Origin of the sequence: Lentzea waywayandensis (assembly GCF_900115955.1) — a bacterium.
Classification (GTDB): domain Bacteria; phylum Actinomycetota; class Actinomycetes; order Mycobacteriales; family Pseudonocardiaceae; genus Lentzea; species Lentzea waywayandensis.
The window spans coordinates 282,034-338,044 of record NZ_FOYL01000003.1; the positions used below are offsets into that span (position 1 = coordinate 282,034).

The window sequence follows — 56,011 nt, forward strand, 5'->3', positions numbered from 1 at the left end:
TGCCGTCGCGGGTCAGCAGGGTGCGCAGGCTCCTGCCCAGCAGGGACAGGCAGGTCAGCAGGCCGCGCAGCAGGCCGCCAAGTCCGCCGACGCCAAGGCGGCGGACGCGAGGGCCGCCGAGCTCAAGTCCGGTGAGGCCAAGGTCGGCGAGGCCAAGTCGGGTGCTCCGCAGGGCGCCGCTGCCAAGACCGGTGTGCCGGCCGCGGCCCAGGCGCTGAGCGGCCAGTTCGGCAACCAGCCCGGCCAGGCCCAGAACCAGATCGGCAACCAGGGACCGAGCCAGGGACCTGCCCAGGGCCAGTCCGGCAGCCAGGCGTCCACCCAGACCTCCGCGGTCACCAAGGACGCCCTGCTCAAGGACCAGGCGGCCAAGGACGCGCTGTTCCACGACCAGGAGTCCGTCGACTTCGATCCCGACACGGGCTTCGGCCCGCAGAAGGTCGGCGACACCATCGCCACCCCGGCTGCTCCGGGCGCGGACGTCGACCTCGGGGCTCCGGGAACCGGCACCGGGTCCCGCGAGACCGTCACCTCGGCACCGCTGGCGACCGTCGACACCGGCGGCCACCCGACCTCGCACGCCCTGAGCGACCGCCTCGAGAACCGGGACAACCAGGCCCTGGCCACCGGCGTCGCCGGCGAGATCATCGGCCACACCTACACCGCCGCGGCGGCCGGAAGCTGGTTCATGGCCGTCTTCCTGAGCGCGGGCCGAGCACCGCGCCTGGCCCCGAAGCCTGCCCGTCAGCTCCCGCCACCTCCGCAGGTGGAGGAGCAGGTCGTCCCGAGGTTCTCCCCGGACGACCACCCGCAGCGGGTCGACACGTCCGCCCCGCGGCCGTCCACGCACTCCGGCGGCCTCGGCAAAGATCACCCGATCGTGCAGGAGCTGCTGAAGGGCCACGATCCGCTCGCGGGCATGCACGAACGCGACTGGGAAAGCCTGTTCCAGCACGAGGACGGCACCCCGCGCTGGCCGGTCGAACGCGAGGGCGGCTACGAGGACAGCCAGGCCGAGGTCCTCAAGGAAGGCGCCGAACTGGACAGGTTCGGCACCCCGGAAGGCCGCGTCCTGAGCGCGGCGGGCACCCCGTTCGCGCAGCGTTCCCTGCCACCTCAGGCAGCGGACGAGGGCTACCGCCGGTACCGCGTCACCAGGGACCTGCCCGTCCACCGCACGATCAGCGCGCCCTGGTTCGGCCAGCCCGGCGGGGCGAGCCGGTACCGCACCACCTACCCCGTCGCGGACCTCGTCGCGCTCGGCTACCTCACGGAGATCACCGCATGAACGTCGAGTCGCTGCCCGAGTGGCTGACCAGGATCGGCGTGCCGGACGACGTCGTCAGCCTCGGCGAGGAGACGGACCAGCGCTGGTGTCTCCTCGCCGACGAGACCGGGTACGAGGTGTTCTGGCAGGAGCAGGGCAACCGCTACGACTGGGCCCGGTTCGACGACGAGAGCGTGGCGTGCCACTACCTCTTCGGCCGGCTGGCCTGGGCCCAGGTCGCGCGCGGAAGTCTCACCGTTCCAACAGCTTGAGCGCCGCCTCGTGCAGGTGGCCGTTCGACGTCAGCACACTGCCGCCGTCGTAGCGCTCCTCACCGTCCAGTGAGGTGAAACGGCCACCCGCCTCGGTCACCAGGACCTGGAACGGGGCGATGTCCCACGGGTTCGCGACGCACTCGGGCGCGAGGTCGATCGCGCCCTCGGCCACCAGGCAGTGCTGGTAGAAGTCGCCGAACGCACGGCTCTCCCAGGTCGCGTCCACCAGACGCAGCCACGCCTCGCGAGAGTGATACTCGACCCACGACTTGATGTCCGTCGTGGAGACGTAGGCGTCCTCGAGAGAACGCACACCGGACACGGAGATCGCGCGCTCACCGGACGCGTCGGACGCGAACGCGCCTCCACCGGCGGCGGCCCACCAGCGGCGGCCCATGGCGGGCGCGGACACGACGCCCACGACCGGGACGCCGTCCTCGACCAGGGCGATCAGCGTCGCCCAGATCGGTACGCCGCGCAGGAAGTTCTTGGTGCCGTCGATCGGGTCGAGCACCCAGACGCGCGCGGCGTCCAGCGTGCCGCCGCGTTCCTCGCCCATGACGACGTCGTCGGGACGCTCGGAAGCCAGCACGGCACGGACCGCGTCCTCCACCGCGACGTCGGCGTCGGTGACGGGTGTGCGGTCCGGCTTGCGCTCCACGGCGAGGTCGTGAGCGCGGAATCGGGTCGCGGTGATCGCGTCGGCGGCGTCGGCGAGGCGGAGGGCGAGTTCGAGATCAGCATCGTGGCGTGACACGCGGCGATCGTTCCACGAATACGCTGGGCCCCGTGAGCGTGGTGTTGCTGGCCGAGGACGATCCGGCCATCGCGGAACCTCTCTCCCGCGCGTTGACGCGGGAGGGCTATTCGGTGCAGGTCGTGGGCGACGGGCCGAAGGCCTTCGAAGCCGCCATCGCCGGGGGTATCGACCTCCTGGTGCTGGACCTCGGCCTGCCTGGCATGGACGGGTTGGAGGTGTGCCGCCGGCTCAGGCAGAGCGGCAGAAGCGTGCCCGTGCTGATGCTCACCGCCCGAGCCGACGAGGTCGACTTCGTCGTCGGGCTCGACGCGGGTGCGGACGACTACGTCGCCAAGCCGTTCCGGCTGGCCGAGCTGATGGCCCGCATCCGGGCCCTGCTGCGCCGTCGCGCGCCGGGAACGCTGGAGGTCAACGGCGTCCGCGTCGACCTGGCCGCCCGCCGCGTCACGGTCGACGGCGGCGAGATCCAGCTGGCGAACAAGGAGTTCGAGCTGCTCAAGGTGCTGATCCAGCGCGCGGGGCAGGTCGTGAGCCGCGACGAGATCCTCTCCGAGGTCTGGAACGACCCGGACCTCAAGGGCAGCAAGACGCTCGACATGCACATGTCGTGGCTGCGCCGGAAGCTCAGCGACGGCACCCCGAACTCCGCCGAGAAGCGCATCGCGACCGTGCGGGGCCGCGGCTTCCGCTTCAACGCCGACTAGTGCGCCGCCGGATCCTGCGGGCGATCCTGCTCGCCGTCGCCGTCACGGGCTTCGTGCTCGGACTTCCGCTCGGCTACACCGCGCTCCAGCTCGTCGAGGACACCGCCCGCGGCAGTCTCACCGAACGAGCCCAGCAGATCGCGACGACGCTCGACGACCAGCTCGCCAAACAGCAGAGCATCGACATCGACGCCGTCCGGGTCGCCATACCGACCGACGGCCGCCTCACGGTCATCTCGGCAGGCGTCACCAAGGCCACGGGGCCCTCGCCGGGCGACGACCCGCTGGCCGTCGAACTGACGATCGCCCAGCAGGGCACCGTCCGCCTGGAGGTCCCCTCCGGACCGATGCACACGCAGCAGGCCCAGGTCACGGGCCTGGTGCTGCTCCTGCTGGCGCTTTCGGTGGGCACCGGCACCGTCGTGGCCCTGGTGACGGCGCAAACGCTTGCCCGTCCGCTGGGTCACGTCGCCGCCCGCGCATCCCGCCTCGGTGCGGGCGACTTCCGCGCCGACGAACAGCGCTACAACATCGAGGAACTCGACGCCGTCTCCGAAGCCCTCGACACCTCCGCCACGGCACTGGCCCGCCTGGTCCAGCGCGAACGCGAGCTGGTCGGCGACGTCTCCCACCAGCTCCGCAGCCGTCTCACGGCCCTTCAGCTACGGCTGGAAGCCCTGGCCGAGCACCCGGAACCCGACACGGCCGCCGAGGCCCGCGCGGCCCTGGAACAGGCCGAACGCCTCGCCGCGGTGCTGGACGAACTCCTCGCCGCCGCCCGCGCGGCCAGAGCCGTCGGCGCCGAACCGCTGGAGCTGCGGCCCGCCCTGAACCTGATCGCCGAGGAGTGGCGGGAGCAGGTCAAGAGCCAGGGCAGGGCGTTGCGCGTGCGCGTCCCGGACGGTCTGCTGGCCCGCGCGACCCCGGCTCGCCTGCGCGAGGCCATCGGGGTGCTTCTGGACAACGCCCTGCGCCACGGCGAAGGGTCCGTCGTCGTCACCGCGCGCAGCGAAGAGGGCACGGTCGTGGTCGAGGTCAGCGACGGCGGAGCGGGCGTGCCGGACGACCTCGCGGCGCACATCTTCGAGCGCGGCGTCTCCGGTGGCGGTTCGACCGGTGTGGGGCTGGCGCTCGCACGGGCGCTGGTCGACGCGGACGGCGGCCGGTTGGAGCTGTCCACGGCGCGGCCGGCGACGTTCGCCGTGTTCCTGCCGGTGCCGAAGGCTCAGGACGTGGTGGGCATCTCGTGGAAGACGCCGAGCACTCCGCGCTGACTCAGGAGTGGCCGAGTTCCTTCTCTTCCTCGATCGAGCGCCCGTTGCGGGCGTTCTCCTCGGGGAAGACCCAGTTCTTGTAGCCGTACCAGCGGAAGGCCATCGCGATGAGCGTGCCGATGATCTGCGCGCTCAGGAAGTCCGAGATCTCCTCGGTGAGTCGCGACACGTTCGGCTCCTGCAGGTGGAACGCGTACCGCGCGATGTACAGCGGCGCCGAGTTCAGCACGATGCCGATGCCGTTGACCAGGAAGAACAGCAGTGCCTCGTGGTGACGCTCGCGGCCGCCGCGGGTGCGGAACGACCACTCCCTGTTCAGGATGTACGACACGATCGTGGCGACCAGGGTCGCGATGATCTTCGCGGTCACCGGGTTGTTCGGCAGGACGACCGTCTTGATCCCGAAGAACAGGACGGTGTCGATCACGAAGCAGGTGCCCCCGACCAGGGCGAACTTGACTAGTTCACGATGCTTCAGCGCGATCGACCGGATCGGTTCCGGAAACCGCGAGACCACTGTTTCGGCTAGGGACACGCGACGAGTCTACGGAGATCGGGTGAACGCGCCGGTCCGGCCGCGCGTCGGCGTCCGGGAACACCCAGCGCCGCATGGCCCAGAACTTGAAGCCGGTGGCGAGCAGCATGCCGATGATCGAGCCCGAGACGAAGTCCGCGATCTCCTCGGTGAACACCGAGACGAACGGGGCCTGGAGGCCGAACAGGTGCCGCGACAGCCACAGCGGCAGGATGTTGATCCCCACGCCCAGGCCGCTGACCAGGAAGAACAGGGCGGCTTCGTGGTGGCGCTCGCGGCCGCCGCGGGTGTGGAACGACCACTCGCGGGACAGCACGTACGAGGCGATGATCGCCACCAGCACGCCGATGACCTTCGCCGTGACGACCTTGTCGGTCAGCACGGTGAGCTTGAGCGCGTACCAGACGCCGTTGTCGATCAGGAACGTCGTGCCGCCGACCAGGGCGAATCTGATCACTTCGCGGTGCTTGTGCAGCAGGAACTGGAGTGGTTCTGGCAACCGGCTCATGGCACGGCGAACGACTGGCAGCACCTGATCAGCTTACGGATCAAGGTAACGGCCACTGCCTCCGGGTGTTACCTTCTGCCACTCAGAGGCACGTGACCTGCACGTTCAGTGACGAGCAAAGATCAACTTTTGATCAACTTCGCGGCGCGGGACACGGTCGCCCGAGCAGGTCGGGGATCAGCGGCGGCAGCAGTCCCGGCCACGGGTCGCACGGCTCCGAGGTCGGCGGTGGCGTGGTCGTCGACGGCGGTGGTGGCGTCTCGGACGGATCCGGCAGCGTCGGCACGGTCGTCGACGGCGGGATCACCGTCGGCTCGGTCGGCTTCGTGGGGACCGTCGGTTCCGTCGGCTTGGTCGGCGAGGGCTCGGTCGGCCGCGTCGGGTCGGTCGGCTTCGTGGGCTGCGTGGTCGTGGTCGTCGGAGGAGCCGTCGTCGTGGTCGTCGGCGGGTTCGGCGGTTCCTCGCCCGGCGGGTCCGGCCAGGCCCTGACCGGCACGGTCACGGACTTCGTCGCGTTGCCCAGCGTGGCCGTGACGGTGATGTTGCCGCCGCGGTGCCCGAACGCCCAGAGGGACATCCGGTACCTGCCGCCCTTGTCCAGGTCGGTGACGCAGTGGATCGTCGTCTTGCCGGCCGACGTGCACTCGCGGTACGGCGTGTAGAGCACGAGGTTCTCCGACGTCGACACGTCCAGCTTCAACGTGCCCGCGCGCGGGCCCGTGTTGCGCACCTCGACGTCCGCGCGCGGGTCCCAGAACGCCTCGTCCTGCCACGTCTTCACGGAGAGCTCGAGGTCGTCGTTCACCGGCGGCACGTTGACCGCGACGCTGACGTTGACCGAGATCGACGCGCCCGCGCTGATGACGCCGGTGATCGTGCCGGGCACCGCGGTGTCGGTCGCCCGCAGCAGGAAGTGGAACGTCGCCTGCCCGCCGGGCGCGATGCCCTGCGGCGTGACGCACGTGATCGTGCCGGTGCCCGCGGGACAGTTCACGGTCTGGTCGGCCGAGCCGTCCGGCTGGAGCAGGCGCGCGGCGCCGAACGACGTGGGCCCACCGGTCGACACGACGCCAGGCGGCAGGTTCAGCACCATGCTCGCGGGTGGTGCCGCGGTGCCGCCGGTGTTCCGGATGGAGATCGGGAAGTCCTTGGGCTCCTCGCCGGGCGTCAGCGTGTACCCGCTCGGCGTCGTCGGCGTGAGCGACGGCGGCGTGGGAGCGGGCGGCTCAGGCGCAGGGGGCTCGGACGGTGCCGGTGCCGGTGCCGGTGGCGCCGGCGGAGTCACCGAGGGCGGCGGCTCCGTCGTGGGAGGCGGAGGCGGAGGCTGGGTCGTGGGAGCAGGCGGAACGGGTGCCGGCGGCACCGGCCGCGGAGGCTGGACCTGCGTCTGCGAGGGCGGCGGTTCGACGGCCTGGACCGCGGGCGCCTGCTGCTCGCCACCGGCAGCGGCCAGCGCGATCGCCACGGCCGCGGCCACGGCGGCGGCGGAGCCACCGACCGTGACGAGCTGACGGGGGATCGCGGCACCCACGGCGCCCGCGCCACCCGCGGCCGCTCCGGCACCCACGACGGCCGTCGTGGTGCCGGCTGCCACCAGGTACGTCGTGGCGCCGATGCCCAGCACCAGCGGGGCGACGAAGATCCGCAGCGCGCCGTTGACGTCCGCGAGCTCTGCGGCCAGCGCCCGGCACCGGCCGCACTCGTCGAGGTGCGCCTCGACCTGGGTCGCCTCGCGCTTGGACAGGCCCGCGCGGGTCCAGGCGCCGAGCCGGTCGACGGTCGCCCGGCAGCGCTCCGCCTCCGTGTCGGTCAGGTGCATCTGGAGGTACTGCTGCTTGAGGCCCTCACGGGCGCGGTAGGCGAGCGCGGAGACGCCGTTGGCCGTCAGCCCGAGCAGCGGGGCGACCTCGGCGGGCGACTGGCCCTCGATCTCGGTGTGCCAGAGCACCATCTGCCAGCGCTCGGGCAGCGCGGCGAACGCGCGGGCGGCCATCGACTTCTCGAGCCCGGCCACCGCGGTGTCGCTGAACTGCACCGCCGGCGCGACGTCGGTCATGTCCTCGGTGAGGTCGACCTTCTTGTCGCGGCGCGTCTTGTCGTAGGCGGTGTGCCGCAGCGCCGTGAGCAGGTACGCGCGGAACGCCGAGTCGGGTCCGCGCCCTGCACGGAGCGTGTCCAGCACCTTCGCGAACGCCTCGGAGACGAGGTCGTCGGCCTCGGCCTGGGAACGGGCCAACTGGCGGGCGAGGTTGTAGGCCGCCGAGACGTGGCGTTCGTACAACTGGCCGTAGGCGTCGATGGTCCCGCCACGCACTGACTCGATCAGTTCCGCGTCGCTGGGTCCCTGGACGTCTGCAGGAACGATTGCCACAGTCTTCGTTTCCCTCCCTCGCGGCGCTCAGTGTGACTTACGGCGCCGGACAGAGTCATCTCAATCCCCCGCGCGGGTTGCGTCACGAATCAGCGACGGCTGCGTCTCCCACCTGGAATCGGGTGAGCTGAAAGGAGACCGGGTGGGTGTCGCACAAGCGGAACGCCTGCTGAAGTCGAGGTGGCGGACCGCCACCATGGCTGCCGGCTGGGCGTTCCCCGCAGACTGGCCGCTCGCCGAGGTCGACGACGTGTGCGCGGCGATGCTGGAGAACACCGACCCCGGCGACGCGCTGGTCCGGCTGGGCCGGGCTCGTGCCGAGGCGGGAGCGGGCCTGAGCGAGACGCTGATGGACCTGGCCGCGCTGCACGCCGTGCTGACGGCCGTGTCGCACGTCGTGTCGCCGGACGTCGACTCGCTCCCCGCGCGGATGTTGCGCATGACAGCGCTGGGATGGGCGGACGTGGTGACGAAGCAGGCCGGCGACAGCGCGGCCGAAGATCCCTTGACCGGGCTGGCGACCGCCGCCTACCTGCGCACGAGGCTCGGGGAGGTGTACCGGGAGACACCCGTCGCGACTCTCGACTACGCGCTGGTGATGCTGCGCCTCGACGTGCATCGGGCTTCGGGTTGGTCCCGCGTGGTCGCGATGACGCTGGCGTCCGACGCGTTGCGCACTGTCTTCGACGGTGGCGAGACGTTGGCAACCCTCGGGCCGTGCGTGGCCGCGGTGCTGGTTCGTCGTGACGAACTGCTGGCGCGCAGAGTGTCGAACCTCAGAGTCCTGGCGGCCGACCGGCTCGCCGACGACCCGCACGTCCGGCCGGTCGGACCCGCCAAGGTCTGGGTCGAGCAGTTGCCGGACACGCACGCCGAGGCGCGTGCGCTCCTCACCTCGCTTGGGCGCTGAACCCCCTGTCCCGCGCCCACGGGTTCTCCCCGTGTCCCCACCGGGGGTGGCTTCCCAACGCTCCGAGAAGTGTTCTATTGTGCTAGTTCACTAGAACAATCTGGGGAGCGTGCGTGGTCGAGTTCCACGTTGACCGCGGCAGCGGTCTTCCCGCCTACCTGCAACTCGGCAGGCAGGTCAGGGAGGCCCTGAGGCTCGGCTGGTTGCAGCCGGGCGATCGGCTGCCGACGGTCCGCGACGTCGTCGCCACGAGCGGCGTGAACGCGAACACCGTGCTCAAGGCCTACCGCGAGCTCGAGCTCGCCGGCCTCGTCGAAGCCCGTCAGGGCTCCGGCACCTTCGTCAAGGCCTCCTTGGGGTCCGCCGCCCCCGAGGACCTGGACCCGTTGCGCGCCAAGCTCGCCACATGGGTCGCGGGGGCACGCTCCGCCGGGTTGGAGGACGAGGACATCTACGCGCTGTTGCGCGAAGTGCTGAGTGGGGGAGCGCAATGAGCGTGGTTGCGGCCGGATTGTCGAAGTGGGCGGTGCGGAACGTCTCCTTCGAGCTACCGCCGGGCAGCGTCACGGCGATGGTGGGAGCCAACGGCTCCGGCAAGTCGACGCTGCTCAACGTGCTGGCAGGGCACCTACCGCCGGAGACGGGGCACGCGTCGATCGCGGGCCGCGTGGCGTACGTGCCGCAGCACAAGCCGATGTACAAGTCGTTCAAGGTCGCGGACGTGCTTCAGTTCGGCCGCCGCATGAACGACGTCTGGGACAACGATCGTGCCGACGAGTGGCTCACCCGGTTCAAGGTGCCGCGCAGGCTCCAGATCGGTGACCTGTCCGGCGGCCAGCGCACGCACGTGACGCTCGCGCTGGCACTGGGATCCCGCCCGGACGTCCTGCTGCTGGACGAGCCACTGTCCGAATTGGACCCTCTCGCGCGCCACAGGGTCATGCGGGAGTTGCTGACCGAGGTCAACGACAACGGCATGACGCTGGTCTTCTCCACGCACGTCGTCGCCGAGATCGGTGGCGTGGCCGACCGGTTGCTGCTGCTGTCGGGCGGACGGCTGCTGGTGAACGGCGACACGGACGAGTTGCTGGAAGAGCACGTTCTCTACACCGGCCCGCATGCCTCGAAATCACCCGTGGAGGGACCTGTGGTGCTCGCGAAGCACGGCAAGTCGCAGTCGTCGTACCTGGTGCGCTCCGGCGGCGCGCGCATCGACGAACCGTGGACCGCGCGGTACGTGACGCTGGAAGAGCTGGTCGTGGCACACCTGGAGCGTGCGGCGTGAAACTCGGCTCACTCGTCTGGCTGACCTGGCGTCAGCACCGCTGGTCCATCGGCGGCGTCGCCGCACTCGCCTTGCTGGCCGTGTACGGCCTGATCTCGACGGAGACGATCGAGAACGGGTCCTCGATGCCGATCGGCGGCTTCTACGCCCTCATGGTGCAGCTCGGGTTCGGCGGCGTGATCGGTATGTTCTGGGGCGCGCCGCTCATCGCCCGTGAGCTGGAGGAACGCACCTACTTCGTGGCCTGGGGCCAGGACGTGACACCCGTGCAGTGGTTGCGCGGCAAGCTGCTCGTGTTCGGCGTCCTGGCCGTCCTGCTGGGCGCGCTCGTCGGATCCGGCGACGGCTACGTCGGCACCAGGAGGTCGTGGTCCTCGTTCGAGGCCAACCCGCTCGTGCAGGCCGGCTACGCCGTCCTCGGGCTCGCGATCGGTGTGCTCCTCGGCCTGCTGACCAGGCACGTGATGACGGCGATCGCGGGCACCCTGGTGTTCTACACGCTCACGCGCGTCCTTGTGTCCGTGGCGGCGCGCGACTACTACCTCCCGCCGGAACGCGTGATCGTGCGCTGGGAGAACACCCCCGTCGTGCCGGAGCGCGGGCTGGAACTGGGCAACGGCTTCATCGGCCCCGACCTCGAACCGGTGCGCGTGCTGGACAAGTGCATGCAGGGGATCAACGTGAACACCTGCATGCGCAACGAGAGGGCCGCCATCGGCACGTACGTCGAATACCAGCCGATCGAGCGGCTCGCGACGTTCCAGATCATCGAGTTCGTCGTGTGCGCGCTGCTGGCCGCCGCGCTGTTCGCGCTGGTGTTCCGGTTGATGCGGCACGGCGGCGGGTGGAAGCCTTCCCGCTCGCACCGCCGCATCGGGCAGCCGTCGCAGGTCGCCGCTCCGGCGCCGGCCGCGGTCCTGGTCGGGGCGGCGGCCGTGTCCGCCTCCTCGCCCGCGTTCGGTCCGGCGCCTGAGTTCGAGCCCGAGCCTGAGTTCGAGGCGGAGCCCGAGTCCGAGCCCGAGCCCGAGTCCGAGCCCGAGTCCGAGCCTGAGGTCGAGGCGGAGCAGGAGTCCCCGTCCGCGTCCGAGCAGGAGCCCGCGTCCGAACCCGAACCCGCGTCCGAACTCGAACCCGCGTCCGAACCCGAACCGGAGCCCGAGCCCGTCGCGAGCGAGTCCTCCGAGTCCGTCCTCAAACCCGAGTCCGCGCCGGATGATCAGAGCCCGCCGGACACCGCCGCCACCCAGGCGGAGGGGTAGCGCGGGCGGAAGCCGAGCACCCGCTGGGCCTGGTTCGTCGACACGATCCCGTGCCACGGGTCGAAGTCCTGCTGGACGGCCTCACTGGGGGTGAGGCCGTTCAGCAGGTGCAGTTCGACGGCCGTGATCGGGCTGTCGTCGGCGATGTTGAAGATCCCGCTCCCACCGGCGTCGAGGGCCTTGAGGACCGCCTGCGCCACGTCTTCGTGGTGCACCAGGTGAAGTCGCTGATGCCCCGGCCACGTCGCCGCCCAGCGCAGCGACTCTTCGAGGTGCGGGTCGCCCTCGCCGTAGACGAAGGCGAGGCGGAGGATCGTGGCTTCTCTCGTGTCGAGCACGGCCTGTTCGCCGAGAGCCTTGGTGCGGGGGTAGTCGCCGAACTCCTCGGCGGGGTCCGCGGGGTCGGTCTCGGTCGCGGGACGGCCCAGTCCCTTCGGGTACACGAGGTTCGTGCTGATGTGGATGAACCGCGGCACCTTCTTGCTCAGCTCGGCGAGTTTCCGCGTGCCGTGGACGTTCACGCCTTCGAAGTCGGTGCTCGTGCGAAGGGCGGCAGCCACGTGCACCACGGCGTCCACGCCGTCCACCAGTTCCTCCACCGCCTTGGTGTCCTCGAGCCTCGCGGCCAGCGTGCGCACGTCGTGGTCCTGCTCCCGCAGCCGTGGGAGGAGCCTGCTGCCGACCCGTCCGGTCGACCCCGTCATCGCGATCTTCATGTGGTCCAGCGTGTTCTGACGTCGTGAGTGCAGCCAGGGACAGTCCGGTCCTGGCTACCGTGGAGGACATGCGAGAAATGGCGGACTTTCTGCGCAGCCGTCGTGAGCGGATGGCGCCGGTGGGCAACGGTCGGCGACGCACGCCAGGACGTCGTCGTGAAGAGGTCGCGGCCGCCGCGGGCGTGTCCGTCGACTACTACTCGCGGCTCGAACAGGCTCGTGGGCCGCATCCGTCCGTGTCGGTCCTGAACGGCATCGCCTGCGCGTTGGAACTCGACGCCGACGAGCGCGCGCACCTGTTCCGGCTGGCGGGTGAGGCCGTGCCCGAGGAGCCCGCGTCGACGTCCGTCCGGCCCGGCGTCCGGCTGCTGCTCGACCGGCTTCGTGACGACCTCGCGGTGGTGATCTCCGACCTCGGCGACGTGCTCGCCGCGACTCCGCGCGCGGAGCTGGTGTTCGGGGACGTCGTCGGCCGCAACCTGCTCAGGGCGTTCTTCCTGGGCGACGAGAGCTGGGTGCCCGCGGAGGACCGCGAGCAGGTCGCCCGTTCCCACGTGGCCGACCTGCGGGCGACCCTGGCCCGGCGACCGGCCGTGCGGCCGTTGGTCGACGAACTGATGGCGAGCCCGTGGTTCGCCCGGTTGTGGGCGGAGCACGACGTGGCGGTGCGCCGCTCGGCACGCAAACGGCTGCGGCACCCGGTTGCAGGCCTGCTGGAGTTCGACTGCGAGGTGCTCAGCGCGCCCGAACACGACCAGCGGCTCGTGATCCACGTCGCACCCGAGGGCAGCGTCACCGCCCAGAGGCTGGATCTGCTGGTGAGCGCGGAAGAAGCCGCAGGTAGAATGCCTGAACCGTGGACTCTCGTACCCGTCTCCCCGTCGTCGGAATGATCGGCGGCGGGCAGCTCGCCCGCATGACGCACCAGGCCGCGATCCCCCTCGGGCAGTCGCTGCGCGTGCTCGCAGTCTCCGAGAACGACCCCGCCGCCCTCGTCGCGCGGGACGTGGTGCTCGGCACGCACACCGACCTGGACGCGTTGCGCGCGTTCGCGAAGGGCTGCGAGGTCGTCACGTTCGACCACGAGCACGTGCCGCAGGAGCACCTGTGCGCGCTGGTCTCCGAGGGCGTGAAGGTGCACCCCGGTCCGGACGCGCTCCAGTACGCGCAGGACAAGCTCAAGATGCGGGTACGGCTGTCCGAGCTCGGGCTGCCGGTGCCGCCGTTCGCTGAGGTGCACGAGGTTCGCGACGTGCAGAAGTTCGGCGCGGCGCATGGGTGGCCGTGCGTGCTGAAGGCGATCCGCGGCGGCTACGACGGGCGCGGCGTGTGGATGCTGAACACCCCGCAGAGCGCCGAGCGGGTCGTCCCCGAGCTGCTGGAGGCCGGGACGCCGCTGATGGTCGAGCAGTGCGTGCCGATGCGCCGCGAACTGGCGGCCGTCGTGGCGCGCTCGCCGTTCGGGCAGGGCGCGGCGTGGCCGGTCGTCGAGACCGTGCAGTCCGACGGCATCTGCGTCGAGGTCCTCGCGCCGGCACCCGCCCTGGACGGCGCCGACGCCCAGGAGCTGGCGCTGAAGGTCGCCGACGCGCTGGGCGTCGTGGGCGTGCTGGCCGTCGAGCTGTTCGAGACCGCGGACGGCGTGCTCGTGAACGAGCTCGCGATGCGCCCGCACAACTCGGGCCACTGGTCGATCGAGGGCGCGCGCACGTCGCAGTTCGAACAGCACCTGCGCGCCGTCCTGGACTACCCGCTGGGCCGCACCGACCTGATGGCACCGGCCGTCGTGATGGCGAACGTCCTCGGTGCCGAGGACGTCCCCGCGATGGGCCCGGACGAGCGCGTGCACCACCTGTTCGCCCGGTTCCCGGACGCGCACGTGCACCTGTACGGCAAAGAGGAACGGCCGGGCCGCAAGGTCGGCCACGTGACGTTCCTCGGCAACGACATGACCGAGGTCCGCCACCGCGCGCAACTCGCCGCTCAGTGGCTGTCCACGGGTATTTGGTCAGACGGATACGACATTCACGGCGAGAAGCGGAGTGCGGAGTGACTCAGGTTGGCGTGATCATGGGCAGCGACTCGGACTGGCCGGTGATGAAGGCGGCCACCGAGGCCCTCGCCGAGTTCGACGTGCCGTTCGAGGTGAGCGTCGTCTCCGCCCACCGCACCCCGCAGCGCATGCTCGACTACGCCTCCTCGGCCGCGGCACGTGGTCTTCGCGTGATCATCGCGGGTGCCGGCGGCGCCGCCCACCTCCCGGGCATGGTCGCCTCGGCCACGGTGCTCCCGGTCATCGGCGTGCCGGTGCCTCTCAAGTACCTCGACGGCATGGACTCGCTGCTCTCGATCGTGCAGATGCCCGCAGGCGTCCCGGTCGCCACGGTCTCAGTCGGTGGCGCACGCAACGCGGGCCTCCTGGCCGTCCGAGTGCTGGCCGCCTCGGACGCCGCGTTGCAGGAACGCATGGCCCGCTTCCAGGCAGAACTCGAGCAGCTCGTACTAGACAAGGACGCGGCGCTGCAGAAGTCCCTCTGAGTGCTCAACAGCACAGCAGCGCCCGACGTGAACGGGCGCTAACATCGTGCCGAGTACTCGCTACTGGGAGGTAACAAGGTGAACCCGAGCTTCGGCACCTATCAGCTCGCCGAGGAGCACGAGGCGCTGCGAGAGGCCGTCCGCTCGCTCGCCGAGAAGGAGATCAAGCCGTACGCGGCCGAGGTCGACGAGAACGAGCGCTTCCCGGTAGAGGCCCACAACGCCCTGGTCAAGGCAGGCTTCGCGGCCGTCCACGTGCCCGAGACCTACGACGGCCAGGGCGCGGACTCCGTCGCCACCTGCATCGTCATCGAGGAAGTGGCCCGCGTCTGCGCGTCGTCCTCGCTGATCCCGGCGGTGAACAAGCTCGGCACCATGCCGATCCTGCTCTCGGCCTCCGAGGAACTGAAGCAGCTCGTCATGCCGTCCATCGCCTCAGGCGAGGCCATGGCGTCCTACGCCTTGTCCGAGCGCGAGGCAGGCTCCGACACGGCCTCGATGCGCACGCGCGCACTGCTCGACGGCGACCACTGGGTGCTCAACGGCACCAAGTGCTGGATCACCAACGCCGGCGAGTCCACCTGGTACACCGTCATGGCCGTGACGGACCCCAACGCCGCGAAGAAGTCCGCCGGCATCTCGGCGTTCGTCGTGCACAAGGACGACGAGGGCTTCTCGGTGGGCCCGAAGGAGCGCAAGCTCGGCATCAAGGGCTCGCCGACCCGCGAGATCTACTTCGAGAACTGCACCATCCCGGCGAACCGAATCATCGGCGAGCCCGGCACGGGCCTCAAGACCGCGCTGAAGACCCTGGACCACACCCGCCCGACGATCGGCGCCCAGGCCGTCGGCATCGCGCAGGGTGCCCTCGAAGCCGCGGTCGCGTACGTCAAGGACCGCAAGCAGTTCGGAAAGTCCATTTCGGACTTCCAGGGCGTCCAGTTCATGCTCGCCGACATGGCGATGAAGATCGAGGCAGCCCGCCACATGGTCTACGTCGCGGCCGCCAAGGCCGAGCGCGGCGAGCCGAACATCGGCTTCATCACCGCCGCCGCCAAGTGCTTCGCCTCCGACGTGGCCATGGAGGTCACCACGGACGCGGTGCAGCTCTTCGGCGGCGCCGGCTACACGCGCGACTTCCCGGTCGAGCGGATGATGCGGGACGCGAAGATCACGCAGATCTACGAGGGCACGAACCAGATCCAGCGCGTCGTGATGTCGCGCGCCGTCCTCAACGGCTAGATCGACGACCTGATGATCGGCCTGGAGGCTCGTCCTCCAGGCCGATCATTGCTGAGTCAGGCGGCCAGGCACGTGCCGATCGCCTCGCCGACAGCCCCCTTCGCCCCGAGCACGCAAGGCGACGATGCGGTGAGCGACTTGTCGGCGAGCTGCTGAGCGAACGCGATGGCGACGTTCATCATCCGCGTCGGACTCCCGCTGTCCACCGCCGCCTTCACCGCGGCGGAACGGGCCTCCTCGGTCGTGCAGGACAGATCGGTGCCGAACTTGTCGACGCGCGGCAGCCACAGGGCCTTCGAGCCGGCCGCGCACGGCACGATCTCCCAGCGGGTCCCAGGAGCAGCCTGGGCGAGGGGAGCGGACAACACGGCGAAGCCGAGCATGAGGGCCAGAGCCACGAGGAAACGTCCCATGCGCCCGAACGTAACCACGGCCGGCGGCCCCGACCGGGGGAACCGTTGTCACCAAAGGTGATTACGCAGGGAGAACGGCCACAGTAGACCGTCCTCCCAGGACTCACAGCGCGGCCAGGACCTCGCCCAGCCGCTCGTAGCTGCGCCCCGCGCCGTCGGACATGCCGGTCGCCAGCACCGCGTCCCGAGCCTCCTGCGACACGAGCCGCATCGTGGTGGTCATCGTAGTGCGCCCGTCCACCTCGACGAACGAGACGGTCGTGACGGCCGGCGGGTTGTCCTCGAAGTGCTCGGTGTTCACCAGTCGGGAGTGGGGCGTGACCTCGGTGTACTCGCCGTACATCTCGAACGCCGAAGAGCCGTCCGGCTGCGCCCAGCCGTAGCGCCACTTGCCGCCCACGCGCAGGTCGACCTCGCAGATCGGCATCTCCCAGCCGTCGGGGCCGAGCAGCCAGCGCCGGAGCAGTTCGGGTGTGGTGAACGCCTTCCACACCAGCGACGCGGGGGCGTCGAACGAGCGCGACATCGCGATCTCGGTGTCGGACGGGAGGGTGACGGAGGTGCCGAACTTGGTGGTGCTCATCAGTCTGTCTCCTTCATCTCGGTCAAGAGTTCGTCCAGGCGTGCGTAGCTCGCATCCCAGAAGCGGCGGTAGTTCTCAGCCCACACAGCGACCTCCTTCAGTGGTGTCGCGTCGAGCTGGCAGGGGCGCCACTGGGCTTCCCTGCCGCGGGTGATCAGGCCTGCCTTCTCCAGCACGCGCAGGTGTTTGGAGATCGCCGGGCCGCTGATGGCGAACGGCTCGGAGAGCTCCTTCACCGTTGCCGGGCCCTCCGTGAGCCGCGCGAGGATCGCCCGGCGGGTCGGGTCCGCCAGTGCGGCGAAGGTGGCGCTCAGCTGGTCCATCTCGTACCTAACCACTTGGTTATCTAACCTCTGAGTTAAGTAGAGCGAGGGGCGCTCGGTCTGTCAACCCCCAAGTTCAAGATCGACTGACTGGATAGCGCTTTCCAATCCGGCACATCGATCCCGGAAATGGCCCGGATGGCCCTTTTTCTGGATGCCATGGAATGGAGGTGAGGCTGAACAGAGCAACTTCAAAAAATGCCTGGACAGCTGGTCAGAGGCGTCGCTACGTTCGCAAAGCCGCAAGTGAACCTCGTTTAGTGAGGTATTTCGAATGAGAGCGAAAAGAACTGTTTCATTAGCGTTCGGATTTTTGCTGGCTGCTTCCGTGCTCGTGCCGACCGCGCAGGCGGCACCGAACGGCAGCGCTGCCAGCATGGCCAGAACCTCCGACAACAAGATCCAGTCGGCCGCCGCGGCCGAGGCGTACTGGACTTCGGAGCGCATGGCTGCCGCGATCCCGGCGCAGGCCCCTGCCACGGTTCAGGCCGCTTCCCCACGCCAGCCCTCGGGTCGTGCGGGCAGCATCGACGGGGTCGCACCCTCGGTGAAGGTCAAGACCGAGCAGGCGCAAGGCATCGGGACGATGCTCAACGAGTCGGCCACGGTCGGAAAGGTGTACTTCACCAACCCGGCCAACGGTCTGAACTACGTCTGCTCCGGCGCGACCGTGAGCAGCGCCAAGAGGAAGCTGGTCCAGACGGCGGGGCACTGCGTGCACGGCGGTGCCGGCGGCCAGTGGATGACCAACTGGGTGTTCGTGCCGCGCTACCGCAACGGCGCGCGCCCCTTCGGCACGTGGAGTGCCCGCCAGCTCACGGCTCGCACCGCCTGGATCAACTCCAGCAACAGTGACGAGGACATGGGCATCGTCATCATGCAGACCCTCGGCGGCAACTCGATCGCGAACGTCGTGGGTGGCAACGGGTTGCGCTGGAACTGGGGCTACTCGGTGTTCGTCACGATCCTCGGCTACCCCGCGGGTGCGCCGTTCACCGGTGAACTGCAGTACTTCTGCCAGGGCACGACCTGGAACGGCCACGGCCAGCAGGTGCGGGCCTGGTGCAACATGACCGGCGGATCGTCCGGCGGACCGTGGTTGCAGGAGTACAACGACCAGAACGGGCTGGGCTACATCAACAGTGTGGTCAGCCACCGGCACGGCGACGCGAGCCAGATGGACGGGCCGTACTTCGACAACGACATCAAGAGCCTCTACGACTTCGCTGAGTCGCTGTCCCCGTGACATCGAATTCTCCGTTGGCCGGGCGCGGAAATCCCGCACCCGGCCTTCGGGCAACCACAGGGCCACGACCTTCCGTCCTACTCACATGAGCACCCGAATCGCCCTCGCCGTCCTGATGCTGGTCGCCACCTCGGCCTGCGCCGCTCCTTCCTCGAGTCAGGGCGCGAACCTGCGGGGCAAGGTGTACGTCTCGTCCTCCGTCACCGAACAGGGCAAGCCGCGCGCCCTGGTCGAGGGCACGAGGGTGGAACTGAGATTCACCGACGACGACAGGCTGACGGCGAACGCCGGCTGCAACCACATGCAGAGCCCGGTGAAGCTCGACGACGGCAAGCTCTCCGTCGCCGACATCTCCATGACCGCGATGGGGTGCCCCAAACCCGAACTGCACCAGCAGGACGAGTGGCTGTCGAACCTGCTCCGCGCGACACCGTCCTGGAAGCTCGACGGCGCCAACCTCGTGCTCACCGGGCCGGACACGGAGATCGTGCTGGCGACGGAAAAGCCCGCCACCCTGGAAGGCGCCTGGACCGTCGACGGTCTCGTCACGCGCGACGCCGTCTCGTCCGTGCCCGCGGGCGTGAAGGCCACGATCACCTTCCGCGGCGGCGCCATGGCCGTGGACACCGGCTGCAACTTCAACGGCGGCGACCGGCCGTACGAACTGTCCGGCCAGACGATCAAGGTCGTGCTGGGGCCCATGACCGACAAGGGATGCGACCAGATCAACGAGGTGGAGGAGGTCATCGCTCAGACACTGGGGAAGGGTGAGTTCACCTACGCGATCAACCGCTCCACGCTGACCCTGACCAACGCCGAAGGCACTGGCCTGACACTCAAGAAGTAGGACCACACATGGACCACCGGGTGTTCACGTCCACGTCGGTCACCGAGCACGGCGAGCCGCGGGACCTCGTCGAGGGTACGAAGGTGGAACTGCGGTTCACCGACGACGGCAGGCTGCTCGCCAACGCCGGCTGCAACCAGATGCAGGGCCCCGTCTCCTGGGACGGCGGCAAGCTCACGGTCACCGACCTCAGCACCACCTACATGGCCTGCCTCACACCCGGCCTGGACGAGCAGGACGAGTGGTTGTCCAGGCTGCTCAGCGCGACACCGTCCTGGCGGCTCGACGGCACCACGCTCGTGCTCACCGGGGAGGACGCGGAGATCGTGTTCGAGGCGGCCGAACCCGAGGTGGCGGACCTGCGAACCTAAGGACTCGCTGTTGGCTTCCTGTCGAAATCATGAGGTTGTTCAAACCTGCACTAGTTTTGGTTCGAGGCTGAACGACCTACAGCTGAACGACAGGATCGGGGAGCAGGAAACATGGTCAAGGACATCGCCGCACTCGTCGGGCGCATCGCCGTCGGCATCGTTTTCGTCGCGCACGGCTGGCAGAAGTTCACCGAGTACGGCATGGCGGGCACCGCGGGCTCGTTCGACAAGATGGGTGTGCCGCTGCCGACGCTGTCCGCGTGGTTCGCCGCGTCCATCGAGCTCGCCGGTGGCCTCGCGCTGATCGCCGGTGTGGCGCTGCCGGTCGTCGGCGTGCTGCTCGCCGCCAACATGCTCGGCGCCTGGGTCCTCGTGCACCTGCCGAACGGCCTGCTCGGCGAGGGTGGCGCGGAGCTGGTCGTCGTACTCGGCGCGGCTTCCCTCGCGCTCGGCTTCAACGGTGGCGCCTACGCGCTGGACCGCGTGCTGTTCAAGAACAACAAGGTGCTCAACCCAGCAGCTGCGTGACCTTCTCGCTCTCCCGGCGCGCGGCCAGCAGGCCCGCGTCGGGATTGCTCACCTGCACCAGTGAGCCGCCGGCCGCGAGCACGGCCAGAAAGCCTTCCAGCACAGCGGAAGGCGAGTCCCACTCCACAGTGGACAGCACGCGCGGTTCGGAGCCGAGCTTCGCGCCGAGCTCTCGTGCCTGCGCGACCACCTCGTCCACAGTGGACTCGCCCAGGGCGAGCGTGGAACCCGCGACCGGCTCCCACGGCATGAAGTCGTCGCCGTGCACGCGCACGTCGTCGGCGTAGTCGACCGGGGCGCCGGAGCCCAAACCCATGGGGTGCAACGAGGCTACCGCCACGACGTCCGCGTCGGCCGTGCCACCGGGCGGCACCACGGCCACCTTCGCCTCGGTTCCGGCGCCGACCACGCGAGCGCCGCACCACCAGGCGCCGAGCAGCAGGCCCACGGTCTGCCAGTGCGCGGGCAGCAGCACCGCGACCGAGTCACCCGGCTCGACGTCGTGCTCGTCGCGCAGCCAGTTCGCCGTCTTCGCGGCCCAGTTCTTCACGGTCGCGCGGGACAGTTCGATCCGCGTACCCGCCGCGTCGTCGTAGTGCGTGATCAGCGGACGACCCGGATCGGCCTTCAGCAACGGCGTGAAGAGGATCTCGGTCACGCTCACGCGGTACTCCCTAGTCGACGCACGGCACATCCTGGCGCGCTGCGACAGCGTGCGCGCCGTCGAGCGAGAGCAGCTTTTCAGGGCCGAACCGCGCGGGCGTACTCGGGGTCGTCGACGAGGGAACGGGCTTCGGGGTCTCACCGATCAGCTGCGCCACCCACGCCTTCACCGCCTCGCGGTCGACCGTCACGATGCTCTGTCCGCGTTCGTTGCGGCCGTCGATGCTCGTCACCGGGATCGTGGCGAACTCCACGTTGCCCGACGCGAGGCCCTGCGCCTGCGTCGCCAGCGTCGCGAGGTCGAGGTTCTGGTCCACGACAACGGACTTCGACACCGCGTCGAGCAGGCCGCTCATCTTCCCCGGATCGGTGAACGTGCCCGCGGACAGCAACTGCTTCATCGCCTGCGACATGAACACCTGCTGCCGTGCGATGCGGCCCAGGTCACCGCCGGGCATGTTCCGCTGCCGCACGAACGACAGCGCGTCACCGCCCGAGATCGTCTGTGGGCCCGCGGGGAAGTTCGCGCCGGAGTTCGGGTCCGACGTGCCCGCCTTCAGGCACACCTGCACGCCGCCGATCACCTCGGTCAGCAGGTAGAACCCGTAGAGGTTGATCTCCGCGTAGTGGTCGACGCGCATTCCCGTCAGGTCCTGCACCGCCTGCACCAGCGCCTTGCGCCCCGCCTCGTCCGACCTGCGCTCGCGCTCCTGCTGGTCGCTCACGCCCTCGGCCTGCAGCCGTTCGGCGGTCAGGAACTTCACCGCGCCGTACGCGGAGTTGATCTTGTCCTCGCGGTAGCCGGCGATCGGGACGTACGTGTCGCGCGGAATCGAGATGGCGCTCGCCTTGCCGCCGTTGCGGGGCACGCGCATCACGATGATCGTGTCCGTGTTCACCGTGTCCGTGCCCTCGGTGCGCAACTTGCGCAGCACGTCCGCGGGAAGTGGCCGCCCCTGTGCGTCCGTCCGGCTGTCGCTGCCGACCAGCAGGATGTCGATCGCGCCGTCCTCGACGGGCGGCGAGTTCGGGATGTCGTCCAGCACCTGGAGGATCTGCGTGGTGTTGGTGTTCTGCTTCACCAGCCGCAGCGCGGTCCAGAAGTAGCCGGAGAACGCCAACGTTGTCACGGCGACAAGCGCGATCACCGTACGGCCGATGACCCGTGCGGTTTTCTTCGCGCGTGCGGCAGTGCTCAACGGATGGCCCTTCGTGTGCTGGTTCTGCGTGCTCAGCGTAACTATCGCAAGCCCGTTACGCCGGGGGTTTCAGTTCACGCAGACCAGTCCGCCCGCCGTGATCGGCGGGGTGCTGCTCGAGCTGGCGGCCGTCGACGTGTCGGGAACGCCCTGCGGATCGACGTCCTCGGAGTCGTCGCCCTGTGACTGGTAGTCGGTGCCGAGGTACACCAGCACCTGTCCTTTTCGGACTGACTTCTCCTCCGAGACGCCGACGTCCGGTCCGAGTTCGGCGGCGACCTTGCGCGCCGACCCCTCCTCGCCGGCCGCGTAGAACACGACGGTGTTGTCGCTGGTCTCCTGCGCCGACGCCACGGAACCGCGCTTGAAGCCCTTGTCCACCAACATGTCCAGCACCTGCGCCGCCAGCCCCTGCCTGCCGGCCGCGTTGTGGACCTGCACGCTGATCGAGGAGTTCGGCGGCGCGGGCAGCGAGGTGGTGGTCGTGGGCGAGGGCGACTTGCTGGTCTTGTCCGAGGCCAGGTCGGTGAGGAACTTGCGCACCTGCGCGGGGTTCACCGGCAGCACGTTGCCGTCGCTGTAGGTGTCCGTCGGGTCGCCCACCGGAATGGTCTTGAACTCGAAGTTGCCGCCCACGAGGCCCTGCATCTGCTCGGCGAACGTGGTGATGTCCCAGCCGGAACTGAGGATCACCGACTTCTGCACGGCCTCGACCAGCCCGTTGAGCTTGCCCGGGTCCGTCAGCGTGCCGGTCGACAGCACCTTCTTCGCGAGGGCCCCGATGAACACCTGCTGGCGCACGATCCGGTCGAGGTCGCCGCCGGGCAGGTTCTTGCGCTGGCGCACGAACGACAGCGCGGCCGCGCCCTCGATCGTCTGCTGGCCCGCCTGGAAGTTCGCGCCGGAGTCGCGGTCGGAGGTCGGCTCCTTCAGGCACACCTCGACGCCGCCGATGGCCTTGGTGACCTCGTAGAAGCTGGCGAGGTTGACCTCGGCGTAGCGGTCGACGCGCACCGACCCGCCGGTCATGTTCTCGATCGTCTTGATCAGCGTCTTGCGGCCGGCGGCCATCGACTCGGTGCGGATGCGCGCCTCGTCGGTCACGCCCTGTGACCGCAACTGCTGGTCGATGGTGTTGCGCTGGCGCGCGAACGCCGAGTTGAGCTTGTGCTTGCCGAACCCGTCCGCCATCTCGACGTAGGAGTCGCGGGGGAACGAGATCGCGACCGCGCGGGTGCCGTCGACCGGGATGTGCACGAGGATCATGGTGTCGGTGTTCTGCTCGCCGTCGGCGATGCCGCCGTTGAGCATGGCCAGCACCTCCTCCGACAGCGGGTTGCCCTGCGCGTCGGTGCGGCTGTCCATGCCGACCAGCAGGATGTCGACCGCGCCGTCGAGCGGCTTGGGCCCCTGCTTGGCCAGCTCCTCCGAGATGACCTCGGTCTTGACGATGCCGTCGTTCGCCGTGCGCAATCTGTTCCAGCCGTACGACGTGACGAGGAGCACAGCGGTCGAGACGAGTGCGACGAAGATCTTCCCCGTCACCAGGAAAGCGCGAAAGGCCGCAGACGGCCGGGTGCCCACCACCCTGACCGGCAGAGTTCTGCCTTCCACAGCCGTTTCCTCCCCCACAACCACGAGTTTAGTTCTTTATAAGTCAGACGACGTGACGTTGCTGTGGGTTGCAGCGATTAGGTACGTGACAGACTGCGAGCGGGGAACACCACGGGAGGAAATGGCATGCGCGTACTGGTGACAGGTGGGGCCGGGTTCATCGGCTCGCACTACGTGCGGGAGTTGGTGAGCGGGTCCTACCCGGCGTTCGCCGGTGCCGAAGTGGTGGTGCTCGACAAGCTCACCTACGCGGGCAGCGAGACGAACCTCGCGCCGGTCGCGGGCAAGTTCGAGTTCGTCCAGGGCGACATCTGCGACGCCGGCGTGGTCGCCGAGCAGATGCGCGGCATCGACGTCGTGGTGCACTTCGCGGCCGAATCGCACGTGGACCGGTCCATCACCGGATCGGCCGACTTCGTGCTCACGAACGTCCTGGGCACGCAGACGCTGCTTCAGGGCGCCCTCAACGCGGGCGTGGGCCGGTTCGTGCACGTCTCGACGGACGAGGTCTACGGCTCGATCGACGAGGGCTCCTGGACCGAGACGCACATCCTCGAACCGAACTCCCCGTACTCGGCCTCCAAGGCCTCTTCCGACCTGTTGGCGCGCGCGTTCCACCGCACTCACGGACTGCCCGTGAGCATCACTCGGTGTTCGAACAATTACGGGCCGTATCAGTTCCCCGAAAAGGTGATTCCGCTCTTCGTCACCAATTTGATCGACGGCGGGAAGGTCCCTCTCTACGGCGACGGCCTGAACGTGCGCGACTGGCTGCACGTGGCCGACCACTGCCGGGGCATCCAGCTCGTCGCCGAGGCCGGCCGGCCGGGTGAGATCTACAACATCGGCGGCGGCACCGAGCTCACCAACCGCGAGCTGACCGAGAAGCTGCTGGAGGCGACGGGCCGCGACTGGACGGCCGTCGAGCCCGTGCAGGACCGCAAGGGTCACGACCGCCGCTACTCGGTCGACATCTCCAAGATCGCCTCCGAACTGGGTTACGCGCCGCAGGTCGACTTCACCGTCGGGCTCTCCGACACGGTCGAGTGGTACCGCGAGAACCGCGCCTGGTGGGAGCCGCTCAAGGAGCGCGCCGCGCTGGCGAAGGGCTGAGAAGTTGATCCTCGTTCCCGGTGGTCGTGGCCAGCTCGGCCACGACCTCGCCGTCCTGTCCGCCGACGTCCGCGCGGTGTCCTCCGCCGAGCTGGACGTGACGAAGGTTGCGGCCGCAGATCTGGCCGGTGCCTCCGCGGTGATCAACTGTGCCGCGTACACCGCCGTCGACGCCGCCGAGACCGACGAGGACCGCGCGTTCGCGGTCAACGCCGTCGGCCCTGGTCTGCTGGCGCAGGCGTGCGCTTCCGTTGGTATTCCGATGATCCACGTCTCGACGGACTACGTGTTCTCCGGCGACGGCACGCGGCCGTACGAGCCTTCCGACCCGGTCGGCCCGAAGTCCGCGTACGGCCGTACGAAACTCGAAGGCGAACGCCGCGTGCTGGAGGCGGGCGGCTACGTCGTGCGCACCTCGTGGGTCTACGGCGCGAACGGCTCGAACTTCGTGAAGACCATTGCGGCGCTGGAATCCTCGCGGCCGTCTCTGTCCGTTGTGGATGATCAGGCCGGTTCGCCGACGTGGTCGCACGACCTCGCTGCGGGACTTCTCGAGCTGGCCTCGGTTCTGCCGGAGACGCGGTTGCTGCACGCGACCGGCGGCGGCGAGACCACCTGGTTCCGGTTCGCACAGGCCATTTTCGAGGAGCTCGGCGCCGATCCCGAGCGCGTTCAGCCCTGCACGACGGCTGACTTCCCGCGCCCGGCCCCGCGACCCGCCTACTCGGTGCTGTCGGGTGCGGCGTGGGCAGCGGCGGGACTACGTCCTTTGCCGCACTGGCGCGGCGCCCTTTCGGAGGCTGTCCACGCCGGGGTGGTAGCTCCCCGTACCGGTGCTGCGCCATTGGGGTGACCGGTCTGGCACGGTAGTCCCAAGTGCGGGAGCCTGTTCGGCATGTTCGATTCCGGGCGCACACCTCAGCGTCCCGCGACAGAGGATTCCGATCGGCAGCGCTTCCTGAAATGCGTCGCCGTTGTCACGGGCTCGCGGCAGGTGTCGATGAGCCAGCTCGACAAGCGCTCGCCGAGGCCGCACTCTCGGTGAAGTCGTTGGGGCGTCTGCAAGTACCGCCGGCTCGCGGCCGGTAGTACTTGCAGACGCACTTCAGGCCCTGCTCCGCCGGTACGCCTCGACCGTCTTCTCCGCGCACCGCCGCCAGGTGAACCCAGACGCGTACGCACGCCGTTCGGACTGCGCCTCGGGGGTGGTCGGCGCCGCGACGGCCTGAGCCAGCCCGTGGGCCAGTGCCTCGACATCCCCGACCGGGACGTGCAGGGCGTGGCCACCGGCGACCTCGCGCAACGCGGGCACGTCCGAGCACACCACAGGAACGTTGCAGGCCAGTGCTTCCAGCACGGGCAGGCCGAAACCCTCGTCGCGCGACGGCAGCACCAACGCCGTTGCTCCTGCCACCACCGAACGAAGATGCACGTCGGACAGGTAGCCCGTCCGCAGCACCCGACCGTCCACACCGGACCGGCCGGGTCCGACGATCACCAACGGCGGCAGCGACGGATCGGACGCGTGCGCCTTGATCAGGTACTCGAGGCCCTTGCGCGGCCCGTCCGCGCCCACGAACAGCAGGTACTCCGAGGCCAGGCCCAGCCGTCCCCGCAACGTCGGCGACGGCGGCCGCGAGGCGAACCAGGCCGGGTCGACGCCCAGCGGCGTCACCATGATCTTCTCCAGCGGCACCGAGAACCGGTCCGCGACGACCGAGGCGACCGCTGCGGTCGGCGTGCAGATCACGTCCGCGCGCTGAGCCGACAGCCGGACCAGTTCCGGCAACCGGCGGTCCGACGGCGGGAGGTCACCGGGCGCGTCCAGGAACGCCAGGTCGTGGATCGTGACGACCTTGCCGGCCCGGATCGTCGGCGGCAGCACGAAGTTCGTGGCGTGCATGACGTCGGTGAACCCGGCCAGCATCTCGACCGGAGGGAACTTGGCGCGCAGCCACATCTGGCGCAGCGCCCGTGCCGAGACGGGCAGGCCGCGCGCGGTCACGTCGTGCGGCAGGACAGTGCGCAACGCACGCCAGCCGCGCAGTGTGAACGCCACGGCCCGTACGTCGACGTCGTCCGTCATCGACGCCAGTTCTTCGGCCAGCGCCGATGTGTAGCGGCCGATTCCGGTGCGGTGTCCGAGCAGAGGGGTGCCGTCGAGCAGCACCCTGAGGGGTTTCGGGGATCTCGCCATTTACCTGCCACCACGCGCGATTTTCCGCAGACGCCCCGTCGCCCGCTTGGCCAACTCGGTCGGGCCACCCGCGTCCAGGTACTCGCGCACCAGCAGCAGGTCCCGCTTCACCTTGTCCGTCGTGCTCAGCCCTGGTGTGCGCACCAGGGGGGCCGAGCCGGGCAGACGGTCCGCGGCAGGCCTGGGGTTGCGGCAGAACTCGGCCAGCGGCGCGAGTGCCGTCTCCCAGGTGAACCGTTCGCGGACGACGGCGATGCGCTCACGGCACGCGGCCGCGAACTCCTCGTCGTAGAGCACCTTCTCCAGCGCGTCGGCCAGTGCCTCCGGGTCCTCCGGCGACACGACGACGCCCAAACCTTCGCGCTCCACCAGGTCCGCGAACGAGTCGCCGGACGTGGTGACGATCGGCAGGCCAGCCCACAGGTAGTCGAGCACCCGCGTGCGGAACGCGAACGTGGTCTCCACGTGTTCGTAGTGCGTGGTGACACCGCAGTTCGCGTCGAGCAGCCAGTTCTGCCGGTCGTTGTACGGCACCCAGCCGTCGTTGAAGAACACGGTCTCGCCGGTCAGCCCCAACTGTGCGGACAGCGCCCGCGTCTGGCCGGCGATGTCCATGTCCGGGACCTCGGGGTTCGGGTGCTTCATCCCGAGGAAGTACAGCTTCGCGGACGGCTGCCGCCTGCGCAGGTGGTCCATCGCCTCGATCAGCGACAGCGGGTCGAACCAGCTGTAGACGCCACCGGCCCAGATCACGACCTTGTCGGCGTCCGTGACACCCGGCACGACGCCCTTGATCGCCGGGCCGGTGCGCTGCGGCGGCTTGCCCGACAGTCCGAAGGGGACGATCCCGAGCAGTGACTGCGTCGTCGGGTCGTTGTCGTACAACGTCGGCGTCAACCGTCCCAGCGCGGCCAGGTGGCCGAGCCAGAAGTGCCGCTGCCGTTCCGACGCGCACAGGAAGAAGTCGCCGCGTTCGAGCTGCGTGTTCAGCACCTTGGTGACGGCGGCGAGGTCGAGGGCGCGCTTGTCGTCGGCCTTGTCCTTGCCCTGTTCCAGCAGTTCCAGGTGCATCGGGTCGTACATGTCGCAGACCACGATCTTGGTCGACGACTCCTTCTTCAGCTCGCCGACCATCTCCAGCGCGTGGCCCTGCAGCACGACCACGTCCGCCCACGCGACGTGCGGCGGCAGTTCCTTCGGCCGGGCGCGTTCGACGCCGAACGGGGCATCGGGCGGTGCGCACAGCGGGTTCGTCGTGACCAGCCGCACCTGGTGCTCGCCGGACAGCACGTCGGCCATGTGCCAGGCCCGGATCGCGGGGCCCGCCATGCGGTCCGAGATCGCGTCGCCGGTGATCACCAGGATCTTGCGCGGCTTGCCGAACACGTCGTCGAGGCCCAGGACGTCCACGAGGATGTCGTGCGCGGCGAGGTAGCGCGGCAGGGGATAGGCCGGTTCGAGAGCCTTGCGCATCAACGGAACGAGGTCGGTGTCCGACATCCGGCGCGCGGCCTGCTCGATCTTGCGCGACTTGGCCAGCGACGGCATCTGCTCGACGAACTGGTCGATCGCGAGGAACCCGGCGAGCGCCTGGCGGGACATCCCGACCGGTTCGCGGTCCTGCGCGGGGTCGGCGGGACGGCGGGTGATCTCCAGCTGCGTGGCGTCGATCTCACCGCGCGCCGTCGCCCGGCGCACGCACAACGCGAGCGCGGCCGGCAGCACCTTCGCCAGCGTCTCGTCGGAGAAGTTCTTGTACAGCGACATGAGCGCGTTGCGCTCCAGCAGGTACAGCTCGCGGCTGTGGTCGATCGAGCTCATCGACGCGTGGTGGCGGTGGAACGTGAGCGACGCCGGTTCGTAGCGGACCCGCCAGCCGCGCAGGTTCAGCCGCCAGCCGAGGTCGACGTCCTCGTAGAACATGAAGAACCGCTCGTCGAACCCGCCGAGCTTCTTGTAGAGGTCGGCGCGCACGAACATCGCGGACCCGGTGCCGAACAGCACGTCCTTCGGGCCGTCGTGGCTGCCGTCGTCGTCCTGACCTGCGTGTCGCTTGTAGCCCATGCCGAACCAGGTCAGCCCGCCGTCGACGAAGTCGATCTTCTCGCCGTCCCAGTCGAGCACCTTGCTCGCGACCGCGCCGACCGCCGGTTCGGAGTGGAACACCCTGATCGCGGCCTTGATCCAGTTCCGGTCCGCGCGCGCGTCGTTGTTGAGGAACGCGAGCACCCCGCCCGTGGCGTGCTCGACGCCGAGGTTGCAGCCGCCCGCGAAGCCGAGGTTCGTCTCCGAGGTGACGATCTTCACGCCGGGCAGATCCGCCTTCAGCCGTGCGGTGTCGTGCGCCTCGTTGTCGACGACGATCACCTCGAGCAACTCGACCGGGTAGTCCACCTCGGCCAGCCCTCGCACGCAGGTCACGGTGTCTTCCGCGCCGCGATAGTTGACGACCACGACGGACACGACGGGCAGCGAGACTCGATCCACGCGCTAAGCCTGCCTCATCACTCTGCGCGCCCGCAGTGTGGTTGCACAGATCAGGAGCAACACGACAGCTAGAGGTACTCCGAAGACCCACTCGCCGGACCAGTCGTTGCGCTCGGCGAGCAACGGCCGCATCAGCGGGTGCCGCAGGACGGTGGCCGGGCCGGGCCGCATCTTCTTGTCCTGCTCGCCTCGCACGACTATCCGCAGCTCGGCGCCGTCCGGGCAGGTGACGCGGTGCGCGTACGCGGGGTTGTCCGGCCCCGGCACGTCCTCGACGCTGGTGATCACGCACGTCTGGGGCGTGGCGAGGACGTCCATCAACGCGCGGTGACCGTCGCCGACCAGCACCGCTGTGCCGGGAATCACGACCATGAACGCGGGCAGCACGAGCCACGCCGGCCCGAGCTTGCCGACGCCCCACGCGAACGCGAGCGACAGCAGGCAGCACGGCATCAGCACCGCGAGCTCGTACCGCTCGGGCACGATCGCGCCCAGCACGACCGCGAAGGCGACCGCGGCGAGCCCGATCACGATGAGTGGCGCCGGCCGCCTCACGACTGCTTCCTGAGGTTCATCGTCACGGGGGACGCCTGTGGGCGGCAGGAGGTTCCATCGCCGCGGGACATCAGCGGCCGGCCCAGTCCTGCCAGACGCTTCTGCGGGAGATCTTGGTCCTGACCCTGAGGCGCTGGACGAGCGTGGCGGGAAGCCTGAGCAGCACCTCGGTCAGGACCTGCGCGCGGAGCCCGAGCCGGAAGTTGGCCGCGTCCGGGACGTTCTTGCGGAACGGCAGCATCGCGGTGATCGCGAGGAACCGGGCGAGCTGGGTGAGCGCGACCGAGGCGGGCGCGCACCGCAGCAGCATCAGCAGGCGGTTGCGCTCGTTCCAGCGGTGGAAGAGCGTCGAACCGGGGCGCGTGCTGGCGCCGTGCCTGTGCCTGACCCTGGCCGGTCCGACCGAGATCACCCGGTGCCCGGCCAGCCGCAGCCGCCAGGCCGTGTCGGTGTCCTCGTAGTAGCAGAAGAAGCTCGCCGGCACGCCGCCCACGGCCCTGAGCTCATCGGTCCTGATCAGCGCCGCGCCACCGCAGAACCCGAACACCTCGCGTCCGGCGAGCACGACGTCCCTGCCGTGGCCGTCCGCGGTCAGCGCCACGCCGACGGACTGCGTCGAGCCGTCCGTGAGCAAGATCGACGAGGTGGCGGCCGCTGCTCCGGGTTCGCCGTTGAGAGCGCTCTCCAGCTCGGCGAGCCACGACGGCTCCGGCGCCGCGTCGTCGTTGAGCCACGCGACGAACTGGGTGTCGACCATGTCGAGAACGGCGGCGAGCCCGCCCGCGTAACCACGGTTGCGCGGCAGCCGCACGACCTCATGTCCGCTGATCAGCTCGGCTGTGCCGTCGTCGGAGGCGTTGTCCACGATGATCGTCCTATGTGGACTCTTCTGGGCCGCGAGCGCGTCCAGGCACGCCGTGATGTGGTCACGGCCCCGCCACGTCACGACCACCACGGTGCTGACTGCCGACACGGCGTGAGACGGTACGCGACGTGCCCGAGCTAGTAGTGCTGACCGAGCAACTCAACGCCCCGGTCCCCGGCGGAACCGGCCGCTACACGGCGGAGCTGCTCAAGGCGTTGGGGGAGAGAGTTCCTGACGGCTGGTCCGTGGTGACCGCGGCGACGTCCCGCGCCGACCGCGTGATCAGGGTGCCGCGCCGGGCGCTGGTGGCGTTGTGGGAACGCGGTCTTCCACCGAAGCTCGGCCCGCACGTGCACGCCCCGACGCCGCTCGCCCCGCTGCCGGGCGCGGTCGTCACCGTGCACGACGTCGTGCCGTGGACGCATCCTGAGACGTTGACTCCGCGCGGGGTCGCCTGGCACCGCAAGGTGATCGCGCGTGCGGCTCGTGAGGCACGCGCTCTGGTCGTGCCGACGCACGCCGTTGCGTCTCAGTTGGCAGCGTGCGTGCGCGTTGAGGTTCCTGTGCACGTGGTGCCCAACGGCGTGACGCGACTGGTTGCCCCGCCTGCCGACGACCTGCCCTCGTCGTACGTGCTCGCCATCGGCACCGTGGAGCCGCGCAAGGGCTTCGGGATGCTGGTGCGCGCGACCGAACGGCTGCGGGTGCCGTTGGTCGTGATCGGCCAGCAGGGCTGGGGTGACGTCGACCTGCGCGCGCCGCACGTGACGTTGCTGGGCAAGGTTTCCGACCAGCGGCTCGCCTCGGTGCTGGCCGGTGCCACCGTGCTCGCCGCACCCAGCCTGGCCGAGGGGTTCGGCTTGCCGGTGCTGGAGGCGATGGCCGCCGGCGTCCCCGTCGTGCACTCCGACGACCCGGCTCTGGTGGAGGTCGCGGGAGGCGCCGGAACCATCGTGCGGCGCGGCGATCTGGCCTCGTTGACGGAAGGTCTGCGGGCCGTGCTGGCTGATCCTCGTCACACCGTCGAGGCCGGAATCACCCGAGCGAGTGAGTTCACCTGGGGAAAGACGGCACAGGGTGTCTGGGACACACACGCTTAACGACCGGATTAGTGCATTCCCGTTAAACGCATTAGCAAATGACATTACGCTAGCTGATCGTGCCCACCGTCGAACCCAGCGTGTTGATCGACGCCACCGCGATCCCCGCAGACCGGGGCGGCGTCGGCCGTTACGTGGATTCGCTCGTCGCGGCACTGGACGCGGACGGAGCCAGACTCTCCGTCGTGTGCCAGCCACGCGACGAGGACCTGTTCACGAAGATCGCGCCGAACGCCAGGATCGTCCGGGCCGCTGACGCCGTCGCTACCAGGACGGCCCGCCTGGCCTGGGAACAGACGACGCTGCCCCGCCTGATCCGGACCCTGGGCGTCGACGTGGTGCACTCACCGCACTACACGCTTCCGTTGGCCGGCAAGGCCGCCTCGGTCGTGACGCTGCACGACGCCACGTTCTTCACCGACCCCGTACTGCACTCCTCGGTGAAGGCCCGCTTCTTCCGCGCCTGGACCCGCGCCTCGTTGCGACGCGCGGACCTGTGCGTGGTCCCGTCCCAGGCGACGGCGGACGAACTGGTCCGCGTGGCCGGCGCCGACCGCCGAGTCCTGCACATCGCCCAGCACGGCGTCGACACCGAACGCTTCCACCCACCGTCACCGGACGAGGTCCTGGCAGTCCGCAAGGCGCTGTCGTTGGGCGACACGCCGTACGTGGCGTTCCTGGGAGCCTTGGAGCCGCGCAAGAACGTCCCGGCCCTGATCCGCGGCTTCGCCCAGGCGATGGTGGGCCGAGCCGAACCGCCGGCCCTGGTGCTGGCGGGCCAGCCCGGCTGGGACAGCCAGGTCGAACGGGCGCTGGACTCCGTTCCGCACCGCATCCGCGTGATCCGGGCCGGCTACCTGCCGTTCGAACAGCTCGCCGGCTTCCTGGGCGGTGCCGAGCTGGTGGCCTACCCGTCTTTGGGTGAGGGCTTCGGGCTGCCGGTGCTGGAGGCCATGGCTTGCGGTGCGTGCGTGCTGACCACCCGCCGGTTGTCGCTGCCGGAGGTGGGCGGCGAGGCCGTTGCCTACTGCGGCGTCGGCGCGGGGGACATCGCCGCCGCAGTTGCCGACCTGTTGGACGACCCGGCTCGCCGGGCTTCGCTCGCGGCTTCCGGCCAGCAGCGGGCCAAGGACTTCTCGTGGGCGGTCAGTGCCGATCGTCACCGGCTGGCTTACGAGCGGGCGGCGTTGGTGCGGCGCCGGCGCTGACGCTCGGTGGGGGCGTCGGTGGCTGACCGGGCGGCGCTAGGGTGGCGCGCGTGAACTACGGCGACGGACTTGGTGTCGTGACGGTCACGTACTCGCCGGGCGAGACGCTGGCTCCCTTTGTGGACACCCTTTCGAAGGCTACTTCCCGTCCGGTGCAGGTGATCCTGGCCGACAACGGGTCCACCGACGGGGTTCCCGAGGAGGTTGCCGCCTCTCGGGATCATGTGACATTTCTGCCCACCGGGGGAAACCTCGGGTATGGCGGCGGGGCCAATCGCGGGGTTGCCGCGCTTGGACCCGATGTGGGGTGGGTGTTGATTTCCAATCCTGACATCGAGTTCGCTCCCGGCAGCGTGGATGCGTTGATCTCTGCTGCTGAGCGGTGGCCTCGGGGTGGGATGTTCGGGCCGTTGATCCGGGAACCCTCTGGTGAGGTCTACCCGTCTGCCCGGCTGTTGCCCTCGCTTGGGCGTGGGGTTGGGCATGCCGTTTTCGGGGCTGTGTGGAAGTCCAATCCCTGGACTCGTGCTTATCGGCAGGAGATGGAACCTGTCGAGCGGACTGCCGGGTGGTTGTCCGGGTCCTGTTTTTTGATGCGGCGTGAGGCTTTCGACTCCGTCAGCGGGTTCGATGAGCGGTACTTCATGTACTTCGAGGACGTTGACCTTGGGGAACGTGTTGGTGCGGCTGGGTGGGTGAACGTCTACGTTCCCGACGCCGAGGTCGTGCACATCGGAGGGCACTCGACTGCTCGGTCTTCGGGTCGGATGTTGCGGGAGCATCATCGGAGTGCTTATCGGTACCTGGCTGATCGGCATGCCGGGGTGCTTTGGGCGCCGTTTCGGGCGGTGTTGAAGGCTGGGTTGGCTTTGCGGGTTTGGGCTTTTACTCGGAAGGCCGGTTGACGGCGGGGTGCGCCTGGGTTGCGAGTTCGTAGGTGGTTGGGTTGCGGGCGTGACGTTGCGTTGATTCCTGGGGCTCCGCCCCAGACCCCGCCAATCTGATCCAAAACCGGGGGCCTACGCCGTGCGTGGGTTGATGGCACGCCTGTTGCGTTGGGCGGAGGCGCGTTGCTTTGGTGGTTGCGTTGGTGGGGTGGTTTCGTCACGAGCCGTACCAAGAGCGGGCCACACATGAGTAGGGGTGTCAACTCGACGAAAAGCGTGTCGAGTTGACACCCCTACTCATGTGCAGCAAGAGCTATGGCACGACTCGTGACGAAACCACCCCACCCAGACCGCACAGTAAGGACGGCTCGCCTTCGGCGTCGCTTGTGGGCTGGGGCTTGCCGTGACCGTGCGCTCGGACTGCTCGTCTTCGGCTTCGCGGGAGTGTCAGACCTGCTCTGTACGTTGGGTCGCGGGGGATGCCAAATCCAAGGTGACCCCTGCGCGAGCGTGCCCTCTGCGTGCCGTGGCGCGCGGGTAGCCGGGACTGTCAGACCCGCTCGCTAAGTTGGGTCGCGGGGGACCGAAATCCGCAGGGGACCCCTGCGTCAGCTTGCCCGGCGCTGCCGCCGGGGGTGCTCACATGTCGCCGCTCAGGCGTTGGGTCAGGGAGTTGCGGGCCTGCTGGTGGTTCGAGACGGTCGGGATGAGGCCCGGCTGCACGACCTGAGTGATCTCCGCGTCATCTGCTGGGGCTTGCGGCGCCGGCATCGACTGGCCCTGATGCGACTGGGCGTGCATCGGTTGCGTTGGCATGGGCTGGGCCGGCGCGTGGTGCTGGGGGCGCTGCTGGTGGTGTTGCTGGCCCATCTGCGCGGGCTGCAGGATCATGGTCGAGTCCGGGTCTCGGCGCGGGTCCATGGCGTTGACCAGCGAGCGAGGGATTTGTTGCGTGTCCGAGGAGTCCATCGGGGACGTCATGTTGTCCGGCGTCACGATGTTCCGCCCACGTGCGCGGGCGCGGGCGAGCATGGCGTCGGCCCGGTCGCGGGGGTCCATGTCGGATTTAGCTCCTTGCCGGGACCAGATCCCGTATGACGATCTGCTTCGTGTCAGAGTATTCCGTCGAACGGCTCGCTGTAACGCGGAGGAGGAAAAAGGTGCACGGCGTCGAAGCTGTGGTGCTGGTCGGGGGCAAGGGCACTCGACTTCGCCCGTTGACCCTGTCCGCCCCCAAACCCATGTTGCCGACCGCAGGGGTGCCATTTTTGACACACCTCCTGTCTCGGATCAAGGAGGTCGGCATCACGCACGTGGTGTTGGGGACCTCCTACAAGGCCGAGGTGTTCGAGGAGTACTTCGGGGACGGATCGAGGCTCGGGCTGGAGCTCGAGTACGTGGTGGAAGAGGTGCCGCTGGACACGGCGGGGGCGATTCGCAACGTGGCGGACAAGCTGCGTGAGCCCGACGTGATGGTCTTCAACGGCGACATCCTGTCGGGGGTCGACCTGTCGGGGATCGTCGACACGCACCGCAAGCACGAGGCGGATGTGACGTTGCACCTGGTGAAGGTGGCGGACCCGCGGGCGTTCGGGTGTGTGCCGACGGACGACGAGGGGCGCGTTCAGGCGTTCCTGGAGAAGACCGAGAACCCGCCTACGGACCAGATCAACGCTGGTTGTTACGTGTTCCGGCGCGAGGTGATCGACGCGATTCCCGCTGGGCGGCCGGTGTCGGTGGAGCGCGAGACGTTCCCCGGGCTGCTCGAAGCGGGGCGGAGGTTGCAGGGGCACGTGGACGCCACGTACTGGCTGGACCTCGGCAAGCCTGAGGCGTTCGTGCAGGGGTCCGCAGACCTCGTGCGCGGTATTGCGCCGTCGGCGGCCGTTGCGCAGCCTGGCGACTATCTGGTGCTTGAGGGCACGAGCGTGCACGAAGGCGCCACGCTCAAGGGTGGGTCCGCGGTCGGTGCGAACTGCACGGTTGCGGACGGCGCTGTGCTCGATGGCGCGATTCTGTTCGACGGTGCCGTTGTAGGTGAGAACGCCGTGGTCGAGCGTTCGATCGTGGGTGCCGGTGCGCTCGTGCAGGCCGGTGCGGTGCTGCGGGACGCCGTCGTGGGCGACTCCGCGGTGATCGGCGCGCGGTGTGAGTTGATCGGCGGAGCGCGGGTGTGGCCGGGTGTGGTTCTGCCCGAGGCCGGCGTGCGCTTCTCGACGGATGCCTAGCAGAGCCTGGACTCCACCGTTCCCACTCGATCTGGGCGCGGTGCTCGGAGGGTTGCGCCGCGGGCCCGGCGATCCGTCCTTCAGTGCGGAGGGCGGTGTCTGGTTCGCGGCGAACACGCCGTGTGGAGCCGGCACGGTGCACATCAGACGTGCCGGTGGTGAGGTGCTCGCGGAAGCGTGGGGCGAGGGCGGGCAGTGGCTGTTGGACGGCCTGCCCGCCCTGCTCGGCGCCGACGACACGGTGGACGAGTTCGTCGCGCACCACCCGATCATCGCCGAGTCGCGCAGGCAAAGACCCGGGTTGCGGCTCGGAGCCACGAACCGGGTCTGGGACCTGTTGTTCGCCTCGATCCTGGAGCAGAAGGTCACCGGCATGGAGGCCTTCCGCACGTGGCGTGAGCTGGGGCGGCGGTTCGGTGAGAGCGCTCCCGGACCGAAGCCGCTGAAGGTTCCGCCGACGCCGCAACGGCTGCTGGGCCTGCAGGACTGGGAGTGGCACCAGTGCGGGCTCGACGGGGCGCGCAGAAGGACGCTGATCAACGCCGCCCAGGTCGCGCACCGGCTGGAGAAGGCCGCGGAGATGCGCAGCCGCGAGTTGCTCGAGAAGGTGCCCGGCATCGGCGTCTGGACGTCGGCCGAGGTCGCGCAACGGTCCTGGGGTGATCCGGACGCCGTGAGCGTCGGCGACTACCACGTCGCCAAGAACGTCACGTGGGCTTTGACCGGTACGCCGGGCGACGACGACGGCATGATGGAGCTGCTGGAGCCCTACAAGCCGCAACGCCACCGCGCGGTCATGTACCTGGAGGCGGCGGGTCTGCGGCGGCCGCGGCGAGCACCGAGGTTCTCGCCGCGCGACTACCGCAAGTTCTAACGCAGGCGCGCGAGAGCGCTCTCGATCAACGGGTGCAGGTCGTCCACGTTGTCCGGCAACGAGTCCAGCGGCCACCACTGGAGGTCCACCGACTCGGCCGACCGCACCGGCTGCGCGTCGACGGGGGCGCGCACCAGGAACCGGACGTCGAAGTGCCGCGTCGGCTTGCCGAGCGAGCACGTGATCGGGTGCACGTCGAGGTGGATCGGCGTCGGCTCGATGCGCAGGCCGCGCATGCCGGACTCCTCGGTGGCCTCGCGCAGAGCGGCACCGGCCAGCGTGTCGTCTTCCGGCTCGCAGTGGCCGCCCAGCTGGAGCCAGCGGCCCACGCGCGGGTGCAGCGTCAGCAAGGCGTGGGTCGCGGTGGCGTCCAGGACCAACGCTGAGGCCGTGATGTGCCCTGGTTCGCAAGATCGCCGGCAGGCGTCCTCGCGGGCCGCCAGGAAGCCCAGGTAGGCCTCGCGCAGGGCGTCCTGTCCCGCGAACCGGCTCAGCGTCGAGACGGCGTCGGCGTGCAGTGTCAAAGCTCGATCAGTCCTTCCAGGGGCTCGCGCGGTGTCAGCGGCTCGGTCGGATGTCCGATCGCGACGGCGCCCAGCGGCTCCCAGTCGTCAGGGACACCCAGCACCGAACGCACGAGGTCCGCGCAGAAGATCGTCGACGACACCCAGCACGAGCCGAGACCCTCGGCGGCCAATGCCACCAGCAGGCCCTGCACGGCGGCGCCGCCGGCGACCGTGAACATCGTCTTCTCGGCGTCGGCGCGGCGGTCGTCGGGGTAGGCGTGCGAGCCGTCGCGGACGAGGAACGGCACGACGATCTCCGGCGCCTCCACGAGCAGGTCGCCACGACGGACCCGGCGCGCGATCTGTTCGGGAGTGAAGCCGTCAGCGCGCAGATCGGATTCCCACTGCTCGCGCATGGCTTGGAGCAGCTCCAAGCGCTTCTCCCGCACCAGCACGAACCGCAGCGGCTTCGTGTGGTGCGGAGCGGGCGCGGTCAGCGCCGCGCCGACGGCCCTGCGCACCACGGCGAGATCAACGGGCTCGTCCGAGTAGAACCGCACGGACCTCCGCATCAGCACGGCCTGAGCGCGGCCCTGGGCCAGCGCCTCCTCCGTGCCGAGGCTGAACAGGTCCTCCTCGACCGGCCGGTTCAGGTCGCGGGCCGTGGAACCGTCGTCCACCACCTCGAACCCGCGCAACACCGCCACCGGCACCGAGCCGAGCTTGCCCTTCACCAGGTCGGCGGCCGCGGCGATCTCGTCGGCGATCGCGACCATCGTCACCGCGAGTTCGTTGCCGTGCTCGTCCACCGCGCCCGCGTAGTCGTGCAGCACGCGGATGCCGGACGCGCCGATCGCGGCGTCGGTCTGGCCCATTCGCCACGCGCGGCCCATCGTGTCGGTGATCACCACGGCGATCTCCACGCCCAGCAGGTCTTTGAGAGCGCTACGCAGGGAAGCAGCGGAGCCATCCGGGTCGACCGGGAGCAACGCGATCTCGTCGCCCGCCACGTTCGAGGCGTCGACGCCGGACGCGGCCTGCACGATGCCGAGCTTGTTCTCGGTGATCAGCGTGCGCATCTTGCGGGCGAGCACCCGCACCGACTCCGCGTCGACGTGCTCGCGCCGGATCCTGTCCCGTTCCTCGGGATCGGCCGGCACGCGCACGAGCCGTCCCTCTACTTTGGACAGGATCTTGGACGTGACGACCAGCACGTCGCCGTCGCGCAGCCACGGCGCGGCCTTCGCGATCGCGCCCGCCAGGTCGTCGCCGGGGCGAAATTCCGGCAGGCCCGGAACCGGCAGCAGCTCCAGTGCCGCCGCGGCGTGATCAGTCAACGTCGACTCCGGCCAGATCCAGCGCGACGCGGGCCATCTGCGCCGTCGCGTCCACATCGGACATCAGCAGCGGGACCGCGCGCACCGCGACACCGGGCACGTCGGCGCGGTCGCCGGTGTGCACCAGCCACGCGTCCAGAATGCCGTCGGAGCACTTCCGGGAGCCGTAGTGCCGCCCGACCGCCTCGGCCGAGGTCTCCACACCGATCGCGTCCAAACAAGCGTCGGCCATGCCCCGCAACGGTTTCCCGCCGATGATCGGCGACAGGCCCACGACCCCGGCCTCGGTCTTGCGCAACGCGTCGCGGACACCGGGCACGTTGAGGATCGTGCCGATGCTCACCACGGGGTTGGACGGGGCCAGGATCACCGCGTCGGCCTCGTTGATCGCGTCCAGCACGCCGGGCCCCGCGGTGGCGGTCTCGGCGCCGACGAACGCGAACGACTTGGCGGGCACGGCGGCCCGGTGCTTGACCCACCACTCCTGGAAGTGGATGGCCTTCGTCTCGCCGTCCAGCTCCACGACGACGTGGGTCTCCACGCGGTCGTCCGACATCGGCAGCAGCTTCACGCCCGGCTTCCACCGGTCGCACAGCGCCTCCGCCACGGCCGACAACGGATAGCCGGCGCGGAGCATGCGGGTGCGAACGAGGTGCGTCGCGATGTCGCGGTCGCCCAGGCCGAACCACGTCGGCTCGGCGCCGTAGGCGGCGAGCTCCTCCTTGACGGTCCACGACTCGTCCGCACGGCCCCAGCCGCGTTCGGTGTCGATTCCGCCGCCCAGCGTGTACATGCAGGTGTCGAGGTCAGGAGTGATGCGCAGCCCGTGCATCCACACGTCATCGCCGGTGTTCACCACCGCGGTCACGTCCGCCCCGAGGGCTTTGAGTCCTTGCAGGAACCTCGCGCCGCCGACCCCGCCGACCAGTGCTACGACCTTCACGCCCGCCCATGCTTCCACAGCGCGGTGAGTGGCCTACAGGGAGCGCCAGAACGCGAACGTCTCGGCGCCGATGTACGCGATGAACGGGTCGCCGCCGATGAGCTCGAACAGCCAGGACGACAGCTGGAAGAAGAGCCGGCTGACCTCGGAGAAGCCGATCAGGACGGCGAACAGGACCAGCGGAGCCCACGGCCGGGCCTTCGCGCCGAACCGCTGCGCCTCGTAGGGAAGGAACGGTTCCAAAGCACCCCAGCCGTCCAAGCCGGGAATCGGCAGGATGTTGAGCACGAACGCGAACACCTGCAACAAAGCAAGGTACGAAATCGCGGCGGCGAGCGCGGTGGGCGGCGAGAAGATCGCGACGACCAGCGCGAGCAGAACGCCGATCACGAGGTTCGAAATCGGTCCCGCGAGTGAGACCAACGACTCGATCTTCTTCGAGCGGAGCGCGTGGTGGTTGATCCACACAGCACCACCCGGAAGGGGGATTCCGCCCATGACCAGCAGCACGAGCGGCAGCACGATGCTGAGCACCGGGTCGGTGTAACGGCGGATGTCAAGGGTCAGATAACCCTTGTCACGTACGGAAAAATCGCCACCCTTGTATGCGACGGCGGCGTGCCCGAACTCGTGCAGGCACAGCGTGACCGCCCACCCGGCGAGTACGAAGAGGATGGTGCCCGAGATGATGGCGACGTCACCTTCGAGCAGGGTGAGGGCGGCTCCAGCGGCAGCCGCCGCGAGCAGGCCGAGGAACAGTGGACTGGGGCGAACCGCTGATCGCTTCACCCCTCCAGTGTGGCGTGTCGGCTGGTGTCATGGGCCGTTCGGGGACACGTTGCAACACCTGAATCACTGTCTGTGCTGCCAGTCAAGGTTTTTGCGGCCATCCGCGCGAATATCCCCCGACGTGTGGACTCCGCTTGACCGCCCGCTGTGACGCAGGTGTAATCACATCGGTGTCATTCGTCGTTGTGGGAACGGCGTCTGGCGTCCGCCAACCGGGGAGAGCGGAAGGCGAGGAGGCGGACGAAATGCAGGAATTCGAAGAGCTCGAAGAAGATCACGTCACGCAGCCGGTCGTGCAGGGCGAGCTGTCGTACCTGTTCGACCCTGCCGACGAGCAGGACTGGCAGGAGCGCGCGCTCTGCGCACAGACCGATCCTGAGGCGTTCTTCCCCGAAAAGGGAGGGTCGACTCGGGAGGCCAAGCGCATCTGCCTGGGCTGCGAGGTGCGTTCGGAGTGCCTTGAGTACGCACTCCAGCACGACGAACGCTTCGGCATCTGGGGTGGTCTCAGTGAACGAGAACGCCGCAAGCTGAAGAAGCGAGCCGTCTAGAAGCGTGATCTTCGTGCCCTAACTTGGGGACGTGACAAGTCCTCAGCCGAGGCTCCGGACAGCGCCGGTGCTGTGCGTCCTGGTCTGCCATGACGGAGACCAGTGGCTCAGCACGGCGTTGTCCGCGTTGCGGCGTCAGCGAATTCGCCCTCGGCACGTGATCGCGGTCGACACCGGATCAACCGACCGGACAGCGAAGGTGCTGGCGGAGGCGGGAGATCTGCTGGACGGCGTGCTGACCGCGCCGCGTGGTACGGGCTACGGCACCGCCGTGCGGATCGCGGTCGAGCACGCTGTCGAACGGTGGGGTGACCCCGGCAAGTGGCTGTGGTTGCTGCACGACGACAGCGCGCCCGAACCCGACTGCCTGGCCTCGTTGCTGACCGCGGCCGAGATGTCGCCGTCGGCTGCCGTGCTGGGCCCGTTGTGCCTCGATTGGGTGGATTCTCGGCTGGTCGTCGAGGCCGGTTTGTCGACTGATTCTTCAGGACATCGACAGACGGGCCTGTCCTCGGCCGAACATTCCGCGTCGTTTCAGCAGAGCACCGAGGTTCTCGCCGTCTCGTCCGCGGGATCGTTGATCAGACGTGAGGTCTGGCACGCGCTCGGCGGTTACGACGAAGCGATGCCGCTGCTGCGCGACGATCTCGACTTCGGCTGGCGCGCTAATCGCGCGGGTCATTTGGTCCTGTGCGTACCGGTCGCACGCATGCGACATGCACGCGCCGCAACTAAAGGCTCACGTCGTTTGGACGCGGCCATGGCGCGGCCGGGCCCGTCATTTCGTGGCGTCGACCGCGCGCACGGCATGCGTACATTTTTGGTTAATATTTCAAGTTTCTCGTTTCTCGTCGGAGTTCCGCGGCTGCTGTTCCTGTCGTTGCTGCGCGCCCTGGGCTTCCTGCTCCTCCGGCGTTTCGCGGACGCACACGCCGAAGTCGGCGCGGCCCGCTACCTCCTGACCAGAGGCCGTCTGTTCGAAGGCCGCCGCGCCCGTCGTGGTTCCGCCGTCGTGCGCGGCCTCTTCACCAGCAGACTCACCCGGCTGCGCAACGCGATCCGCGCCGGCGCCACCTTCCTGATCCGCCGCCGGGTCGAGGCGGACGCCGCGCTGGGTCGTTTGCCCGCAACCGATGCAGGTTCGACGTGGCTCGAACCATCCGAAGTGGACTCTCGCCCCGTCGGCCCGTCGGCGTTGCCCGCCGGCGCCTCCCGAGGCCGTCCGCGCGTCGCCGGCCTGCGCCGCCCACCTGTGGTCGTTCCCGTCGACGCCGCCCTGCCCGGTGCCCTGCGCCCGGCACCGCGCCCCCGTCCGTCGCCCGGCCCGCGCGGCGCTCCCGGCATGGTCTTCGTCGAGGTCGACCAGTCGCGGATGCTGCGCTCACTTCTGCTCGCGCCCCCGGTTCTGCTCCTGCTGGGACTCTCGGCCGTCGCCGTGATCGCGAACTGGTCCCGGCTGGGCCTGAACCTTGCGGGCGGCCGGCTGCTCCCGGTCGGCTCGGCGGGTTCGGTCTGGTCGACCTACCTGTCGTCGTGGCACCCGGTCTTCGGCGGCACCGCGGCGCCTGCTCCCGCGGCGTTGGCCATCCTGGGCCTGATCCCCGGCGGGCCTTCGTTCGCCGTCGCACTGCTGTTGCTCGGCGACATCCCCCTCGCCGCGTTGTCCGCCTACATCGCGTCACGCGGCATGCGCGTACGACGTTCCGTGCGCGCGGTGGTGGCCGCCTTCTACGGCCTGCTGCCGGTCGCGACGACCGCGGTCGCGGAAGGCCGCCTGGACGTCATCGTCGTGCACGTCGTGACGCCCGTGGTCTTCGCCGGCGTGTACGCGGTGTTGCGCGCGTCGTCCACGCACGCCTGGCTGCCCATGGCTTCCGGCACCGCGATCGGCGTCGCCGTGCTGGGCGCGTTCTCGCCCCTGACCCACGTCGTGATCATCGTAGGCGCTCTGGCCGGCTTCATCGCGGTCACCGGCGGTGCGCGCCGGATCGCGGCGCTGTTCATGATCGTGCTTCTGCCGATGGGGTTGCTTCTGCCGTGGCCTGCCGTCTTGTTGCAGCACCCGGAGATGGTTCTCAACGGTCTTGGCGCCGCGTTCTCATCGCCGCCGCCGAACCTCGTCGTCTGTTCGGTCTTCGTGGCCGCCGCGTTCGCTGCCGCGGTGTTGCGGCCCAACGCTTCGATGTTGCCCGGGCTGTTGGTGATCGTGCTGGCCATCGGGGCTCTTGCCGCGGTGGCTGCTGTCGGGGCATGGCCTGGGACACCGTTGGTTCTGCTGGCCTGGGGGCTCGTTTGTGTGGTGCTTGCCGGGTGCCAGCGTGGGGTGGCACCCGGCGTTGCCGGGCAGGTTCGGGTGCGGCGGGCTGTGTACGTCGTCGGTGTGGTGACGTTGGTCAGCTTGGGAGTGGCCGGGTTGCTGGATCTCCGGTCTGGGCCGCTGAAGGCTGACGGTGGTGTTGCTTTGAGTCCGTCCTTGACTGCCGAGTTGGAGCGGTCTGGGCGGTCGGTGCTGGTTCTGGGGTCGCCGGTTCGTCAGGTTGCTGGGCGGATGCCTGCCTTTGGGGATGACGATCTGGTGCCCACCGTGTCGTCGCCTGCTCGGTTGCGGCGGTGGAACTCGTCTCTGTTGGACGGGGCTGCGCCTGCCGTCAAGACCGCCTTGGCTCAGGCTGCGGCTTCTGGGGTGGCCTTTGTGGTGTTGCCATCCGAGGAGGTGGCCGCTCGGGTTCGGGCTGCTGCCGGCGAGTTGGTGTCGGTGGCGCCTGTCGCTTCTGATGGGCGGCCTGTGCTGCGGTTGCGGTTCGCTGCCGACACCGGGGTGTTGCTGGCGCCTGATCTGGCTCGGCGGGCTCGGACCGGTGGGGAGCCGCCTGAGGAGCTGGCTGCCTCTGGGGTGGTGCCGGTGAATCTGTCGTTGCCGGAGGTCGCGGTTCGGGTTTCGCCTGGTGGGGAGGGGCGGGTGCTCGTTCTGGCTGCGGAGGACGAGCCTGGGTGGCGGGTCTTCGTGGATGGGCAGCAGGTGCCTGTGGTTCGGGCTTGGGGGCATTTGGTCGGGGTGCCGTTGCCGTCTTCTGCCGCTGAGGTTCGGGTGGAGATGTCTTCTACCTTGCGGGACTTTTTGTTGTTGGGGCAGGCGGCTGCCGCGTTGTTCACGTTGTTGACCGCTGTGCCTACTCGGCGGCGGGGTGCGCCTGGTCCGTAGGTGGTTGGGTTGCGGGCGGCTGTGGCGGCTGCTTCCTGGGGCTCCGCCCCAGACCCCGCCAATCTGATCCAAAACCGGGCCTACGCCGTGCGTGGGTTGATGGCACGCCTGGTGCGTTGGGCGGAGTTGCGTTGCGTAGATGGTTGCGTTGGTGGGGTGGTTTCGTCACGAGTCGAGCCAAGAGCGGGCCACGCATGAGTAGGGGTGTCAACTCGACGAAAAGCGTGTCGAGTTGACACCCCTACTCATGTGCAGCGAGAGCTGTGGCACGACTCGTGACGAAACCACCCCACCCAGACCGCACGGTAAAGACGGCTCGCCTTCGGCATCGCGGGTGGGTGGGGCTTGCGCGCCTGTGAGTGCCCGGGGTGTGCCGGGCTGTGCGAGCGGTGTGTGAGAGGGGTCTCAGCCCTCGTCCACCACGTCCGGGTCCAGGCCCAGGTAGTTCGCCACCTGCTCCACCAGGACGTCGTGCACCAGGTCGGACAGGTCGGCGCCGTCCTTCGCCCGTGCCTCGAGAGGCCGGCGGTACAGGACGATCCGCGCGCGGTTGTCCGAGCCTGGGGGGAGCAGGCGGGCCAGGGGGACGTTGCCGTCCTCGACCACGCCGTCTTCGCCTTCCACCTGGACGTCCGGGACGTCGTCCACGGCCACGTCGAGCTGGGTGAGTTCGGTTCGCCAGCGGGCCTCGATGGGCTCCAGTGCCTCTATGACCAGGGCGTCGAAGCGTTCTGCCCGGGAGCGGGCCGCTGGGAGCGTGGCCGGGTAGAGCGGGCCGCGCAGGCCTCGGCCGTGCCGGTCGCGGTTGCGTCGGCGCGGCGAATTCTGCCGCTGTGAACCCCGTGCCATCACCACAACCCAGCAGCCTAGTTCCTACCCCTGACGACTAAACACAGCGTGCCTCACACACAGCCTCGCGTGGACGCGCTATCGTCCCCGATCGTGCGGAGCGTGAGACGGTGCTCGCGAACCGGGTGTGCTAACCCGGCTGTCGCCACGCTCACCTACGCCTATGCGGACTCCACCGCGGTCGTCGGGCCGCTTGCCACGTACTCCGAACCGCACAGCTACGACCTGTGCGAGGAGCACGCCTTGCGGCTCACTGCGCCGCGGGGTTGGGAGGTCGTGAGGCACCAGGGTGAGTTCGCGGCGCCCGAGCCGACTGTGGACGACCTGACGGCGTTGGCCGAGGCGGTGAGGGAGGCTGGGCGTGCTGATGTGAGCCCGAAGCTGCCCGACGTGTCCGCGGGCTCTCACAGGCGTGGTCACCTGCGGGTATTGCCTGATCCGCACGAGGACTGAACGACCACACGCATCACTAATCTTCTCGCCGGTAGGCTGCCCTGGCAGTGGCCGTCAAGAGCGAGTTTCGGGAGTGTGCGGCGTGCGTGACCTGTCCGGCATCGTCAAGGCGTACGACATCCGTGGGGTGGTCGGCGAGCAGCTGGACGCCGGCTTGGTCCGGGACTTCGGCGCCGCCTTCGCGCGCCTGGTCGGTGGACCGACCATCGTCATCGGCCACGACATGCGCGACTCGTCGCCCGGGTTGTCGCGTGCCTTCGCCGAGGGTGCGCAGGCGCAGGGCGTGAACGTCATCAGCATCGGCCTGGCCAGCACGGACATGCTCTACTTCGCGTCCGGCAAGCTGAACCTGCCCGGCGCCATGTTCACCGCGAGCCACAACCCGGCGCAGTACAACGGCATCAAGATGTGCCGCGCGGGTGCCTCGCCGGTCGGCCAGGACACCGGTCTCGGGCAGATCCGCCAGGACGCCGAGAACCAGGTCCCGGACGCCGAGGGCGTCACCGAAGGCACGTTCGAGGAGCGCAACATGCTCGTCGACTACGCGGCCTACCTCAACGACCTGGTCGACCTGAAGGCCATCCGTCCGCTCAAGATCGTCGTGGACGCGGGCAACGGCATGGGCGGCTACACGGTGCCGCAGGTCTTCGAGGGCCTGCCCATCGAGGTCGTCCCCATGTACTTCGAGCTCGACGGCAGCTTCCCGAACCACGAGGCGAACCCGCTCGACCCCAAGAACATCGTGGATCTTCAGGCCCGCACCAAGGCCGAGGGCGCCGACGCGGGTGTCGCGTTCGACGGCGACGCGGACCGGTGCTTCGTCGTGGACGAGAACGGCGACCCGGTGAGCCCGTCGGCGATCACGGCGCTGGTGGCCGTGCGCGAGCTGGCCAAGGACCCCGGCGGCACGATCATCCACAACCTGATCACCTCGCACGCCGTGCCGGAGATCGTCACCGAGCACGGTGGCAAGCCCGTGCGCACGCGCGTCGGCCACTCGTTCATCAAGGAGGAGATGGCCAGGACCGGCGCCATCTTCGGCGGCGAGCACTCCGCGCACTACTACTTCCGCGACTTCTGGCGTGCCGACACCGGCATGCTGGCCGCGCTGCACGTGCTGGCCGCGCTCGGCGAGCAGGACGGTCCACTGTCGACGCTGACGTCGATCTACAACCGCTACGCCGCCTCCGGTGAGATCAACTCGACGGTCAACGACCAGGCCGGGCGGATCGCCGCGATCAAGGACGCGTACGGACCCAAGGACGGCGTCACGATCGACGAGCTGGACGGTCTCACCGTGCAGCTGGCGGACGGGTCGTGGTTCAACCTGCGGGCCTCGAACACCGAGCCGCTGCTGCGCCTGAACGTCGAAGCCGCCACCCCCGAGGCCGTCGCCGCACTGAGCGACGAGGTCCTCGCGATCGTGCGGGCCTGAGGAGAACACCGTGGCCGTCAAGCTTGAAGAGCAGTTGCTGGAGATTCTCGCCTGCCCGTGCCCCGAGCACGCGCCCTTGCAGGTCGGGACGCCTTCCGATCCGGAGGCGGACTTCCTCACGTGCACCGCGTGTGGTCGTTCGTTCCCGGTTCGCGACGGCATCCCGGTGCTCCTGCTGGACGAGGCGGTCGAGCCGCCGTCGGCTGTGTGATCAGGTGCTCGACGACACGCTGCTCGACGACCCGAGCCGCCTCGCCGACGCCGACACGGGCGGTTGGCTGCGCGCTGCCGCGCGGGCAGGGGCACAGGTCCGTTCCACCGCTGAGGCCGCGGCCGAGGCGGGGGTGGAGCGGATCTTCTCCGAACGCCCGCGCGCGGTCGTGCTCGTCACCCGGCCCGGCCACTCGGTCGCGGTTGCCAACGTCGTCATGGCGTTGCTCGGTCCCGGCTGCTCGGTGCCGGTCGTGCTCGCCGACGAGGTGCCGCCCTGGGTCGGCGCTCTCGACGTCGTGCTCGCGCACACCGAGGACCCCGGTGACCGGGTGCTCGCCGAGTCGATCGACAGGGCTGTCCGCAGGGGCGCCCGGACGTTGCTGACGGCGCCGGACTCCGGTCCGATCGCCGCGGCCGCCGCCGGCCGGGCCGTGCTGCTGCCGCCCCGCATCGACGTGCCGCCGGGCTTCAGCTTCCCGCGCGCGCTCGCCGCGTGGCTGCTGGTGCTGCACTCGCTCGGCCTGCTCAAGGCCGACGTCGAACTGATCGCGGACGAGCTCGACCGCGAGGCCGAGCGCGACCACCCGATGCACGAGTCGTTCGTGAATCCGGCGAAGTCACTCGCGTTGCGCGTCGCCGATCGCACGCCGCTGCTGTGGGGCCTCGACGAGGTCGCCACGTCGGTCGGCATGCACGGCGCGGGCGTGCTGGCGGCGTTCGCCGGTGTGGCGTGCGACGTCGCCGGGTATTCACAGGCGTTGACCCGTCCGGTGCTGCACCGCCGGGCGGTGCAGGGAACTTCTGGCGCGGACCTCTTCGCCGACCCGGACGACGAACCGGGCAGCGGACTCGTGCGCGTGTTGTTGCTGGCTGTGCGCCAGGGCCCGGTGGCCGATGCTGTTCGGCACGCCGCCGAGGACGCCCTGCCGGGCGCGGACGTGCTGGAGCCGGCCGTCGAGGTGGCGGGAGGCGACGCGGTCAGCGCCGCACTGCTCGCGCTCCGCTTCGAACTGGCCGCGCTGTACCTCGGGCTCGCCGCCGGAACTCTCGGCGGCAACCCGTACTGATTTGGGAGCTGACTTAGAAGTGGACCTGCTGCACAACGCGGTAAGGCCGTACGCGTGGGGTTCACGCACGGCCATCGCCGAGCTGCTCGGGAAGGAGGTGCCCGCACCCCATCCCGAGGCCGAACTGTGGATGGGCGCCCACCCCGGCGACCCGTCCCGCGTGGTCGGAGCGGACGGCACCGAGCGCTCGCTGCTCGGCCTGCTGGCGTCCGACCCGGACGGCCAGCTCGGCACGCGCGTCGCCGAGCGGTGGGGCAGCAGGCTCCCGTTCCTGCTCAAGGTGCTCGCCGCCGACGAGGCGCTGAGCCTTCAGGCACACCCGTCGGCCGCGCAGGCCGCGGAAGGCTTCGCGGCCGAGGAGAAGCGTCTCGTGCCGCTCGACTCCCCGGTCCGCAACTACAAGGACCCGGCCGCGAAGCCGGAACTGATCTGCGCGCTGACCGAGTTCCACGCCCTGGCCGGTTTCCGCGAGCCGTCGCGAACGGTGTCGTTGCTGCGCACGCTGGACGCCCCCGCCCTCGCGCCGTACACCGAGATGCTGGTCGCACAGCCGGACTCCTCTGGCCTGCGCGCGTTGTTCACGATGCTGATCACGCTGCCGCAGACGTCGTTGAGCACGTTGCTGCCCCAGGTTCTCGACGCGTGCGTGCTGCACGTGAAGGAGCACGGCGAGTTCGACCTGGAGTGCCGCACGATCCTGGAGCTGGGCGAGTCCTACCCCGGCGACGCGGGCGTGCTCGCGGCGTTGCTGCTGAACCGCATCGTGCTCCAGCCGGGCGAGGCGATCCACCTGCCCGCCGGCAACCTGCACGCGTACCTGCGGGGAACGGGCATCGAGATCCTCGCGAACTCGGACAACGTCCTGCGCTGCGGCCTCACGCCCAAGCACGTCGACGTGCCCGAACTGCTGCGTGTGCTCGACTTCACGTGCGGTGACATGGAAGTGCTGCTGGGCGAGGAGATCCAGCCCGGCGTCCGCGTCTACCGCACGCCCGCGCCGGAGTTCGAACTGTCCAGGTTGGACCTGGCAGGCGAGACGCGGATCAACCACGACGGCCCGCAGATCATGATCTGCACGGCGGGCGCGGTGGTGCTCTCCAACGCCCGAGGCGACGAGCTGAAGCTGGCGCGCGGCGAGTCCGTGTGGCTGCCCGCGTCGGACCCCGCGGTGCTCGTGCGCCCGGATGGTGTTCAATCCGCTGAACTTTTCCGCGCCACGGCCGGAACAGACTAAGGTTCACGACCGGACAAACCGGACTGGTTCTCAGCAAGGAGACAGGCGTGTCAGCAGGGGGCGGAACCAAGGCCATCGTCGCGGCGTTGGTGGCAAACGCAGGAATCGCGGTGGCCAAGTTCATCGGATTCCTGATCACCGGTTCGTCGTCGATGCTCGCCGAGTCGGTGCACTCCGTGGCCGACACGTCGAACCAGGGCCTGCTGCTGCTCGGCCAGAAGACGGCGCAGCGCAGGGCGACCAAGCTGCACCCGTTCGGCTACGGCCGCGACCGGTACTTCTGGTCGTTCGTGGTGGCGCTGATGCTCTTCACGCTCGGCTCGGTCTTCGCGCTGTACGAGGGCATCCACAAGCTGCAGGCGCCGGAGGGTCTTTCCAGCCCGCTCGTCGCGGTCGGCATCCTCGTGGTCGCGATCGGCCTGGAGACCTACAGCTTCATCACGGCGATCAACGAGTCGAAGAAGATCAAGGGCGACGCCACCTGGTGGGGCTTCATCCGCAACTCCCGCACGCCGGAACTGCCGGTCGTGCTGCTGGAGGACCTGGGCGCGCTGGTCGGCCTGGTGCTGGCCCTGCTCGGTGTCGGCCTCACGACGATCACCGGCAACCCGGTGTTCGACGCGCTGGGCACCGTCGCGATCGGTGTGCTGCTGGGCATCATCGCGATCATCCTGATCATCGAGATGAAGTCGCTGCTGATCGGTGAGGGCGCGTCGGACAAGGACCTCGACGTGATCATCGACGAACTGGCCGCCGGCAAGGTGCAGCGCGTCATCCACATCAAGACCCAGTACATCGGTCCGGAGGAGCTGCTGGTCGCGGCGAAGATCGCGCTCAACCCCGGGCTGCAGCTGGACGAGGTGGCTCAGGCGATCAACGACGCCGAGCAGCGGGTGCGGGCCAAGCTGCCGCACGCCCGGTTGATCTACCTGGAGCCGGACCTGGACCGGTCGACGGTCGCCAGCTCCTGATTCCTGTTCCAAGAGGGCCCTCCCGCACTCCACGTGAGCGCGAGAGGGCCCTCTTGCCATATGAAACGAGCTATAGGGGTCCCAGATCGTGGATACCTCTAGGGTGGGCCGAATCGGGGATCCATCAAGGAGGTATGCACCGTGCCGGGGAACGGGTTGTGGCGCACGAAGTCGATCGAGCAGTCGATCGCGGACACGGACGAGCCGGGCACCAAGCTCCGCAAGGACCTGACGGCCTGGGACCTCACGGTCTTCGGTGTCGCGGTCGTCATCGGTGCCGGCATCTTCACGCTCACCGCGAGCACCGCGGGCAACATCGCGGGGCCGTCGGTCTCGCTGTCGTTCGTGCTGGCGGCGATCGCCTGTGCGCTGGCCGCGTTGTGCTACGCCGAGTTCGCCTCGACGGTGCCGGTCGCGGGTAGCGCGTACACGTTCTCCTACGCGACGTTCGGCGAGTTCGCCGCGTGGATCATCGGGTGGGACCTGGTGCTGGAGTTCGCGGTCGGCTCGGCCGCGGTCGCCAAGGGCTGGTCGGCCTACCTGCAGACGACGCTCGGGCTGTTCGGCTTCGACGTGAAGACCGAGGTGGGTGACGGCTTCAAGTTCGACTGGGGCGCCGTGCTCCTCGTCGCGGTGATCACGGCTCTGCTGGTCGTCGGCACGAAGCTGAGCTCGCGGGTCAGCGCGGTCATCACGGCCATCAAGGTCGCGGTGGTGCTGCTCGTGATCGTGCTCGGCATCAGCTACATCAAGGCCGAGAACTACACCCCGTTCATCCCGCCGGCAGCCGAAGGTGGGCCTGCCGCACACACGGGCATCGAACAGTCGCTGTTCTCGTTGATCACCGGCTACTCGGGCAGCACCTACGGCGTGCTCGGCATGCTGGCCGCGGCTTCGATCGTGTTCTTCGCGTTCATCGGTTTCGACGTCGTGGCGACCACGGCGGAGGAGACCAAGAACCCGCAGAAGGCCGTGCCGCGCGGCATTCTCGGCTCGCTCGCGATCGTCACCGTGCTCTACGTCGCCGTCACGCTCGTGATCACCGGCATGGTGCCGTACACGGAACTCGCGACGCAGCCGGACGGTACGCGCGCGACGTTGGCGAGTGCGTTCGCGCAGAACGGGGTCGACTGGGCGGCGACGGTGATCTCGGTCGGTGCGCTCGCCGGTCTGACGACCGTCGTCATGGTGCTGATGCTCGGCCAGAGCCGGGTGCTGTTCGCGATGTCGCGCGACGGGCTGTTGCCGCGCAAGCTCGCGAAGACCGGCAACCACGGCACGCCGGTCCGCATCACGATCATCATCGGTGTGCTGGTCGCGGTCGCGGCGGGCTTCTTCCCGGCGGGCAAGCTCGAAGAGATGGTGAACGTCGGCACGCTGTTCGCGTTCATCCTCGTCTCCGGGGGTGTGCTGGTGCTGCGCAAGACGAGGCCGGACCTGTCGCGCGGCTTCCGCGTGCCGCTCGTGCCGCTGGTGCCGATCCTCGCGATTCTCGCCTGCCTGTGGCTGATGTTGAACCTGACCGCGCTCACCTGGATCCGGTTCATCATCTGGATGGCGCTCGGCGTCGTCGTCTACTTCGTCTACAGCCGACGCAACTCGGTGCTGGGCAAGCAGAGCGACAAGGCCGGCAAGTAGCTCGTCACCAACTAACCTGCCCACCATGGGAAACGCGCGGTGGCTCTCCGAGGAGGAGGGCAGCGCCTGGCATCACTTCGTCCAGGCGTACCACCTCCTCGAGAGGCAGATCGAACAGCAGTTGCAGCGCGACGCGGGCCTCTCGCACGCGCAGTACAACGTGCTGGTCGTGCTGTCCGAACAGCCGGGCAACCGCATGCGCATGACCGAACTGGCGCGCAGGGTGGTGGTGTCGAAGAGCTCGTTGACCTACCAGATCGGCAAGCTGGAGAAGTCGGGACTCGTGCGGCGTGAACCGCACGAGTCCGACGAGCGCGGCATCCTCGCCGTGCTGACCGACGCGGGCAAGGACCTGCTGCGCACCGCCGCGCCCGGTCACGTCACCACTGTCCGCGAGTACCTGATCGACCTCTTCACGCCGGACCAGCTCGCGCAGCTCGGGTCGTTCATGCAGACCGTGCACGAGAAGGCGGACGACTAGAGGGTCAGCAGGCCTCGTTCGTCGAGCCACTCGGCCACGTCGTCCGGGCCCTGCCGCGTCACGTCCAGCTCCAGCACGGGCAGGATCGACTTCGCCGCGAGCTCGCGGAGTTGCCGCTGTTCCTCGACGAACGGCTCCAGCGCGACGTACTGCTTCGGGTTCGCGCTGATCTTCAGCCGTTCCTCCCGCGCCTGCGCGAACGTGTCCTCGGGCCGCGTGCACAGCACGATCGCGAAGTTGAGCGGCTTCAGCCTTTCCTCCAGCCAGCCGAAGTCGAACTCGCGACCCTGCCGTGCCTGGTACGCCAGCGTGGACAGATGAAAGCGGTCGACGATCCACGAGTAGTACCGCTGCAGTTCGAACATCCGCACCCACGTCTCGTAGGTCTCGATCGCGTGCGCGGTCTCGTCCGGTGCGAAGTCGATCAGCCCGCGGCCCCACGGTTCGTTGCTGAACCCGCTCCACTCGGCCGAGATCAACGGCGAGTGGTAGCGGTACCTGCGATGCCCGACGAGACGAGGGTGCTCGTTCAGGGCGAAGGCCAGGTCCGTCTTGCCGGTCAGCCGCGTGCCTTCGAGGATCACCTTGGGCGTGAGCTTCATGATGGCAAGCTAACCCCGTGATCCTGTGTCTCGACGTCGGTTCCACCTGGACCAAGGCCGCGCTCCTCACCCCCGAGGGCGAGCTGGTCCGGACCGGGCAGCACCCGACCACGCCGCCGGAAGTGCTGCGCGGCATCGACGTGCTGCGCTCCGAGGTCGGTGACGGCGAGATCCTCGCGTGCTCGTCGGCCGGCGGCGGGTTGCGGCTCGCGGTCGTCGGCCAGGAACGTGTCGTGAGCGCCGAGGCGGGCTATCGGGTCGCTCTCTCCGCAGGCGCCAAGATCGTGCACGTCAGCGCGGGCCCGGTCGACGTGAAGGCACTCCGTGCCACGACCCCGGACCTGATCCTGCTGGTCGGCGGCACGGACGGCGGGGACCGGTCGGTCCTGCTGCACAACGCCGCGAAGCTCGCCCGTGTGGCCGTGCCGATCGTGCTGGCGGGCAACGTCGAGGCGCAGCCGGAAGCGTTGGAGCTGCTGGCGAAGCGCACCGTGGTGGCCTGCCCGAACGTGCTGCCCGACGTCGGCCGGCTCGCCCCGGAACCGGCCCGTCGAGCGATCCGCGAGGCGTTCCTCCAGCACGTGATCGGCGGCAAGGGACTGTCGCGCGGCCCGAGGTTCCGTCAGCTCGTGCGGGCCGTGACGCCGGATGCCGTGCTGGCAGGCGTTTCCCGGCTCGCGGCACAGGACCGCGAAGGCGCCGTGCTCGTGGTGGACGTCGGCGGCGCGACCACGGACGTCTACTCGGCGGTGTCGACCGTGGACAGCGAGGGTCTGGAAAGGACGGTCGCGCTGCCGCCGGACCGCCGCACCGTCGAAGGCGATCTCGGCATGCGCTGGTCCGCGCCGGGCGTGGTCAAGGAAGCTCTCGCCGAACGCCTGACGACCGAGGATCTGACCGCGGAGGCGCAGTACCGTGCCGAGAACGTCGACTGGCTCGCGGAAGACCCGGCCGTCGACGTGAAGCTGGCGTCGTTCGCGGCGATTCTGGCTGTGCGCAGGCATCTCAGGCAGGTCGACGGTCAGCTCGGGCCGCACGGCGCGGGTCTGCTGGTGCTCTCCGGTGGCGTTTTCCGGCACACGGAAGACATCTCGCCGATCATCGAGGCACTGCGCGGCGACCCGGTGCTGCGGCCCGTGCTGCGGACCGCCGAGATCACCGTCGACCGCGACTACGTGCTGGCGCCGGTCGGACTGCTCGCCGAGTCGGGGCGGCTGGAGGCCGCCGACCGACTGGCGAAGCGGCTGGGCTAAGCGGACTCCTCGTCGTCCACGAACTCGAGGAGATCGCCCGGCTGGCATTCCAGCACCCGGCACATGGCCTCCAGAGTGCTGAACCGCACGGCTTTCGCGCGCCCGTTCTTCAGCACCGCGACGTTGGCAGGCGTCAGCCCGACCTTCTCCGCGAACTCGCCGACGCTCATCTTGCGCTTGGCCAGCTCGACGTCGATGCGCACGACGATGGCCATCAGATCACCGCTTCCATGTCGGCGCGCAGCGTCGTGGCGCGTTGCAGCAGCGCTCGCATGACGACCAGCACGAGTCCGATCACGGACACCGCCGACGTGAACAGGAAGAACAACACCAGCACGCCGGGGTCGTCGGCGTTGAAGCCGACCCAGATGAACACCGCCACGAGCACGACCCACCCGGCCGCGATCGCCCACACCATCACGTTGACCCACTTGATCGCGGCCTCGGTGAAGATCAGGTCCTTGCGCACCAACGTGAGCAGCTTCCAGGTGGCGACGATGACCACCTGCACGCACACGACCCAGAACACCGACACGATCGTCGAAGGCCACCTCAGGTAGGCCTCTTCGGGGTTCTGCTGCGCCATGTACGCGTACGAGCCGGGGATCGACAACGTCTCCAGGACGACGAGGATCCCGAACAACGCCACGAGGAACACCCGCAGCGCTATCACCGCCCAACGTTCAGAAATCATGCATCGAGTATCGGCAGTGATCTATCGAAAGTCAATCGGTAGTGATCGTGTTGCAACCGGTCTCTACAGTGATCGGCGTGGGACTGCGCGAGCGCAAGAAGACCGAGACCCGAGCGGCGTTGTCGGCCGCCGCACTGCGCCTCGCCCTGGAGAAGGGCGTGGAGGACGTGCGGGTCGACGAGATCGCCGAGGCGGCGAACGTCTCGCCGCGCACCTACAACAACTACTTCGCCAGCCGCGAGCACGCGATCGTCGCCGGCATCACGGCCTCGCGCGCACTCCAGGTCGCCGACGCACTGCGCTCGCGGCCTTCCTCCGAACCTCTGGTCGAGTCGATCATCGCCGCGTTCGCCGAGCAGTACCGCGAACCGCCGACCGAGGCCCTCGCGCTGATCACCTCGACACCGGCGTTGCGCGAGGCCTACCTCGACTCGGTGGCGTCCATGGAACCGCCGATCGCCTCCGTGATCGCCGAGCGGCTGGGCAAGGACTCCGTCGGCGCCGAGGTTCTGGCGGCCGCGGTGTCCGCCGCCGCACGCCTCGCGGTGCAACGGTGGGTGGACGTGCGCCCGTCCGGACTCGTCGTGGTGCCGACGACCTCAGTCGAAGACCACCTGCGCGAGGCGATCGGTCACCTCGCGCCTGCGCTCACTTGAGCTCGTCCTTGAGAACGCACATCAGCAGGCAGTCGTGCCATTCACCGTCGCGGAAGAACGCCTGCCGGTACCGCCCGTCGACCTGGAAACCGACCTTCTCGTAGGACCGGATCGCGCGGGCGTTCGCCTCCACCACACCGAGCTCGATCGAGTGCAGCCGCATGGTGTCGAACCCGTACCGGCACGCCGTGC

General features: G+C 69.1%; 61 protein-coding genes (2 of these 61 running past the window's edge). 35 read left to right on the plus strand and 26 right to left on the minus strand.

Going from position 1 to position 56,011, the window contains the following annotated elements; translation table 11 throughout:
- Both BM417_RS49840 and BM417_RS12060 read left to right on the plus strand, forming a co-directional pair.
- Window positions 1-1,288, plus strand: partial view of a glycohydrolase toxin TNT-related protein gene (locus BM417_RS49840; RefSeq protein ID WP_093591771.1) — the end only. 1,340 nt of this gene lie to the left of the window's left edge; only the last 1,288 of its 2,628 coding nucleotides appear in the window; its start codon lies beyond the left edge, outside the window; the stop codon is at window positions 1,286-1,288.
- Window positions 1,285-1,539, plus strand: a complete 255-nt coding sequence (locus tag BM417_RS12060) for a hypothetical protein (protein ID WP_093591774.1) — start codon at window positions 1,285-1,287, stop codon at window positions 1,537-1,539. Before BM417_RS49840 ends, BM417_RS12060 begins: the two co-directional genes overlap by 4 nt.
- Here the strand turns inward: BM417_RS12060 and hisN are convergent.
- Window positions 1,520-2,299, minus strand: coding sequence for a histidinol-phosphatase (gene hisN / locus BM417_RS12065; RefSeq protein ID WP_093591777.1), 780 nt, complete (start codon window positions 2,297-2,299; stop codon window positions 1,520-1,522). The genes BM417_RS12060 and hisN overlap by 20 nt on opposite strands.
- Window positions 2,300-2,331: 32 nt before the next feature.
- On the opposite strand from hisN, the gene BM417_RS12070 reads away from it, so the two are divergent.
- Both BM417_RS12070 and BM417_RS12075 read left to right on the plus strand, forming a co-directional pair.
- The gene (locus BM417_RS12070; protein WP_093591780.1) at window positions 2,332-3,006 is read left to right on the plus strand and encodes a response regulator transcription factor; all 675 of its coding nucleotides are present in this window, start codon (window positions 2,332-2,334) and stop codon (window positions 3,004-3,006) included.
- Window positions 3,006-4,280: an ATP-binding protein gene (locus BM417_RS12075; protein ID WP_093591783.1), complete on the plus strand. Its 1,275-nt coding sequence runs from the start codon at window positions 3,006-3,008 to the stop codon at window positions 4,278-4,280. The genes BM417_RS12070 and BM417_RS12075 overlap by 1 nt, the downstream gene beginning before the upstream one ends.
- 1 nt (window position 4,281) lies before the next feature.
- On the opposite strand, the gene BM417_RS12080 is transcribed toward BM417_RS12075, so the two are convergent.
- The 3 genes from BM417_RS12080 to BM417_RS12090 form a co-directional block, all read right to left on the minus strand.
- The gene (locus BM417_RS12080) at window positions 4,282-4,815 is read right to left on the minus strand and encodes a GtrA family protein (protein WP_093591786.1); all 534 of its coding nucleotides are present in this window, start codon (window positions 4,813-4,815) and stop codon (window positions 4,282-4,284) included.
- Window positions 4,745-5,344 (minus strand): GtrA family protein, encoded by a 600-nt coding sequence (locus BM417_RS12085; RefSeq protein ID WP_407656148.1) that lies wholly within the window; start codon window positions 5,342-5,344, stop codon window positions 4,745-4,747. The genes BM417_RS12080 and BM417_RS12085 overlap by 71 nt, the downstream gene beginning before the upstream one ends.
- Before the next feature lie 112 nt (window positions 5,345-5,456).
- A complete protein-coding gene (locus tag BM417_RS12090; RefSeq protein WP_177320394.1) occupies window positions 5,457-7,694 on the minus strand; it encodes a sigma-70 family RNA polymerase sigma factor in 2,238 nt (745 codons plus the stop codon).
- Between the two features lie 142 nt (window positions 7,695-7,836).
- Between BM417_RS12090 and BM417_RS12095 the strand changes: the two genes are divergently transcribed.
- The 4 genes from BM417_RS12095 to BM417_RS12110 all read left to right on the plus strand — a co-directional run bounded on the left by BM417_RS12095 (window position 7,837) and on the right by BM417_RS12110 (window position 11,148).
- On the plus strand, window positions 7,837-8,604 hold the full coding sequence (locus BM417_RS12095) for a GGDEF domain-containing protein (RefSeq protein WP_245821871.1): 768 nt from the start codon (window positions 7,837-7,839) through the stop codon (window positions 8,602-8,604).
- A gap of 113 nt (window positions 8,605-8,717) precedes the next feature.
- Window positions 8,718-9,098, plus strand: coding sequence for a GntR family transcriptional regulator (locus BM417_RS12100; protein WP_093591792.1), 381 nt, complete (start codon window positions 8,718-8,720; stop codon window positions 9,096-9,098).
- Window positions 9,095-9,889 carry an ATP-binding cassette domain-containing protein gene (locus tag BM417_RS12105; protein WP_093591795.1) on the plus strand — a complete coding sequence of 265 codons (795 nt, stop codon included), beginning with the start codon at window positions 9,095-9,097 and terminating at the stop codon, window positions 9,887-9,889. Before BM417_RS12100 ends, BM417_RS12105 begins: the two co-directional genes overlap by 4 nt.
- Window positions 9,886-11,148, plus strand: a complete 1,263-nt coding sequence (locus BM417_RS12110) for an ABC transporter permease (RefSeq protein ID WP_093591798.1) — start codon at window positions 9,886-9,888, stop codon at window positions 11,146-11,148. The genes BM417_RS12105 and BM417_RS12110 overlap by 4 nt, the downstream gene beginning before the upstream one ends.
- Here the strand turns inward: BM417_RS12110 and BM417_RS12115 are convergent.
- Window positions 11,106-11,864 carry an NAD-dependent epimerase/dehydratase family protein gene (locus tag BM417_RS12115; RefSeq protein ID WP_093591801.1) on the minus strand — a complete coding sequence of 253 codons (759 nt, stop codon included), beginning with the start codon at window positions 11,862-11,864 and terminating at the stop codon, window positions 11,106-11,108. The genes BM417_RS12110 and BM417_RS12115 overlap by 43 nt on opposite strands.
- A 68-nt stretch (window positions 11,865-11,932) precedes the next feature.
- Here BM417_RS12115 and BM417_RS12120 point away from each other — a divergent pair, with 68 nt between their 5' ends.
- The 4 genes from BM417_RS12120 to BM417_RS12135 all read left to right on the plus strand — a co-directional run bounded on the left by BM417_RS12120 (window position 11,933) and on the right by BM417_RS12135 (window position 15,644).
- On the plus strand, window positions 11,933-12,757 hold the full coding sequence (locus tag BM417_RS12120) for a helix-turn-helix domain-containing protein (RefSeq protein WP_093591804.1): 825 nt from the start codon (window positions 11,933-11,935) through the stop codon (window positions 12,755-12,757).
- Window positions 12,721-13,917 (plus strand): 5-(carboxyamino)imidazole ribonucleotide synthase, encoded by a 1,197-nt coding sequence (locus BM417_RS12125; protein WP_093591807.1) that lies wholly within the window; start codon window positions 12,721-12,723, stop codon window positions 13,915-13,917. The genes BM417_RS12120 and BM417_RS12125 overlap by 37 nt, the downstream gene beginning before the upstream one ends.
- Complete coding sequence (gene purE / locus BM417_RS12130) at window positions 13,914-14,402, plus strand: 5-(carboxyamino)imidazole ribonucleotide mutase (RefSeq protein ID WP_281251305.1); 489 nt, start codon at window positions 13,914-13,916, stop codon at window positions 14,400-14,402. Before BM417_RS12125 ends, purE begins: the two co-directional genes overlap by 4 nt.
- A 78-nt stretch (window positions 14,403-14,480) precedes the next feature.
- Window positions 14,481-15,644, plus strand: a complete 1,164-nt coding sequence (locus BM417_RS12135; RefSeq protein WP_093591810.1) for an acyl-CoA dehydrogenase — start codon at window positions 14,481-14,483, stop codon at window positions 15,642-15,644.
- Window positions 15,645-15,700: 56 nt separating this feature from the next.
- Here BM417_RS12135 and BM417_RS12140 read toward each other — a convergent pair whose 3' ends face one another.
- From BM417_RS12140 to BM417_RS47685, 4 genes are all read right to left on the minus strand, one after another.
- Window positions 15,701-16,057: a hypothetical protein gene (locus BM417_RS12140; protein ID WP_143138615.1), complete on the minus strand. Its 357-nt coding sequence runs from the start codon at window positions 16,055-16,057 to the stop codon at window positions 15,701-15,703.
- Window positions 16,058-16,160: 103 nt separating this feature from the next.
- On the minus strand, window positions 16,161-16,640 hold the full coding sequence (locus BM417_RS12145; RefSeq protein ID WP_093591816.1) for an SRPBCC family protein: 480 nt from the start codon (window positions 16,638-16,640) through the stop codon (window positions 16,161-16,163).
- Window positions 16,640-16,963: an ArsR/SmtB family transcription factor gene (locus tag BM417_RS12150; protein ID WP_177320447.1), complete on the minus strand. Its 324-nt coding sequence runs from the start codon at window positions 16,961-16,963 to the stop codon at window positions 16,640-16,642. The genes BM417_RS12145 and BM417_RS12150 overlap by 1 nt, the downstream gene beginning before the upstream one ends.
- Before the next feature lie 63 nt (window positions 16,964-17,026).
- On the minus strand, window positions 17,027-17,341 hold the full coding sequence (locus BM417_RS47685; protein WP_177320376.1) for a hypothetical protein: 315 nt from the start codon (window positions 17,339-17,341) through the stop codon (window positions 17,027-17,029).
- On the opposite strand from BM417_RS47685, the gene BM417_RS12155 reads away from it, so the two are divergent.
- The 4 genes from BM417_RS12155 to BM417_RS12170 all read left to right on the plus strand — a co-directional run bounded on the left by BM417_RS12155 (window position 17,340) and on the right by BM417_RS12170 (window position 19,955).
- Window positions 17,340-18,209 (plus strand): trypsin-like serine peptidase, encoded by an 870-nt coding sequence (locus BM417_RS12155; protein WP_218164451.1) that lies wholly within the window; start codon window positions 17,340-17,342, stop codon window positions 18,207-18,209. The two genes, BM417_RS47685 and BM417_RS12155, sit on opposite strands and share 2 nt — an antisense overlap.
- Before the next feature lie 85 nt (window positions 18,210-18,294).
- A complete protein-coding gene (locus tag BM417_RS12160; protein ID WP_093591825.1) occupies window positions 18,295-19,056 on the plus strand; it encodes an META domain-containing protein in 762 nt (253 codons plus the stop codon).
- An 8-nt stretch (window positions 19,057-19,064) separates the two neighbouring features.
- A complete protein-coding gene (locus BM417_RS12165; protein WP_093591828.1) occupies window positions 19,065-19,427 on the plus strand; it encodes an META domain-containing protein in 363 nt (120 codons plus the stop codon).
- Between the two features lie 111 nt (window positions 19,428-19,538).
- Window positions 19,539-19,955 (plus strand): DoxX family protein, encoded by a 417-nt coding sequence (locus tag BM417_RS12170; protein WP_093591831.1) that lies wholly within the window; start codon window positions 19,539-19,541, stop codon window positions 19,953-19,955.
- On the opposite strand, the gene BM417_RS12175 is transcribed toward BM417_RS12170, so the two are convergent.
- From BM417_RS12175 to BM417_RS12185, 3 genes are all read right to left on the minus strand, one after another.
- Window positions 19,936-20,619 carry a TIGR03089 family protein gene (locus BM417_RS12175; RefSeq protein WP_093591834.1) on the minus strand — a complete coding sequence of 228 codons (684 nt, stop codon included), beginning with the start codon at window positions 20,617-20,619 and terminating at the stop codon, window positions 19,936-19,938. The two genes, BM417_RS12170 and BM417_RS12175, sit on opposite strands and share 20 nt — an antisense overlap.
- A gap of 10 nt (window positions 20,620-20,629) precedes the next feature.
- Window positions 20,630-21,817: an LCP family protein gene (locus BM417_RS12180; protein WP_093591837.1), complete on the minus strand. Its 1,188-nt coding sequence runs from the start codon at window positions 21,815-21,817 to the stop codon at window positions 20,630-20,632.
- Window positions 21,818-21,886: 69 nt separating this feature from the next.
- Window positions 21,887-23,431, minus strand: a complete 1,545-nt coding sequence (locus BM417_RS12185; protein WP_245821872.1) for an LCP family protein — start codon at window positions 23,429-23,431, stop codon at window positions 21,887-21,889.
- Between the two features lie 126 nt (window positions 23,432-23,557).
- Here BM417_RS12185 and rfbB point away from each other — a divergent pair, with 126 nt between their 5' ends.
- Window positions 23,558-24,544: a dTDP-glucose 4,6-dehydratase gene (rfbB, locus tag BM417_RS12190; RefSeq protein ID WP_093591840.1), complete on the plus strand. Its 987-nt coding sequence runs from the start codon at window positions 23,558-23,560 to the stop codon at window positions 24,542-24,544.
- 4 nt (window positions 24,545-24,548) lie between these two features.
- Window positions 24,549-25,397, plus strand: a complete 849-nt coding sequence (gene rfbD / locus BM417_RS12195; protein WP_093591843.1) for a dTDP-4-dehydrorhamnose reductase — start codon at window positions 24,549-24,551, stop codon at window positions 25,395-25,397.
- A 252-nt stretch (window positions 25,398-25,649) separates the two neighbouring features.
- Here rfbD and BM417_RS12200 read toward each other — a convergent pair whose 3' ends face one another.
- The 4 genes from BM417_RS12200 to BM417_RS12215 all read right to left on the minus strand — a co-directional run bounded on the left by BM417_RS12200 (window position 25,650) and on the right by BM417_RS12215 (window position 30,756).
- Window positions 25,650-26,741 carry a glycosyltransferase family 4 protein gene (locus BM417_RS12200; RefSeq protein ID WP_093591845.1) on the minus strand — a complete coding sequence of 364 codons (1,092 nt, stop codon included), beginning with the start codon at window positions 26,739-26,741 and terminating at the stop codon, window positions 25,650-25,652.
- Complete coding sequence (locus BM417_RS12205; protein ID WP_245821873.1) at window positions 26,742-29,228, minus strand: glycosyltransferase; 2,487 nt, start codon at window positions 29,226-29,228, stop codon at window positions 26,742-26,744.
- Between the two features lie 3 nt (window positions 29,229-29,231).
- A complete protein-coding gene (locus BM417_RS12210) occupies window positions 29,232-29,783 on the minus strand; it encodes a hypothetical protein (protein WP_093591848.1) in 552 nt (183 codons plus the stop codon).
- 70 nt (window positions 29,784-29,853) lie between these two features.
- Complete coding sequence (locus BM417_RS12215) at window positions 29,854-30,756, minus strand: glycosyltransferase family 2 protein (protein ID WP_245821874.1); 903 nt, start codon at window positions 30,754-30,756, stop codon at window positions 29,854-29,856.
- A gap of 20 nt (window positions 30,757-30,776) precedes the next feature.
- On the opposite strand from BM417_RS12215, the gene BM417_RS12220 reads away from it, so the two are divergent.
- The 3 genes from BM417_RS12220 (at window position 30,777) to BM417_RS12230 (ending at window position 33,861) form a co-directional block, all read left to right on the plus strand.
- Entirely contained in the window at window positions 30,777-31,748 is a 972-nt protein-coding gene (locus tag BM417_RS12220; protein WP_093591851.1) for a glycosyltransferase family 4 protein, read from the plus strand.
- A gap of 80 nt (window positions 31,749-31,828) precedes the next feature.
- The gene (locus BM417_RS12225) at window positions 31,829-32,956 is read left to right on the plus strand and encodes a glycosyltransferase family 4 protein (protein WP_093593596.1); all 1,128 of its coding nucleotides are present in this window, start codon (window positions 31,829-31,831) and stop codon (window positions 32,954-32,956) included.
- A 50-nt stretch (window positions 32,957-33,006) separates the two neighbouring features.
- On the plus strand, window positions 33,007-33,861 hold the full coding sequence (locus BM417_RS12230; protein WP_177320395.1) for a glycosyltransferase family 2 protein: 855 nt from the start codon (window positions 33,007-33,009) through the stop codon (window positions 33,859-33,861).
- Window positions 33,862-34,482: 621 nt separating this feature from the next.
- Here the strand turns inward: BM417_RS12230 and BM417_RS12235 are convergent.
- The gene (locus BM417_RS12235) at window positions 34,483-34,902 is read right to left on the minus strand and encodes a hypothetical protein (protein ID WP_093591857.1); all 420 of its coding nucleotides are present in this window, start codon (window positions 34,900-34,902) and stop codon (window positions 34,483-34,485) included.
- A 101-nt stretch (window positions 34,903-35,003) separates the two neighbouring features.
- On the opposite strand from BM417_RS12235, the gene manB reads away from it, so the two are divergent.
- Both manB and BM417_RS12245 read left to right on the plus strand, forming a co-directional pair.
- Window positions 35,004-36,071 (plus strand): mannose-1-phosphate guanylyltransferase, encoded by a 1,068-nt coding sequence (gene manB, locus BM417_RS12240; RefSeq protein WP_245821875.1) that lies wholly within the window; start codon window positions 35,004-35,006, stop codon window positions 36,069-36,071.
- Window positions 36,064-36,945 carry a DNA-3-methyladenine glycosylase family protein gene (locus BM417_RS12245; RefSeq protein WP_093591863.1) on the plus strand — a complete coding sequence of 294 codons (882 nt, stop codon included), beginning with the start codon at window positions 36,064-36,066 and terminating at the stop codon, window positions 36,943-36,945. The genes manB and BM417_RS12245 overlap by 8 nt, the downstream gene beginning before the upstream one ends.
- On the opposite strand, the gene BM417_RS12250 is transcribed toward BM417_RS12245, so the two are convergent.
- From BM417_RS12250 to BM417_RS12265, 4 genes are read right to left on the minus strand one after another with little or no spacing between them, the layout of a single operon-like run.
- A complete protein-coding gene (locus BM417_RS12250) occupies window positions 36,942-37,469 on the minus strand; it encodes an NUDIX hydrolase (RefSeq protein WP_093591866.1) in 528 nt (175 codons plus the stop codon). The genes BM417_RS12245 and BM417_RS12250 overlap by 4 nt on opposite strands.
- On the minus strand, window positions 37,466-38,788 hold the full coding sequence (locus tag BM417_RS12255) for a coenzyme F420-0:L-glutamate ligase (protein WP_093593599.1): 1,323 nt from the start codon (window positions 38,786-38,788) through the stop codon (window positions 37,466-37,468). Before BM417_RS12255 ends, BM417_RS12250 begins: the two co-directional genes overlap by 4 nt.
- On the minus strand, window positions 38,781-39,731 hold the full coding sequence (cofD, locus tag BM417_RS12260) for a 2-phospho-L-lactate transferase (RefSeq protein WP_093591869.1): 951 nt from the start codon (window positions 39,729-39,731) through the stop codon (window positions 38,781-38,783). Before cofD ends, BM417_RS12255 begins: the two co-directional genes overlap by 8 nt.
- Before the next feature lie 33 nt (window positions 39,732-39,764).
- Window positions 39,765-40,520, minus strand: a complete 756-nt coding sequence (locus BM417_RS12265) for a site-2 protease family protein (RefSeq protein WP_093591872.1) — start codon at window positions 40,518-40,520, stop codon at window positions 39,765-39,767.
- Window positions 40,521-40,765: 245 nt separating this feature from the next.
- Between BM417_RS12265 and BM417_RS12270 the strand changes: the two genes are divergently transcribed.
- Window positions 40,766-41,071: a WhiB family transcriptional regulator gene (locus tag BM417_RS12270; protein WP_051784712.1), complete on the plus strand. Its 306-nt coding sequence runs from the start codon at window positions 40,766-40,768 to the stop codon at window positions 41,069-41,071.
- A gap of 31 nt (window positions 41,072-41,102) precedes the next feature.
- Window positions 41,103-44,273, plus strand: a complete 3,171-nt coding sequence (locus BM417_RS12275; protein WP_093591875.1) for a glycosyltransferase family 2 protein — start codon at window positions 41,103-41,105, stop codon at window positions 44,271-44,273.
- A gap of 405 nt (window positions 44,274-44,678) precedes the next feature.
- On the opposite strand, the gene BM417_RS12280 is transcribed toward BM417_RS12275, so the two are convergent.
- Entirely contained in the window at window positions 44,679-45,122 is a 444-nt protein-coding gene (locus BM417_RS12280) for a metallopeptidase family protein (protein ID WP_093593602.1), read from the minus strand.
- 93 nt (window positions 45,123-45,215) lie between these two features.
- On the opposite strand from BM417_RS12280, the gene BM417_RS12285 reads away from it, so the two are divergent.
- The 8 genes from BM417_RS12285 (at window position 45,216) to BM417_RS12320 (ending at window position 52,614) form a co-directional block, all read left to right on the plus strand.
- Window positions 45,216-45,575 carry a DUF3499 domain-containing protein gene (locus tag BM417_RS12285; protein ID WP_218164452.1) on the plus strand — a complete coding sequence of 120 codons (360 nt, stop codon included), beginning with the start codon at window positions 45,216-45,218 and terminating at the stop codon, window positions 45,573-45,575.
- 82 nt (window positions 45,576-45,657) lie between these two features.
- A complete protein-coding gene (locus BM417_RS12290) occupies window positions 45,658-47,010 on the plus strand; it encodes a phosphomannomutase/phosphoglucomutase (RefSeq protein WP_093593608.1) in 1,353 nt (450 codons plus the stop codon).
- A gap of 10 nt (window positions 47,011-47,020) precedes the next feature.
- Window positions 47,021-47,221 (plus strand): Trm112 family protein, encoded by a 201-nt coding sequence (locus tag BM417_RS12295; RefSeq protein WP_093591878.1) that lies wholly within the window; start codon window positions 47,021-47,023, stop codon window positions 47,219-47,221.
- Between the two features lie 4 nt (window positions 47,222-47,225).
- On the plus strand, window positions 47,226-48,290 hold the full coding sequence (locus BM417_RS12300) for an SIS domain-containing protein (RefSeq protein WP_093591881.1): 1,065 nt from the start codon (window positions 47,226-47,228) through the stop codon (window positions 48,288-48,290).
- Window positions 48,291-48,309: 19 nt separating this feature from the next.
- Window positions 48,310-49,524: a mannose-6-phosphate isomerase, class I gene (manA, locus tag BM417_RS12305; protein WP_093591884.1), complete on the plus strand. Its 1,215-nt coding sequence runs from the start codon at window positions 48,310-48,312 to the stop codon at window positions 49,522-49,524.
- A 47-nt stretch (window positions 49,525-49,571) separates the two neighbouring features.
- On the plus strand, window positions 49,572-50,495 hold the full coding sequence (locus BM417_RS12310) for a cation diffusion facilitator family transporter (protein WP_093591887.1): 924 nt from the start codon (window positions 49,572-49,574) through the stop codon (window positions 50,493-50,495).
- Between the two features lie 141 nt (window positions 50,496-50,636).
- On the plus strand, window positions 50,637-52,133 hold the full coding sequence (locus tag BM417_RS12315; protein ID WP_093591890.1) for an amino acid permease: 1,497 nt from the start codon (window positions 50,637-50,639) through the stop codon (window positions 52,131-52,133).
- A gap of 25 nt (window positions 52,134-52,158) precedes the next feature.
- Window positions 52,159-52,614, plus strand: coding sequence for a MarR family winged helix-turn-helix transcriptional regulator (locus BM417_RS12320; RefSeq protein WP_093591893.1), 456 nt, complete (start codon window positions 52,159-52,161; stop codon window positions 52,612-52,614).
- Here the strand turns inward: BM417_RS12320 and BM417_RS12325 are convergent.
- Entirely contained in the window at window positions 52,611-53,216 is a 606-nt protein-coding gene (locus BM417_RS12325; protein WP_093591896.1) for a hypothetical protein, read from the minus strand. The two genes, BM417_RS12320 and BM417_RS12325, sit on opposite strands and share 4 nt — an antisense overlap.
- Window positions 53,217-53,233: 17 nt before the next feature.
- On the opposite strand from BM417_RS12325, the gene BM417_RS12330 reads away from it, so the two are divergent.
- On the plus strand, window positions 53,234-54,469 hold the full coding sequence (locus BM417_RS12330) for a glutamate mutase L (protein WP_093591899.1): 1,236 nt from the start codon (window positions 53,234-53,236) through the stop codon (window positions 54,467-54,469).
- On the opposite strand, the gene BM417_RS12335 is transcribed toward BM417_RS12330, so the two are convergent.
- Entirely contained in the window at window positions 54,466-54,684 is a 219-nt protein-coding gene (locus tag BM417_RS12335) for a helix-turn-helix domain-containing protein (RefSeq protein ID WP_030476549.1), read from the minus strand. The genes BM417_RS12330 and BM417_RS12335 overlap by 4 nt on opposite strands.
- The gene (locus BM417_RS12340) at window positions 54,684-55,163 is read right to left on the minus strand and encodes a DUF2975 domain-containing protein (protein ID WP_093591902.1); all 480 of its coding nucleotides are present in this window, start codon (window positions 55,161-55,163) and stop codon (window positions 54,684-54,686) included. The genes BM417_RS12335 and BM417_RS12340 overlap by 1 nt, the downstream gene beginning before the upstream one ends.
- A 77-nt stretch (window positions 55,164-55,240) precedes the next feature.
- Here BM417_RS12340 and BM417_RS12345 point away from each other — a divergent pair, with 77 nt between their 5' ends.
- Window positions 55,241-55,819, plus strand: coding sequence for a TetR/AcrR family transcriptional regulator (locus BM417_RS12345; protein WP_245821876.1), 579 nt, complete (start codon window positions 55,241-55,243; stop codon window positions 55,817-55,819).
- Here BM417_RS12345 and BM417_RS12350 read toward each other — a convergent pair.
- Window positions 55,812-56,011, minus strand: partial view of a GNAT family N-acetyltransferase gene (locus BM417_RS12350; protein WP_093593611.1) — the 3' portion only. The gene runs 325 nt beyond the window's last position; only the last 200 of its 525 coding nucleotides appear in the window; the start codon falls outside the window, past its right edge — the gene reads right to left on this strand; the stop codon is at window positions 55,812-55,814. The genes BM417_RS12345 and BM417_RS12350 overlap by 8 nt on opposite strands.

What these genes read in the sequence shown, in the direction of transcription:
- BM417_RS12160 (WP_093591825.1), top strand. Translation starts at nt 18,295, where the DNA reads ATGAGCACCCGAATCGCCCTCGCCGTCCTGATGCTGGTCGCCACCTCG.
- BM417_RS12340 (WP_093591902.1), bottom strand. Translation starts at nt 55,163, where the DNA reads ATGATTTCTGAACGTTGGGCGGTGATAGCGCTGCGGGTGTTCCTCGTG.
- BM417_RS12155 (WP_218164451.1), top strand. Translation starts at nt 17,340, where the DNA reads ATGGCCAGAACCTCCGACAACAAGATCCAGTCGGCCGCCGCGGCCGAG.
- BM417_RS12280 (WP_093593602.1), bottom strand. Translation starts at nt 45,122, where the DNA reads ATGGCACGGGGTTCACAGCGGCAGAATTCGCCGCGCCGACGCAACCGC.
- BM417_RS12245 (WP_093591863.1), top strand. Translation starts at nt 36,064, where the DNA reads ATGCCTAGCAGAGCCTGGACTCCACCGTTCCCACTCGATCTGGGCGCG.
- rfbB (WP_093591840.1), top strand. Translation starts at nt 23,558, where the DNA reads ATGCGCGTACTGGTGACAGGTGGGGCCGGGTTCATCGGCTCGCACTAC.
- BM417_RS12105 (WP_093591795.1), top strand. Translation starts at nt 9,095, where the DNA reads ATGAGCGTGGTTGCGGCCGGATTGTCGAAGTGGGCGGTGCGGAACGTC.
- BM417_RS12170 (WP_093591831.1), top strand. Translation starts at nt 19,539, where the DNA reads ATGGTCAAGGACATCGCCGCACTCGTCGGGCGCATCGCCGTCGGCATC.
- BM417_RS12200 (WP_093591845.1), bottom strand. Translation starts at nt 26,741, where the DNA reads ATGGCGAGATCCCCGAAACCCCTCAGGGTGCTGCTCGACGGCACCCCT.
- BM417_RS12320 (WP_093591893.1), top strand. Translation starts at nt 52,159, where the DNA reads ATGGGAAACGCGCGGTGGCTCTCCGAGGAGGAGGGCAGCGCCTGGCAT.
- BM417_RS12335 (WP_030476549.1), bottom strand. Translation starts at nt 54,684, where the DNA reads ATGGCCATCGTCGTGCGCATCGACGTCGAGCTGGCCAAGCGCAAGATG.
- BM417_RS12165 (WP_093591828.1), top strand. Translation starts at nt 19,065, where the DNA reads ATGGACCACCGGGTGTTCACGTCCACGTCGGTCACCGAGCACGGCGAG.
- BM417_RS12235 (WP_093591857.1), bottom strand. Translation starts at nt 34,902, where the DNA reads ATGGACCCCCGCGACCGGGCCGACGCCATGCTCGCCCGCGCCCGCGCA.
- BM417_RS12150 (WP_177320447.1), bottom strand. Translation starts at nt 16,963, where the DNA reads ATGGACCAGCTGAGCGCCACCTTCGCCGCACTGGCGGACCCGACCCGC.
- BM417_RS12145 (WP_093591816.1), bottom strand. Translation starts at nt 16,640, where the DNA reads ATGAGCACCACCAAGTTCGGCACCTCCGTCACCCTCCCGTCCGACACC.
- BM417_RS12060 (WP_093591774.1), top strand. Translation starts at nt 1,285, where the DNA reads ATGAACGTCGAGTCGCTGCCCGAGTGGCTGACCAGGATCGGCGTGCCG.
- BM417_RS12140 (WP_143138615.1), bottom strand. Translation starts at nt 16,057, where the DNA reads ATGGGACGTTTCCTCGTGGCTCTGGCCCTCATGCTCGGCTTCGCCGTG.
- BM417_RS47685 (WP_177320376.1), bottom strand. Translation starts at nt 17,341, where the DNA reads ATGCTGGCAGCGCTGCCGTTCGGTGCCGCCTGCGCGGTCGGCACGAGC.
- BM417_RS12120 (WP_093591804.1), top strand. Translation starts at nt 11,933, where the DNA reads ATGCGAGAAATGGCGGACTTTCTGCGCAGCCGTCGTGAGCGGATGGCG.
- BM417_RS12270 (WP_051784712.1), top strand. Translation starts at nt 40,766, where the DNA reads ATGCAGGAATTCGAAGAGCTCGAAGAAGATCACGTCACGCAGCCGGTC.
- BM417_RS12115 (WP_093591801.1), bottom strand. Translation starts at nt 11,864, where the DNA reads ATGAAGATCGCGATGACGGGGTCGACCGGACGGGTCGGCAGCAGGCTC.
- BM417_RS12325 (WP_093591896.1), bottom strand. Translation starts at nt 53,216, where the DNA reads ATGAAGCTCACGCCCAAGGTGATCCTCGAAGGCACGCGGCTGACCGGC.